This is a genomic window from Porphyromonas macacae DSM 20710 = JCM 13914 (assembly GCF_000379945.1).
GTDB lineage: Bacteria > Bacteroidota > Bacteroidia > Bacteroidales > Porphyromonadaceae > Porphyromonas > Porphyromonas macacae.
In genome coordinates this window covers 57,672-102,836 of sequence record NZ_KB904152.1, presented here as the reverse complement: position 1 = coordinate 102,836, position 45,165 = coordinate 57,672, and the positions used below count along the sequence as shown (strand labels likewise).

General features: G+C 41.8%; 38 protein-coding genes and 1 pseudogene (1 of these 39 cut by a window edge). 20 read left to right on the top strand and 19 right to left on the bottom strand.

Features of this window, described 5'->3' with window-relative positions; all coding sequences use genetic code 11:
* Nucleotides 1–257: 257 nt before the first annotated feature.
* Nucleotides 258–596, top strand: a pseudogene (locus A3GI_RS11000) (hypothetical protein); the annotation flags it as partial.
* Between the two features lie 16 nt (nucleotides 597–612).
* Entirely contained in the window at nucleotides 613–1,206 is a 594-nt protein-coding gene (locus tag A3GI_RS0109320) for a type 1 glutamine amidotransferase family protein (RefSeq protein WP_370446002.1), read from the top strand.
* A gap of 382 nt (nucleotides 1,207–1,588) precedes the next feature.
* Here the strand turns inward: A3GI_RS0109320 and A3GI_RS11920 are convergent, their stop codons facing one another.
* The 16 genes from A3GI_RS11920 to A3GI_RS0109230 all read right to left on the bottom strand — a co-directional run bounded on the left by A3GI_RS11920 (nucleotide 1,589) and on the right by A3GI_RS0109230 (nucleotide 23,076).
* Nucleotides 1,589–1,714, bottom strand: coding sequence for a hypothetical protein (locus A3GI_RS11920; RefSeq protein WP_256592985.1), 126 nt, complete (start codon nucleotides 1,712–1,714; stop codon nucleotides 1,589–1,591).
* Between the two features lie 23 nt (nucleotides 1,715–1,737).
* Complete coding sequence (locus A3GI_RS10995) at nucleotides 1,738–4,290, bottom strand: adenosylcobalamin-dependent ribonucleoside-diphosphate reductase (protein WP_018361184.1); 2,553 nt, start codon at nucleotides 4,288–4,290, stop codon at nucleotides 1,738–1,740.
* 746 nt (nucleotides 4,291–5,036) lie between these two features.
* Nucleotides 5,037–7,601 (bottom strand): endonuclease MutS2, encoded by a 2,565-nt coding sequence (locus A3GI_RS0109300; protein WP_040575353.1) that lies wholly within the window; start codon nucleotides 7,599–7,601, stop codon nucleotides 5,037–5,039.
* Entirely contained in the window at nucleotides 7,601–8,920 is a 1,320-nt protein-coding gene (gene rseP, locus A3GI_RS0109295) for an RIP metalloprotease RseP (RefSeq protein ID WP_018361182.1), read from the bottom strand. The genes A3GI_RS0109300 and rseP overlap by 1 nt, the downstream gene beginning before the upstream one ends.
* Before the next feature lie 21 nt (nucleotides 8,921–8,941).
* The gene (locus tag A3GI_RS0109290; RefSeq protein ID WP_018361181.1) at nucleotides 8,942–10,093 is read right to left on the bottom strand and encodes a 1-deoxy-D-xylulose-5-phosphate reductoisomerase; all 1,152 of its coding nucleotides are present in this window, start codon (nucleotides 10,091–10,093) and stop codon (nucleotides 8,942–8,944) included.
* The gene (rimM, locus tag A3GI_RS0109285; RefSeq protein WP_018361180.1) at nucleotides 10,090–10,623 is read right to left on the bottom strand and encodes a ribosome maturation factor RimM; all 534 of its coding nucleotides are present in this window, start codon (nucleotides 10,621–10,623) and stop codon (nucleotides 10,090–10,092) included. Before rimM ends, A3GI_RS0109290 begins: the two co-directional genes overlap by 4 nt.
* Nucleotides 10,620–11,933: a UDP-N-acetylglucosamine 1-carboxyvinyltransferase gene (gene murA / locus A3GI_RS0109280; protein WP_018361179.1), complete on the bottom strand. Its 1,314-nt coding sequence runs from the start codon at nucleotides 11,931–11,933 to the stop codon at nucleotides 10,620–10,622. The genes rimM and murA overlap by 4 nt, the downstream gene beginning before the upstream one ends.
* A gap of 27 nt (nucleotides 11,934–11,960) precedes the next feature.
* A complete protein-coding gene (locus A3GI_RS0109275) occupies nucleotides 11,961–12,566 on the bottom strand; it encodes a DUF4290 domain-containing protein (protein WP_018361178.1) in 606 nt (201 codons plus the stop codon).
* Between the two features lie 3 nt (nucleotides 12,567–12,569).
* A complete protein-coding gene (locus A3GI_RS0109270; protein WP_018361177.1) occupies nucleotides 12,570–13,913 on the bottom strand; it encodes a glucose-6-phosphate isomerase in 1,344 nt (447 codons plus the stop codon).
* Nucleotides 13,914–13,931: 18 nt separating this feature from the next.
* Entirely contained in the window at nucleotides 13,932–14,936 is a 1,005-nt protein-coding gene (locus A3GI_RS0109265) for an NAD(P)H-dependent glycerol-3-phosphate dehydrogenase (protein WP_018361176.1), read from the bottom strand.
* Between the two features lie 20 nt (nucleotides 14,937–14,956).
* Nucleotides 14,957–16,684, bottom strand: a complete 1,728-nt coding sequence (gene lysS, locus A3GI_RS0109260; RefSeq protein ID WP_018361175.1) for a lysine--tRNA ligase — start codon at nucleotides 16,682–16,684, stop codon at nucleotides 14,957–14,959.
* 104 nt (nucleotides 16,685–16,788) lie between these two features.
* Complete coding sequence (locus A3GI_RS0109255; protein ID WP_026216051.1) at nucleotides 16,789–17,667, bottom strand: nucleoside phosphorylase; 879 nt, start codon at nucleotides 17,665–17,667, stop codon at nucleotides 16,789–16,791.
* The gene (locus A3GI_RS0109250) at nucleotides 17,660–18,976 is read right to left on the bottom strand and encodes a tetratricopeptide repeat protein (protein WP_154647834.1); all 1,317 of its coding nucleotides are present in this window, start codon (nucleotides 18,974–18,976) and stop codon (nucleotides 17,660–17,662) included. Before A3GI_RS0109250 ends, A3GI_RS0109255 begins: the two co-directional genes overlap by 8 nt.
* A 467-nt stretch (nucleotides 18,977–19,443) precedes the next feature.
* A complete protein-coding gene (locus tag A3GI_RS0109240) occupies nucleotides 19,444–21,150 on the bottom strand; it encodes an acyl-CoA dehydrogenase family protein (RefSeq protein ID WP_018361171.1) in 1,707 nt (568 codons plus the stop codon).
* Between the two features lie 4 nt (nucleotides 21,151–21,154).
* Entirely contained in the window at nucleotides 21,155–22,174 is a 1,020-nt protein-coding gene (locus A3GI_RS0109235) for an electron transfer flavoprotein subunit alpha/FixB family protein (RefSeq protein WP_018361170.1), read from the bottom strand.
* Between the two features lie 23 nt (nucleotides 22,175–22,197).
* Nucleotides 22,198–23,076, bottom strand: a complete 879-nt coding sequence (locus tag A3GI_RS0109230) for an electron transfer flavoprotein subunit beta/FixA family protein (protein ID WP_018361169.1) — start codon at nucleotides 23,074–23,076, stop codon at nucleotides 22,198–22,200.
* Between the two features lie 752 nt (nucleotides 23,077–23,828).
* Between A3GI_RS0109230 and tsaD the strand changes: the two genes are divergently transcribed.
* From tsaD to A3GI_RS0109205, 5 genes are all read left to right on the top strand, one after another.
* Nucleotides 23,829–24,863 (top strand): tRNA (adenosine(37)-N6)-threonylcarbamoyltransferase complex transferase subunit TsaD, encoded by a 1,035-nt coding sequence (gene tsaD / locus A3GI_RS0109225; protein ID WP_018361168.1) that lies wholly within the window; start codon nucleotides 23,829–23,831, stop codon nucleotides 24,861–24,863.
* A 1-nt stretch (nucleotide 24,864) separates the two neighbouring features.
* Nucleotides 24,865–25,377, top strand: a complete 513-nt coding sequence (locus A3GI_RS0109220; protein WP_081612827.1) for a CinA family protein — start codon at nucleotides 24,865–24,867, stop codon at nucleotides 25,375–25,377.
* Nucleotides 25,374–26,804, top strand: coding sequence for a PDZ domain-containing protein (locus A3GI_RS0109215; RefSeq protein ID WP_018361166.1), 1,431 nt, complete (start codon nucleotides 25,374–25,376; stop codon nucleotides 26,802–26,804). Before A3GI_RS0109220 ends, A3GI_RS0109215 begins: the two co-directional genes overlap by 4 nt.
* A 15-nt stretch (nucleotides 26,805–26,819) precedes the next feature.
* Nucleotides 26,820–27,665, top strand: a complete 846-nt coding sequence (locus tag A3GI_RS0109210; protein ID WP_018361165.1) for a CvfB family protein — start codon at nucleotides 26,820–26,822, stop codon at nucleotides 27,663–27,665.
* A 233-nt stretch (nucleotides 27,666–27,898) separates the two neighbouring features.
* Nucleotides 27,899–28,858: a ketopantoate reductase family protein gene (locus A3GI_RS0109205; RefSeq protein WP_018361164.1), complete on the top strand. Its 960-nt coding sequence runs from the start codon at nucleotides 27,899–27,901 to the stop codon at nucleotides 28,856–28,858.
* Here the strand turns inward: A3GI_RS0109205 and A3GI_RS11280 are convergent.
* On the bottom strand, nucleotides 28,821–29,399 hold the full coding sequence (locus A3GI_RS11280) for a methylated-DNA--[protein]-cysteine S-methyltransferase (protein ID WP_018361163.1): 579 nt from the start codon (nucleotides 29,397–29,399) through the stop codon (nucleotides 28,821–28,823). The genes A3GI_RS0109205 and A3GI_RS11280 overlap by 38 nt on opposite strands.
* 3 nt (nucleotides 29,400–29,402) lie before the next feature.
* Nucleotides 29,403–30,986: a lamin tail domain-containing protein gene (locus tag A3GI_RS0109195; protein ID WP_018361162.1), complete on the bottom strand. Its 1,584-nt coding sequence runs from the start codon at nucleotides 30,984–30,986 to the stop codon at nucleotides 29,403–29,405.
* Between the two features lie 111 nt (nucleotides 30,987–31,097).
* Between A3GI_RS0109195 and A3GI_RS0109190 the strand changes: the two genes are divergently transcribed.
* The 8 genes from A3GI_RS0109190 to A3GI_RS10985 all read left to right on the top strand — a co-directional run bounded on the left by A3GI_RS0109190 (nucleotide 31,098) and on the right by A3GI_RS10985 (nucleotide 39,801).
* Nucleotides 31,098–32,117, top strand: coding sequence for an aspartate-semialdehyde dehydrogenase (locus A3GI_RS0109190; protein ID WP_018361161.1), 1,020 nt, complete (start codon nucleotides 31,098–31,100; stop codon nucleotides 32,115–32,117).
* A gap of 43 nt (nucleotides 32,118–32,160) precedes the next feature.
* Nucleotides 32,161–33,009, top strand: a complete 849-nt coding sequence (gene panC / locus A3GI_RS0109185) for a pantoate--beta-alanine ligase (protein ID WP_018361160.1) — start codon at nucleotides 32,161–32,163, stop codon at nucleotides 33,007–33,009.
* Between the two features lies 1 nt (nucleotide 33,010).
* A complete protein-coding gene (locus A3GI_RS0109180; protein WP_036869953.1) occupies nucleotides 33,011–34,570 on the top strand; it encodes a glycoside hydrolase family 10 protein in 1,560 nt (519 codons plus the stop codon).
* The gene (gene hemW, locus A3GI_RS0109175; RefSeq protein WP_018361158.1) at nucleotides 34,567–35,691 is read left to right on the top strand and encodes a radical SAM family heme chaperone HemW; all 1,125 of its coding nucleotides are present in this window, start codon (nucleotides 34,567–34,569) and stop codon (nucleotides 35,689–35,691) included. Before A3GI_RS0109180 ends, hemW begins: the two co-directional genes overlap by 4 nt.
* A gap of 58 nt (nucleotides 35,692–35,749) precedes the next feature.
* Nucleotides 35,750–36,409: a PASTA domain-containing protein gene (locus tag A3GI_RS0109170; protein ID WP_018361157.1), complete on the top strand. Its 660-nt coding sequence runs from the start codon at nucleotides 35,750–35,752 to the stop codon at nucleotides 36,407–36,409.
* A 62-nt stretch (nucleotides 36,410–36,471) separates the two neighbouring features.
* On the top strand, nucleotides 36,472–37,584 hold the full coding sequence (locus A3GI_RS0109165) for an RluA family pseudouridine synthase (protein WP_081612828.1): 1,113 nt from the start codon (nucleotides 36,472–36,474) through the stop codon (nucleotides 37,582–37,584).
* A gap of 24 nt (nucleotides 37,585–37,608) precedes the next feature.
* Nucleotides 37,609–38,616, top strand: coding sequence for a D-alanine--D-alanine ligase (locus A3GI_RS0109160; RefSeq protein WP_018361155.1), 1,008 nt, complete (start codon nucleotides 37,609–37,611; stop codon nucleotides 38,614–38,616).
* An 18-nt stretch (nucleotides 38,617–38,634) separates the two neighbouring features.
* Nucleotides 38,635–39,801, top strand: a complete 1,167-nt coding sequence (locus A3GI_RS10985; RefSeq protein ID WP_018361154.1) for a 1-acyl-sn-glycerol-3-phosphate acyltransferase — start codon at nucleotides 38,635–38,637, stop codon at nucleotides 39,799–39,801.
* Between the two features lie 166 nt (nucleotides 39,802–39,967).
* On the opposite strand, the gene A3GI_RS0109150 is transcribed toward A3GI_RS10985, so the two are convergent.
* Nucleotides 39,968–40,711, bottom strand: coding sequence for a hypothetical protein (locus A3GI_RS0109150; RefSeq protein WP_147277719.1), 744 nt, complete (start codon nucleotides 40,709–40,711; stop codon nucleotides 39,968–39,970).
* An 880-nt stretch (nucleotides 40,712–41,591) separates the two neighbouring features.
* On the opposite strand from A3GI_RS0109150, the gene A3GI_RS0109145 reads away from it, so the two are divergent.
* The 5 genes from A3GI_RS0109145 to A3GI_RS0109120 form a co-directional block, all read left to right on the top strand.
* The gene (locus tag A3GI_RS0109145) at nucleotides 41,592–42,050 is read left to right on the top strand and encodes a helix-turn-helix domain-containing protein (protein ID WP_018361151.1); all 459 of its coding nucleotides are present in this window, start codon (nucleotides 41,592–41,594) and stop codon (nucleotides 42,048–42,050) included.
* 91 nt (nucleotides 42,051–42,141) lie between these two features.
* Nucleotides 42,142–42,912: a dihydroorotate dehydrogenase electron transfer subunit gene (locus A3GI_RS0109140; RefSeq protein ID WP_018361150.1), complete on the top strand. Its 771-nt coding sequence runs from the start codon at nucleotides 42,142–42,144 to the stop codon at nucleotides 42,910–42,912.
* Nucleotides 42,906–43,817, top strand: a complete 912-nt coding sequence (locus A3GI_RS0109135; RefSeq protein ID WP_018361149.1) for a dihydroorotate dehydrogenase — start codon at nucleotides 42,906–42,908, stop codon at nucleotides 43,815–43,817. The genes A3GI_RS0109140 and A3GI_RS0109135 overlap by 7 nt, the downstream gene beginning before the upstream one ends.
* Nucleotides 43,814–44,506: an MgtC/SapB family protein gene (locus A3GI_RS0109130; protein ID WP_018361148.1), complete on the top strand. Its 693-nt coding sequence runs from the start codon at nucleotides 43,814–43,816 to the stop codon at nucleotides 44,504–44,506. The genes A3GI_RS0109135 and A3GI_RS0109130 overlap by 4 nt, the downstream gene beginning before the upstream one ends.
* Nucleotides 44,507–44,622: 116 nt before the next feature.
* Nucleotides 44,623–45,165 carry the beginning of a cobyric acid synthase gene (locus tag A3GI_RS0109120; RefSeq protein ID WP_025079505.1) on the top strand. It continues 978 nt past the right edge of the window, so only the first 543 of its 1,521 coding nucleotides appear in the window; its start codon is at nucleotides 44,623–44,625; its stop codon lies beyond the right edge, outside the window.

Sequence of the window (45,165 nt, the reverse complement as noted above, 5' to 3'; positions counted from 1 at the left end):
CGAATCTACAATGCTGTTGACCAGGCGCACAGGGTCATTGGCATCAATATCTTGACCAAGTTCTGCAGGAAATAGCAGGATGGGGTCGGATATGTAAGGACGAAAGTGTAACTTTGTATTCATTAAGTAATTGATATTTGCTAAGTTACTCAAACTTAGTGAACGAACGAAGCCCTAGCTTGTGAAAGTTGGGGCTTTGTCGTTGGATGAGGAATAAAAAAAGGAGGCTGCCCCAAAAATGAATTTTGACACAGCCCCGAGTATTGGACGGTACGGCTGTGCAAGACCTCTTTATCGTTCCCTCTCGTGAGGAACGCCTGAAAGATAAACAACCCGATGCCGAATACGGAACTACACTCCGCGTTTTCAATCCCAAGACTATGGCATGGGATATTTTCTACGGTTGTATGGGCGAGGCTATCCGACTGACCGCCAGAAAGGTCAGTGAAGAAATTATCCTGACCGAAAACACGACGAAGAAGATGAGGTATGTATTCTCCGACATAATGGCTTCTTCTTTTCTGTGGAGAAAAGAACGAATGGATGAGAACAACGAATGGCAAACCGTGGCGAAAGTGACGGCAGATAGAAAATAAAATAGATGTATTTATGATGAAACAGAAAGTTATATTTGTCTTGTTAAATGAATATACAGATTGGGAGGGAGCGTTCCTTTCCACGTCTCTTCATGTGGGAGTAGTACCGGGAAGTGAGATAAAGTACGAAGTTTATACCGCAGCTCCGACATTGGATGCAGTCCGTTCCATCGGTGGTTTAAGAACTTTGCCGGATTATTCTTTTGAGAATATGCCGAAAGATTATGTGGCTTTGGTACTTATTGGTGGCAACCGTTGGGATTCACCCGAAGCAGAACGTGTCGCCCCATTGGTTCAGGATGCGCTGGATAAAGGAAAAATCATTGGGGCAATATGCAACGGAGCTTCGTTTTTATGTTTGCACGGTTTCCTAAACGATGTAAAGCATACGGGCAACGGCCTTGACCAACTTAAAGAATGGGGTGGAGAAAAATACACAAACGAAGCAGGATATGTGGAAGCACAAGCCGTCAGTGACAAGAATATTGTTACTGCAAACGGTGTAGGACATTTGGAATTTACTCGTGAGATGCTTTTATTGCTGAAAGCCAATACTTCTGAGAAGATAGCCGGCTGGTATGACTTTTACAAGAATGGATTTGTAAAATAAAAGCGAATGGAGAAATAAGCATAGAGCCTGACAGACATTGGCTGGATTTTCAAAGATTGCCTTCTGTTGATTAAATGCAATGTGAACTATTTAGCATTGGCTTTTTGTTTCTTTTTGAGCCGTTTCAACTCACTGTCAAAAGTAACGAGGTGTTTTTCATCGGGGTTTCTTTGCTGCTTTCTTTGTACGCCCTAAACTCACGAAAGAAAGGAGGGAGTGTGTCAAAACATGGAATTGGGAGAAGTTTCCTTTCATATCGATAGTTATCCCCCTTCTAATCAAATAAAACAATCGCTATCATTGAGTTTTCAGCTCTTTGATAGCGATTGTTCTTTACAAATGATAGTTGATTTAGGGAGAATGGAGTTTTGACACAGCCCCTTTACTCTGTCTGTTCTTCTTGAATGGTTATCTGCATCGTCCTTACATTGGGGTGAGTGGAGAAAGCCCGATTTACCTCCTCATCGGGCAAGGTGCTGTGAATGTTTCCGCCCACATTACCTGCCACCCATTAGTATTTCTATTACGGCCTTATCCGCATTTAGATGTACCGCAATTTGTACAAAGCAGACAACCTTCCTGATAAATCAGTGTTTTCTGGTGGCAGTTCGGACACTCCTGTCCCTGAGCTTCAGCACCAACGGGCAGATATTTTCTGAGAGCACGCTCTACACCGTTTTTCCATGTATTAATAGATTCATCATTCAAAGACATTCCCTGCACAAGGTTTACAACCTGTTCGATTGGCATACCATAGCGTAATACACCGCTGATAAACTTTGCATAGTTCCAGTATTCGGGGTTGAACTTTCCATCCAAACCTTCAATAGTCATTTTGAATCCTCTTTTATTGCGAAACTGGAAATCGTAGTGTTTTGTGCCGTCGTCTTCATACGTTCTGATGATTTTGCCGGAAGAAACGCTCTTGGGAACCATAATACCTTCGTCATCGTCGGCAATACCGGTGAAAATTTCATACGGTCGTCCGTCCTTAAGCCCGACGAAAGCAATCCATTTTTCTTTATTATTTTGGAATCTGACAACGTCTGCATCCAAAGAACGAGGACGTTTAATCGGATCTGTTCTGTCTGCCATAGACGGATTTTCGGATGTTGCGGATCCGTCTTTTTTCTTTTTATCGGTACTGATCAAAACACCGCTTCTTGAGCCGTCTCTGTATACGGTACAGCCTTTACATCCGTTTTTCCATGCTTCTACATATAATGTGTTGACCAACTCTTCTGAAACATCTTCCGGCAGATTGATTGTGACACTGATGGAGTGGTCTACCCATTTTTGCATTCGCCCCTGCATCTTGACTTTGGCCACCCAATCCACATCATTTGCCGTGGCATGGAAGTAAGGACTTTTTGCTACCAGATCATCCAATTCGCCGGACGTGTATTTTTTCTTTGTATCGAATCCGTTGATTTCCATCCATGTGATGAACTTCGGGTGATATACGATGAATTCTTCAAAACTGTCGCCGACTTCATCTACATAATCTATCGCAGCATTTTGATCATTCGGATTTACCTTGCGTCTTCTTTTATAGACAGGCATAAATACCGGTTCTATACCGCTGGAGGTTTGTGTCATCAGGCTGGTCGAACCGGTGGGTGCTATCGTCAGGCAGGCTATGTTGCGTCTGCCATGTTTTATCATCTCTTTATACAGCTCCGGATCAGCCTCCTTCAGACGCAGGATGAAAGGATTTTTTTCTTCTCGTTTACTGTCGTAGATTTCAAATTTTCCACGTTCTTTGGCCATCTGCACGGAGCTCCTGTAAGCCGAAAGGGCTAATGTCTTTTGTACTTTCTCTGCAAATGCCGTAGCTTCATCGGAGCCGTAGCGCAATCCCATGGCAGCAATCATATCGCCTTCGGCCGTTATGCCTACACCGGTACGACGTCCTTTCAGAGTCTTATCCTGTATTTTGTGCCATAAGTGTATTTCCGATCCTTTTATTTCCTCACTTTCCGGATCGGAATCGATTTTTTTGAGTATCTGTTCGATTTTTTCACTCTCCAAATCGATGATATCGTCCATTATTCTTTGAGCCAGACCAACATGTTTTTCAAACAGTTCGAAATCGAATTCCGCCCAGGGCGTAAATGGATTTTTAACGTAAGAGTATAAGTTGATGGCTAAAAGTCTGCAGCTGTCATAAGGGCAAAGCGGAATTTCACCGCATGGATTGGTGGAAACGGTTCTAAAGCCTAAATCTGCATAGCAGTCCGGTATACTTTCTTTCAATACGGTGTCCCAAAATAAAACCCCCGGTTCGGCACTTTTCCAGGCATTATGAATAATTTTTTCCCAAAGCCGGCGTGCTTCGATATTTTTTGAATACATTGGTTTGTCTGAATCGATAGGGTATTGCTGCGTGTAGGGTTTGTTGTCTACCACAGCTTTCATAAACTCATCATCAATTTTTACCGATACGTTTGCTCCCGTCACTTTCCCTTCTGTCATCTTGGCATCTATAAAACTTTCGCTGTCGGGGTGTTTGATGGATACGGATAACATAAGGGCGCCACGTCGACCATCCTGTGCAACTTCTCTGGTGGAGTTCGAGTAACGCTCCATAAACGGAACCAGACCCGTAGAAGTGAGTGCCGAGTTTTTTACGGGAGAGCCGCTCGGGCGTATGTGGGATAAGTCGTGCCCCACACCTCCGCGTCTTTTCATCAACTGTACTTGCTCTTCATCAATCTTGATTACAGCACCGTATGAATCGGCAGGACCATCCAATCCTATGACAAAACAGTTGGAAAGTGAGGCTATTTGGAAATTATTGCCAATCCCCGTCATCGGGCTGCCTTGAGGTACAATATACTTAAAATGATCAAATAGAGAGAAAAGCTCTTCGTGAGAGAGGGGGTTAGGGTATTTTTTCTCTATCCGGGCTACTTCGGCAGCCAAACGGTGGTGCATATCGGCCGGAGTAAGTTCATAAATATTGCCCTGACTGTCTTTAAGGGCATATTTCGTAGCCCAAACTTTTGCAGCTAGCTCGTCTCCTCCGAAGTATTCCACCGTTGCAGTGTAAACATCGTCAAATTTATAAATCTTTTTGTCCATAGCTTGTGTCGTAAAGTGACAAATGTTTCTGTGTTTGATTCTGTAAACAAAGATAGAATTTAATTTATTGGGAAACTATTGTACTTGTAAAGTTTTCCAAAACATTGTCTTAAGTACTTAAAATACTGTGTTTTATGTTTTCAACAGTATACCAAAAGTTGTCTATATCGGAAATCTTTTTTTCTTGTCCGATTAATTTTATTAACTGTTTATATATACAAACAGCTTTGCTTTATCTATTTTTTATTTTTTCGGATTTCGTTTTTTCCTGATATTTTAAGCCACTGAAATTATTTATCTGATGGTTGAAAATTATTCAGGCAATAAATAAAAATCCGTAGCCTGATGGATTTTCAACGAAGTTAACTTGGATCTTTTTTCTTTGCCTGAATAATTTTCAACCGTCAGGCAGAATTTTTTTCAGTACACCTCAGAGAATTTCGGTACACGTCAAATTTTTCTTGGATGGGGAAAGTAGACGGAAAAAATCAAGGAGATGGTTTCAGGAAGATATTGTTTCCTATAATAAAAATTAAGACAGTGTGTGATCATGCACAAATTACTGCGTTGCTTGTGACATTCGTCTTCGGTCACGTACTTCGGTGTGCTCCTTTGAGTTTCAGTGTTAGCGCCTTGTACTTTACCGGATTCTGACACATTTGAAAGGGGCTGTGTCAAAATGTATTTTTGACACAGTCCCCTCGAAGTATGTTCGTTTATTTATGAGAGACAGGTAATGTGAAGTATTATTCCAGATCAACTACTGTAATACCGGCCCCTCCGAACTGTACATGTTCATCGGCGTATTTTCTTACGGAACCGACTCCTGCCAAATACTCCCTGATAGCCATACGCAAAGCCCCGGTGCCTGTTCCATGCAGAATACGCACACGGGAGATGCCGAGTTGTATGGCATCATCGATAAAATAGGATACGCTTTGTACTGCTTCGTTGGCACGCATGCCCCTGACATCGAGGTCTTGTTTGAAGTGAAGCCGTTTTTCGTGAATCTGATCTACGATCATCTTGGCACCGGCTATCGGTGTCGAAGGCTTTTGCAAGCTTTTCTTTTCTTCGGAGACAGCATGGTGCAGTCTCGTCAATGGCACATAGCTTTTTATAATACCTCCCATACTGATAAGGGCTGTATCATCTTTCATTTCAAGGATACTGCCAACAGCTTTTTGTCCGGATATACGTACGGCATCACCCACCTTAAACGGTTTTTGTTTTTCCAGAGGGGGATTTTCTATCGTTTCTTTGACAGTTACGGATTCATCCGTCTGCTTGTTTTTCTTCTGCTGTTTACGTTTTTCACGTCGTTTGATTTTCTCCAATTCACGCCGATACTTTTCTTCCTTAATATGTAGATCAGCAGTTTCTTCCAGAGCCAATTCCTTTTCATAGCTGTTCAACCGGGCACGTATGAGGCGCGTTCTTTCTTTTTCGGCTTCGGCTTCTTTAATCTCACGTATGGTCCGTTCGATCTCTTTACCGGATTGTTTGATGATTTCCCGTGCTTCATCCCTGGCTTCGGATAATATCTTCTTTGTTTCGCTATCGATTGTTTCGATTTTCCGGGAATACTCACCGGTCAGTTCTTCCAATCTCTTTTCCTCCCTCCGGATATTAGCTCTTTTTTGTTCCCAATACCTTTTGTCACGAACAATATCTTGAAGGAATTTATCCATGTTTACATAATCGGTTCCGACAATGTCGGTAGCTTCTTGTATGACATTTTCGGGCAAACCGATTTTTCGAGCTATTTCAATGGCAAAAGAACTCCCCGGACGACCTGTTTCCAGCTTAAAAAGCGGTTGCAGGCGATGCCGGTCGTACAGCATGGCTCCGTTAATAATTCCCGGAGTTTCTTCGGCAAACGTTTTGAGGTTCTGAAAGTGGGTCGTAACGACGCCGAAAGCCTCCGACTTATTAAACTGATTAAGAAGAGACTGGGCGATGGCTCCACCTATCTGCGGTTCCGTTCCGCTACCGAACTCATCAATCAGGATAAGAGTACGTTCGTCGGCAATCTTTACGAATTGTTTCATATTAGCCAAATGTGAACTGTAAGTACTCAAATCGTCTTCTATACTCTGTTCATCTCCAATATCGATGCAAAGATTGGAGAAGATACCGCATCGGGAATTGGCGTCGAGAGGCAAAAGCAGCCCGCTTTGCAGCATCAGCTGCAACAAACCTACGGTTTTAAGGCATACCGATTTCCCTCCTGCATTAGGTCCGCTGATCACTAAAAATCTCGATTTCGGTTCTTCGAGTGTAATGTCGAGCGGTACTATGGCTCTGCCATGTTGTTTGAGGCTGCGCTCCAATAGCGGATGTCTGCACTGTTGCCAACGGATAAGCGGTTTATCGGTAACTTGCGGTAAAACGGCACTCATGGATTGTGCCAATTTGGCCTTGGCACGAATAAAATCCAGTAGTCCCAAAATACGAACGCCATCCAACAGCTGTTTCAGGTTAGGCCTCAATTTATCCGCTACACCCGTTAATATCTTGATGATTTCCCGGCGTTCTTCTGCTTCCAACTCCCGGATCATGTTGTTCGCCTCGACAATTTCGGCCGGCTCCACATAGACCGTTTTCCCGGTGGCCGATTCATCATATACGATTCCCTTGAGTTTACGTTTATGTTCCGGCGGGAGGGGAATGACCAACCGTCCATCTCTCAAGGCCGGGTGAACATCTGCATCTATCCAGCCGGCTTCCTTTGCCTGCCGTGCGATTCTTCGTATTGCACCGCTGATACTCTGCTCCACATTCCTTAACTCTCGTCTGATTCGATAGAGTTCTTTACTGGCGTTGTCGGCAATCTGTTGCTCTTCATTGAATAGAGCTCTGATGGACACTGCCGTTTTGGGAAGAGAAGGGGCATCCTGCACGATCTGAGCCAACTCCGGAAATTCGTATTTTTCTGTTATATCATCAGCCGATTTCGTATTATCCGTAGAAAGTATGGTTTTTCTGAAATCCTCCAAGCTATCCAGCATATTGGCAACCATAAGCAGCTCGGATTCTTCCATATACGTACCCTGCGGTCGAATGGCATGAAGTGCGTACCGGCAGTCGTCGGTACACAAATAAGGTATGTGCCGGTCTCCGCTCATCAAACGGAGCATCTGGTCTGTTTGCTTGAGATTCAGGGAAATTTCTCCGAAATCGGAAGAAGCCGTTAATGCAGCAGCGAGTTCTTTACCCATAGGACTACCCGCAGCATCTTGCAATAATTGCTTTATTTCAGTGAAATTTATTTTCTGTTCGTAATTATTTGGAAAAAGGGAAGCAATCATTATCGAATTAAAAATCTCACAACGTCATTGGCATTGGCATAGAGAATAAGAATCAATAGAAGAATCATACCGACTATCTGAGCCTTGATCATAAAAGATTCACTCACCTTACGACCGGTAAACATTTCATAAAGAAGAAACATAATATGTCCTCCGTCCAATGCCGGAATTGGCAACAGGTTCATAACAGCCAGAATAATGGAAATGAGAGCTGTGATATTCCAGAAAAGAAACCAGTTGAATTGTTTTGGAAAAAGACTGCCGATGGTGCCGAAGCCACCGATCTGGCTTGCGCCTTCTTTGGTGAAAACATATTTCATATCACCGACATAGCTACGAATCGTATTCACTCCCTGTTTGATGCCGGCCGGAATCGCTGTTAATAAATTGTATTTTATTTTGGAGACAGGATAAATTTCAGTTAAATGTTTAAGCTGTACGCCGATAATGCCGGTAGAATCGACTTGTACCCGATAATCGCGTATCGCTCCTTTTGAACTCATTGTCAGGGTGATACTGTTATTGGATAGGGTTTGAAGCATTTTCTGCGCATCGCGTATGTCCGGCGTTTGAGTTCCATTGACAGCGATTAAACTGTCTCCGGGCATAATGCCGGCTGCAGAGGCAGGACTGTTTGGAAAAACACTGTCCACAACAAAAGGCATTTGTGGGGTGAGGACGCCTTGTTGGGTACGCAGTACGCGTTTCATCATATCTTCCGGTATGCGGATGTCTACTTTTTCTTCCCCTCTTAATACCTGAACATAACGCGCACCGATAACCTTACGGGTAAAATTCTGTTGATCTAATACATCTTCTTTCTCCCCGTCTATACTCAGAATAATATCTCCATCCTGAAAACCGATGTCTTTCGCTACCGGGGCAAAAGCCATGCCGGAATGCACGAGGTCTGAAGTAAGTTCAACCCGTCCCCAATGATACGAAATGCCGGCATAAATGAAAATGGCCAAAATAACGTTGAAAAGGACTCCGCCGAACATAATAAAAAAACGTTGCCATGCAGGCTTGGATCTGAATTCTTCTTTTGAAGGTTCTCGTTTCATCTGTTCCGTATCCAACGATTCGTCTATCATGCCGGATATTTTGCAGTATCCGCCTAAAGGAAGCCAACCGATTCCGAATTCAGTACTGCTATTTTTGGGCTTATACCGGAACAGAGCTTTACCTCCGGCATCGAAAAACAGGTAAAACTTATCGACTTTGACTCCGAAAATACGAGCCATGATATAGTGCCCTAACTCATGAACGAACACAAGCAGGGATAAGGATGCCAATAATTGAATAACGATACTCAACATATAGATTTATTATAAGGCTTTTTACAATGTATGGATAATCTTTCTGGCCAAGGCCCGGACTTCGGTATCTGTTTGTATCAATTCATTCAAATTGGCTTTCTCGATATGTGAATATTTCGACATACAACGCTCCAACAATTTACTCATTGAAACAAAAGAGATTTGTTCGGCCAGGAATGCACTTACTGCAACTTCATTGGCAGCATTAAGCGCACAAGTAGCATTCCCTCCTTTTCTTAAAGCTTCATAAGCCATGGCCAGATTAGGAAATTTCACCGTATCCGGTTTTTGAAAGGTAAGCGGTTGGGCAGTCAAATCGATACGCGGATAATCGTTGGGAATACGATGGGTAAGTCCCAAAGCATAACCTATGGGAAGTCTCATATCAGGGATACCTAATTGTGCTTTTACGGCACCATCCGAATATTGAACCATGGAGTGAACAATGCTTTGCGGGTGAACCAACACCTCTATCTGATTTGGTGACATATCGAACAGCCAATGTGCTTCGATGACTTCAAATCCCTTATTCATCATGGAAGCAGAATCAATAGTTACCTTTGCTCCCATACTCCAGTTCGGATGTTTAAGAGCAGAATCTATCGTTACTTTTTCCATTTCTTTTGGGGTATGATTCAGAAATGGTCCTCCGGACGCTGTAAGTATCAGCTTCTCCGGTTTACAGTGTTCGCCCACGAGACATTGAAAAATGGCAGAATGCTCTGAATCCACCGGAATGATATTGACACGGTGTTTCTCCGCCTCATGCATGACTAATTCTCCAGCAACGACGAGTGTCTCTTTATTGGCCAAACCGATTGTCTTCCCGGCTTTAATGGCGCTAAGGGTAGGCAACAGTCCCGAATAACCGACCATGGCGGCGATAACGATATGGATCGGTTCCGCCTGCACAGCCTCACTGATGGCTTCACTGCCGCTCCACACCTTGATGGGGAGGTCGCATAATGCTTCTTTGACGATGGGGTAGTATTGCGGATTTGCTATTACTACAGCATCAGGCATAAACTCACGCGCCTGTTCGATTAAAAGAGTATAGTTGTTATTTGCTGTAAGCAAGTGAGCAGAAAGTTTATCCGGGTTTGAACGGATAATATCTAAAGTTTGGGTCCCGATCGAGCCAGTTGAGCCGAGAACGGCAATATTTTTTATCATAAATCAAGTAATCCCTCCGGAATTATCATATAGATGCAACCATTGTCTTGATCGACTTTCGTTACATTCTCCGGTATAATCGGGATTAAAATTTCTTTGTTACAATTATTCCGAACAACAAACAGGGTATTGGCTGTACTGTCTTCAATATCTATAATTTGTCCGATAGGTGTTCCGTTATCATCAAAAAAATTATAGTTTATAAAAAAACGCCAGTCGGTTATCAGGTCTTCTGAAACATCCTCTAAATATTCTTTGGACAACCATACCCGCAAACCCTGTAATTTGCCCGCTTCTTCTTTGGTGTCTATTTTGTGAAACTTCAACAGAGACAACTCTGCTCCTTTGGGTCTGTAACTTTCCAATCTGAAAGGAACTAAAAGTTTATTTATCTCAAGCATCAAAAAGAGTTTGTCTTCCTCTTCGATCAATTCCGAAAGATCAACATTCAGATCGGCTGTTATTTCCCCTCTGACACCATGAATCTTTCCTAAGAAACCTATCTGCTGAAAATCTTTTTGTTCAATCATATATCGCCCAATCTCGATATTCTTGCACCCAAAGCATTCAACCGGGAATCGATATTCTGATATCCGCGGTCTATCTGTTCTATATTATGGATAATGCTGGTTCCGTCTGCGCTCATGGCCGCAATCAGGAGTGCGATACCTGCACGAATATCGGGTGAAACCATGGTCGATGCTTTCAACCGGTGTTTTTTGCCCAGTCCGATTACGGTGGCTCTGTGCGGGTCGCACAAGATAATCTGTGCACCCATATCGATCAGTTTATCCACGAAAAACAAGCGGCTTTCAAACATTTTCTGATGGATAAGTACGCTTCCGGTCGCCTGTGTTGCTACGACTAAGAAGACACTGAGGAGGTCCGGTGTTAAGCCCGGCCAGGGAGCATCGGCAATAGTCATAATCGATCCGTCCATAAAGGTTTCGATCTCGTAATGATCATGAGCCGGTATATGCAGATCATCTCCTTTTTGATTGACAGTAATGCCTAATCGACGAAACTGAGCCGGGATAATTCCCAAATCAGGAATGGAAACATCTTTAATTGTCAGATCCGAAGCTGTGATGGCAGCCATACCGATAAAGCTGCCGACTTCAATCATATCGGGCAACAAACGGTGAGAAGCTCCTTCTAATTTTTCAACACCTGTAATTTTCAAAAGATTGGAACCGATACCTTCTATCCGGGCTCCCATATTCACCAATAACTTACAAAGTTGCTGAAGATAAGGTTCGCACGCCGCATTATATATGGTTGTTTGACCTGCTGCCATTACTGCTGCCATTACGATATTTGCCGTACCGGTTACGGAAGCCTCATCCAAAAGCATGTAAGTGCCTTTTAGATGTTTTCCTTCCAGCTCATAGGCGTGAATAGCAGTATTGTATTCGCATTTGGCACCTAAAGCCTGAATACCTACGAGGTGCGTGTCCAATCTCCGACGGCCGATCTTGTCTCCTCCCGGTTTAGGAAAGATGGCATATCCGAAGCGTGCAATTAACGGACCTACCAACAATACAGAACCGCGAAGGGCACGACTTTTTTGCAGAAATGCAGGAGATTTAATAAACTCTACATCGATATCGTCAGCCTGAAAAGAATAAGTCGAATCGTCGATTTTCTTGACTTTAACCCCGAGATTTCTTAATAAATCGATGAGGTTATTAACATCCAATATATTCGGGATATTATGAATAGTAACGATTTCAGAAGTCAAAAGGGTAGCAGAGATGATTTGTAACGCTTCATTTTTTGCCCCTTGCGGTGTTATAGTTCCATTCAAACTATAACCTCCTTCTATCACGTAAGATGCCATAAATCAGATGTTATATAATTAAAACTTTTATCCTTTTCTCTTAAAACGAAGACGTTTTTTATTCGTAGGTTTATTGCCCTCTGTTGCTTTTGCTTCAGTAGGCAGAACGCAGTCGACCGGACTCAGAAGGAGTTTCCCATCCGAAAGATCGAACAGATCTCGAAAGATCACAACATCCTCCACCGTATTTTTATTCCAGATTATATACGAACGCTTCATTTGAGCCGCAATATATTTGGCCAGTTCGATTCGTTCGGGGCTATCCTCCATTTCACATGCCTTTTCGACCAACTGTTGTACAATATTGCCGTAAAAACGGTATTTGATATTGTGAATATTGTACTCCATTTTACATGGCTTGCTCTTCGCCTGTTCTTCCGTTATGGTACCTTCCGGAAAATCTATATCGAGTTTGAAATCGGACATGATAGCCAAGTGATCCCAATAAACCTTATCGCTCTGGGTTATCGTTCTTCTTTCCGGTGAAATATCGTGCATTGTCCGTATTATCGTCCGGGCACAATGGTTGCGCTGCTCACGATCTTCCAGAGACAAACAGTAATCAACCATATTTTGAACGTTCCGGCCATACTCGGGCATGGCCAGCGCCGATTGATTGTTATTGTATTTCATAAATTATAGACGCTTTAGAATTTGCTCTGTTTCTTTTTCATATCCGGGTTTCTTCAGAAGTGCAAACATATTGTTTTTATAAGCCTCCACCCCCGGCTGGTTAAATGGGTTAACCTGAAGCATATATCCGCTTATTCCCACGGCCATTTCAAAAAAATAAAATAACTGACCGATATAATATTCGTTTAATTGAGGCAGTCGTATTACGATATTCGGAACGCCACCGTCAACATGAGCCAATCTCGTTCCCAATTCGGCCATTTTGTTAACCTCATCCACTCTTTTCCCGGCAAGATAGTTCAGACCATCCAAATTTTCTTCATCAGAAGGAATATTCAACGTATGATTGGGAACATCTATACTGATTACCGTTTCAAAAATAGAACGCTCTCCCTCCTGAATCCACTGTCCCATGGAATGAAGGTCTGTGGTCAAATCTACAGCAGCATTAAAAATACCTTTATAATCTTTCCCTTCACTTTCTCCGAAGAGTTGCTTCCACCATTCTCCGATATAATGCAATTTAGGATGAAAGTTTGCGAGGATTTCGATCTTTTTCCCTTTTCTATATAGAGCATTCCGGGCTGCAGCATACTGGGCTGAAAGGTTTTCTTCATAGGAGTTTTGCAACCCAACCGAATGGCTCATATCCCGAGCACCCTTAATAAGCTTGGAAATATCAAACCCTGCTATACATATCGGCAATAAACCCACCGGGGTAAGTACGGAAAAACGTCCACCCACATTGTCCGGGATAATATAGGATTTATATTCTTCTTTATTGACCAAAGTCCGTAATGCTCCTTTTTTCTCATCAGTGATGGCAACAATCAGTTTTTTTGCTGCTTCTTTCCCTACTTGCTCTTCCAATAGTTTTTTTAGAAACCTGAAAGCTATTGCCGGCTCTGTGGTTGTTCCCGATTTAGAAATATTGATTATACCAAATCTTTTTCCTTTCAGGAAATTGAGCATTTCTGTCAAATAATCTTCGCCGATGTTTTGACCTGCAAAAAGCATAATAGGGCAGTCATGTTTACTTTTGTAACTTTCAAAACTGTCCGACAATGCCTCAATAACGGCTTTAGCACCAAGGTAACTGCCGCCGATGCCGATACTTACAACGTAGTCACATTCTGCACGGAATATCTTCGCTGTGTTTTGTATGTCCGTCAAAAAACTCTCCGTTGTTTCCTCCGGAAGAGTAAGCCACCCCAGATAATCATTGCCGGGTCCTTTTCCGGAGAACAGCTTTTCTATGCTTTTCTCGGTTTCGGGCTTTAAGGCCTCCACTTCCGCACGGGTTACAACATTATAAATATTGCTTAAATCTAATCTTAAAGTATTCATGTGTCAATTTTAGTATCGTTACTTAAATAATTTAGCCAAGTCCGTCATCGTTTCTTTCGCCGGTGCTTTTTCATAGATAATCTTGTATACGGCATTCATAATGGGCATATTGACCTGATAACGTTTATTAAGCTCCTTAATACATTTGGAACCGTAATATCCCTCTGCAATCATATTCATTTCCATTTGCGCAGCCTTAACGCTGTATCCGCGACCGATCATATTACCGAAGGTACGATTACGGCTGAAATTGGAATATGCCGTTACCAGTAAATCGCCCAGATATACAGATTCCGTGATATCGCGTTTTACAAGGTGAACGGTATTTACAAAATTACTCATCTCATAAAGAGCATTGGAAATAAGAACAGACTGGAAATTGTCTCCATAATTCAATCCGTTACAAATTCCTGCAGCTATGGCATAGATATTCTTTAGAACAGAAGCATATTCGATACCTACCACATCATAACTGATCGAACATTTTACGAAGTTGTTTTGCAGTATGGAAGACAGGAGTTCCGCTTTTTTTATGTCGAAGCAACCAACCGTTAGATAAGACATGCGCTCTTTTGCCACTTCTTCGGCATGGCACGGCCCTGCCACTACACCTATATTTTCGGGTGGTACTTCATGAACAAGTTGTAAATAGTCCGACACCAATATGTTTTCATCCGGCACGACACCCTTAATAGCATTAATGATTAATTTACCCTTGAAACCGGAACTTCTAACTCTCTTCAAAAACTGTTTGATGAATGGAGATGGCACAACAAGGAAGATTGTGTCAGATGCTCGAAAAAAAGAATTGATATCGGAGTCCGAATAAAAATGAATTCGGTTAATATCAAATTTTACACCGGTTAGATAGTTGGGGTTATGCCCTAAATCTTTGAATTGCTCTACATTCTTAGATTTACGCACATACCAGTTAATCTCTTTCTGAGAAGCTAATAAAATCTTGGCCAAAGCTGTAGCCCAACTGCCACTGCCCAATATGCCAATTTTTCCAACTCCTTCCATCTCGTATTTTTATTCTATGCTTATGCGTTTAGCCAATTGGATACAATATCGATATTCAAGGCATCAAGCTCTAATTTGTATTTCTTTTTCACATCCATAAGAGCTTGTAATAGTCTGCCGGGTTTCTCTTTTTCAGCCAAAACCGCTTCCACAGTGGGATAACCGGCTTTGTAAACAACCGGTACCCATTCCTCCGGAATGCCGATAGTCATAAACTTTTCTTTAGGATCTCTGGCTACTGTTTTTTCCGGTTTCATTTGCGGAAAGAATAAAACCTCCTGTATGCTTTCCTGTCCGGTCAACAACATTGCCAGACGATCCATACCGATACCCATACCACTTGTAGGAGGCATACCGTATTCCAGTGCCCTAAGAAAATCCTGGTCGATGTACATAGCTTCATCATCTCCTTTCTCAGACAACTTAAGCTGTTCTTCAAAACGTTCCCTTTGATCCAATGGATCGTTTAACTCGGAGTAAGCATTGGCCAATTCCTTGCCATTTACCATCAATTCGAAACGTTCGGTAAGTTCCGGGTTATTACGATGCTTTTTCGTAAGCGGAGACATCTCGATGGGGTAATCTATAATAAATGTGGGCTGTATGTACTTGCCCTCACATTTTTCACCGAATATTTCATCGATAAGCTTTCCTTTTCCCATGGTCTCGTCAACCTCGATGTTCAACTTTTTGCAAACATTCCGAAGCTCTTCTTCGTTCATTCCTCCGATATCGATACCGGTATGCTCCTTGATCGCATCTATCATGGTTATACGAGGATACGGGGCCTTGAAGTCGATAGTCTGAGAGCCCACTTTAACCTGTGTTGTGCCCAACACTTGAACAGCAATATATTCAAGCATCTGTTCCGTAAAGCTCATCATCCAGTTGTAGTCTTTGTATGCAACGTAAATCTCCATTGCTGTAAACTCCGGGTTGTGAGTGCGGTCCATGCCCTCATTGCGAAAGTTACGGCTAAATTCATAGACACCATCAAATCCTCCAACGATAAGTCTTTTCAAATAAAGCTCATTGGCAATACGGAGATACAAAGGAACATCCAATGTATTATGATGCGTTATGAAAGGGCGAGCGGCGGCTCCTCCAGGAATAGGTTGCAATATGGGTGTTTCAACCTCAATGTAGCCATGATCGTTGAAAAACGTTCTCATTGAGTTGAACATCTTTGTTCTTTTGATAAAGATCTCTTTTACCTGATCGTTCACAATCAAATCCACATAACGCTGACGATAGCGTTGTTCGGGATCCGAAAAACCATCATAGGTTACGCCGTCTTTGACCTTTACCACCGGTAGAGGACGAAGGCTTTTGGAAAGGAATGTTATTTTCTGTGCATGAATAGATATTTCGCCCATCTTCGTTCTGAACACGAAACCTTCCACTCCGATGAAATCGCCGATATCCATCAATTTTTTTACAACATCGTTGTACAGATATTTATTTTCATCAGGGCAGATATCATCCCTTGTTATATAGATCTGTATTCTTCCCCAGGCATCCTGAAGTTCCAGAAAAGAGGCTTTCCCCATAATTCTCCGGCTCATTACGCGGCCGGCAACGCTCACTGTACGCTGAGGGGCATCTTCCTGAAAATTTTCGATAATCTCTTTCGATTGAGCCGTTACCGTAAATTCGGCTGCGGGGTAGGGGTCTATATGATTTTCTTTCAAAGCCTCCAAGCTTTGGCGTCTGATGATTTCCTGTTCACTTAATTCTAAGATGTTCATATATATTATGCGCTATGTATGATAACCGACAGGTCTGCAGATGCCAACCTGTCTTGCAAGTTACTAATCTTTATACAAAGATAGTGTGTTTATTGGGCTTCTCTTTATATACGGTCCAATACTGTTTTAATCAGTCCTTCTATGCTGCCCTTATAATCCGTATTCATCTTTTCCGCCACGCGGCCGGCAATGATGCAACAAACAGTCATTGCTTTATGTCCCATGAGGGCAGAAAGACCTGCTAAAGAAGAGCTCTCCATTTCAAAGTTCGTTATCTTCAGTCCATTATAATCGAAAGCTTCGATCTTTTTATTCAGATCCGGATCTTGCAATGCTAATCTTAACTGACGTCCCTGAGGACCATAAAAACCATTTGCAGCTATTGTGTTGCCTCTAATAATATCCGACCGGGTAATTTGCTCTATCAAAGCGGCATCCGAAGAAACGGCATAAGGCTTTAATCCTTCAATCTTCCATTCGAGCTGCTTTATCAATTGCTCTTCAAACGCCAAATCTCTAATCTTTGAAGAGTCTGCATAGAAATACAGTACACCGTCAAAACCGATACTTCTTTCCGCAGCGACGTAAGTTCCGATAGGTACTTCCGGCTGTAAACCTCCCGAAGTTCCTACACGTACCATCGTAAGCTGGCGAAATTCTTTTTTGATTTGTCTTGTTGAAAAATCGATATTCGCCAAAGCATCCAATTCATTGATAACAATATCGATATTGTCGGTTCCTATTCCATGACTGAGTGCTGTTATCCGTTTGCCTTTGTATGTTCCGGTAACGGTATGAAACTCCCGGTTTGTTATACTGCATTCCGTTGTTTCAAAATGAGAGGCTATCCGGTCTACACGTGCCGGATCGCCACACATAATAATTTTATCCGCAAGCTGTTCCGGTTTTAAGTGCAGATGAAATATGGAACCGTCTGAATTGATAATCAGTTCAGAGGGTGGGATTATTCTTTGATTATTCATTGTTTTTTTCATTATTATCGTTTGACAATTCAGTGTTTCGTATTTCTTTCAGTAGCAGATCGTATTGAACTCTTATTTTATCCAATTGTATTTCCCGTTGCAGTATATTCGAACGCATGGTCTCTTTTTTAGCGGCCGGTGCATTGTTGTATTCGGTTCTCAGAAAATCCAGATTCGATGAAATCAAATCTTTATGTTCATTTAGCTCCTGTAGCTGTTTGAATAGATTTTTTGCTTTCGAACTTTTGAAATCCGACCATTGGGTATATGTTTTGCCCTGACCTAAAACAAACGAGAAATCTTCCTTATCCTTTTTCTTTTCGTTTGTTTCGTTATATTTCATTTCTCCCGCTTCTTGAGTGGCAGCAATCGATAGCCATGAAGCCCATAGTCTTTTAATGTCTCTATTGTCTGTGGCGATGGGAGTGTTGCTTTCATTAGGAATAAAAGTATAGATGCAAACACTGTCGGGATGACAGAAACGATCACTCACCAGTGTTCCCCTGTTTTTCACCTCATCGTACGCCAGTAAATAATCGTTATAAGGCGAATTATACGGCATTCCCATCAATGTCGGACTAAGAAAAGATTCATCATTTAGATTGCGCCTTGTCATATAAAGGTCATAACCGCCCAATCCCTCCGTACTTTCACGGGCAAAAATAAGTGTAAGGCCATCCTGTTTAAGTATAGGAAAGTTTTCATTCTCTGCCGTATTCAGAGCATCTATTGCCTGCGGTTCAGACCATTCGTTGCCTATAAAGCTTTGCCGGTAAATATTCTGATTGCTTGTAATACTGTCTCCATCATTGGCCGCAAAAAGGGCATAGCTGTTGTGTCCGTTTACAAACCGTGAGGTAAAAATCGGTTTATCTTCTTTATTTTGAATGGCCAGACTGCCATCTCCCTTATGAAAGGAGATGTTATTTATAAAATATTTTTTAGGAACAACTGTACTGTCGACCACAGTGATACGTTCCGTATTATCCAAAAACTTGGTAGCCAGTTGAAGCCTTTTTCCCAATGCTTTCGCTTCTTCAGCAGGTTGAGATTTCCGTCTCAGCAGTTTGAAGTATTTTTTCAGCTGCTCTTCACTCTTATCAAACTGATAAGACAGGTAATAAGCTTTGGCTAATTCCAATGCCCCTTTTTCCCCCATTCTCGGTGCTGTTTCTTCTAAAAAAGGAATAGCTTCGGACAGATTTCCCATTTTAAGATGAAGCGAACCTAACAAATACTTGGTGTTTTTATCTGCAGGTTTTCCGGATAACTTTTGTATAGCTTCCTGATATCTGTGCTGTTCGATCATTTCATTTATAGCAGTCTCTGTTTTTTGCTCTTGGGCTTGTATCCGAAAAGAACCGGAAAACAGAAAAGAAATTCCAACAAGCAGAATAATAAAGAGTGCGGGGTTGGCTCTTAAATACATATTTGTACCGTTAATTGTTTTTATCGTTTGAAAACGAAACCTGTTAAATATCGAAATGCTATCGTGAAAAACTCGGTTCAAATCGTTTTTCCGGTAAACATTTCCTGAGTTTTATAGAGTTTGTTTCAACCTTTTTACCGTATCTCTTTTCGTTATTTTTGAGAGATACATATATGATAATGACCGGCCCGGGAAACAAACAGAGAACAAAGAAAAAGTCTTTGATCATTCAAGTTTTATACAGGCCGCTCACAAGCTCTTTTGTAAAGATACACAATATCGACTTAGAAGCATAAAAAAGCCTCGAGTAAATAAACTACCCGAGGCTTTTTTGATTACGGTATCAATCAGTTGTGGCGATAATATGCCATATCTTCATCGTTAAACTGTTCGATAAAACCGATATGTTTGTCAAATTCCCCTTCGGCATACCGAATAAAAACATTGGCCGATTTATCGAACATACTGTCACGAGATCCATCACGAACCAATAGATGTCCCATTAATGTATATGCAGCCATTTCAACCAGTCTACGCGACATGAAGTCCAGCAATTCCTGATCTTTCTTTTCTGTAATTTGAGTTACGGCCAAAGCATATCTTTCTGCCAGTTTACGCAAACGGACCATCAGATTTTGCATTTCGGGCTTAACCTCGTTCTGCTCCATCTCTTTCATAATCTCCAGATAAGTACCGTTCGTAACATATCTGATGGCAGCAACCACTTGCAATTGAGTTGTTCCTTCGTAGATGGAAGTGATACGAACATCGCGGTGCAATCTTTCGCATGCGTAATCTTTCATAAAGCCGGAGCCGCCATGCACCTGCACGCAATCATATACATTTTGATTGGCAAACTCGCTGCCGATACCTTTAGCCAGAGGGGTGAAGCTGTCCGCCCATTTTGCATATTTCTTGTTCTCGGCACGTTCTTCCGGTGTCAGTTTACGTTCTTTAGCTATATCGTCCAAAACTTTATACATATCCACATAACGTGAAGTTTCATATAGCAAAGCACGAGAAGCATCCAGTTTTGTTTTGATGTTAGTAAGCATTTCGGCCACGGCAGGAATATCGATAATGGCTTTGCCGAACTGTCTGCGCTCACGGGCATAGCTGAGCGCCTCATTATAAGCAGCCTGAGAGATACCTACACTTTGAGCAGAAATACCCAAACGTGCCCCATTCATCAGGGCCATGACGTATTTGATGAGACCCAGTTTACGGCTACCCACCAATTCCGCTTTGGCATTTTTGAATGTCAACTCACAGGCCGGCACGCCTTTGATACCCATTTTATTTTCGATGCGTCTTACATCCACGCCACCGTTGCGCTTGTCGTAAATAAACATAGATAAACCGCGACCATCGTGAGTACCTTCTTCCGAACGAGCCAAAACAAGGTGTATATCGGAATCTCCATTGGTAATAAAACGTTTAACTCCGTTGAGATACCAGCAATCTTCTTCCTCGTTATAAGTCGCTTTGAGCATTACGGCTTGCAGGTCCGAACCGGCATCCGGTTCTGTCAAGTCCATAGACATTGTATCCCCATTGCAGGCACGAGTGATGTATTTTTGTTTTTGCTCTTCGGAACCGAATTCATAAATCGTTTCGGCACAATCTTGCAAGCCCCATAAATTTTCGAAGCCGGCATCGCTTCTGCTGACAATATCTGCCGCCATCATATAGGGAACGATAGGAAAATTCAAACCACCCAGACGGCGTGGCATAGAGATACCGTTAAGCCCGGCTTTTTTTGTGGCTTCCAGATTTTCGATAGTACCCTTAGGCAAAACGGCACGTTTGTTTTCTACGTGGCAACCGTCCAAATCTACCTGTTCTGCATTCGGGGCAATAATATTGGCGCAAATGTCTCCCACCTCCTGCAAAACTCTCTCATAGCTATCCATGGCATCCTCAAAGTCCACTGGAGCATAATCGTATTGATCTTTATCCGCAAAGTTGCGCTCTTTGAGCTCAACAATACGTTTCATGAGCGGATCATTCAAATGAAACCGCAATTCCGGAGTGTCTGTATAGAAATTTGCCATGATTTTACTTGGAGTTTTGTTTATAATATTTAATCATCTTGGGAACGACGTCTTCGATGTTCCCCCGGATAACATAGTCGGCTATGGCATTGATCGGAGCTTCGGGATCATTATTGATAGAGATGATGATACCGCTGTCCTGCATACCCGATACGTGTTGTATCTGTCCTGAAATGCCGCATGCTATATACAGTTTCGGCCTTACGGTGAGTCCCGTTTGTCCGATTTGTCTGTCATGAGAGGCAAACCCGGCATCTACAGCCGCACGGCTTGCACCCACTTCAGCATTAAGAACTTTGGCCAGATCGAAAAGAAGATCGAAATTTTCTTTAGAACCTACACCGTATCCTCCTGCAACGATAATAGGAGCCTCTGCCAAATGATTTTTTGCCGTTTCCACATGGCGATCGAGAACTTTTACCACAAAATCCTTATCTGAAACAAAATCATTGACATTGTGTTTCGTTACGATTCCCTGATAGTTCGGGTCATAAACTTCTTTCTTCATGACACCCTGGCGCACCGTAGCCATCTGCGGGCGGTTTTTGGGGTTCACAATCGTTGCTACGATATTTCCCCCGAATGCCGGTCTGATCTGATAGAGCAGGTTTTTGTAAACGACTCCGTCTTTCTTTTCGTCGAAATCTCCGATTTCAAGAGATGTACAGTCAGCTGTCAGACCGCTGATAAGGGTCGAGGAAACACGAGGACCCAGATCACGACCGATAACGGTAGCCCCCATCAGGCAGATCTGAGGCTTCTCTTGTGTAAACAGTTTCTCTAAAATAGCTGTGTGGGGTAGAGATGTATAAGGATACAAGCGGGCGTCATCGAAAAGGTGAACGTGATCCACGCCGTAGGGTAAAATCTGTTTTTCTATTCCGTCCAGATTGTTTCCGGCTACGATTGCTTCCAATTTGCAGCCCAACTGATTGGCCAAAGAGCGACCTTTGGTAAGAAGTTCCAAACTTACTTCGGCTATCACACCTTCGTGGAACTCGCAATATACAAATAAGTTATTCATCTAAGTTTTCTGTATTTATGGGCTTAGCCTATAGTATGATTTTGAATCAATTCTTTCATCAACCCTTCGATATCGCTGTCCAAGCCTGTCAGGGTTTTACTCTCTTTTGCCTGGAATACGATATTTTGTACCGTTTTAACCTTTGTGGGCGATCCGGAAAGACCGCACTGTTCCACATCGGCATTGACATCGGCAACGCTCCATTCTTCCAAATTGAGATAAGGCCGCTGCTCATACAATGAAGGATATTTCAGTTCTTGCTGTTCTTTCTTCTCAGAAGGGGTGAGTGCATATTTATATTTTTGAATCAACTTTGCCACACGCGGTCTGCAGGGTGCAGCCGAGTTGTTAACGGTTATAACGGCAGGAAGAGGGCATTCCACCGTTTCAACTCCTCCGTCTATGTGTCTCCTTACCCGAACTTTTTTATCATCGGCGATACTGAGTATTTCTTCTGCATACGTAATTTGCGGGATACCCAGTTTTTGTGCCACCTGAGGACCAACTTGTGCCGTATCTCCATCGATAGCCTGGCGGCCCCCTATAATAATGTCATAATTACCGATCTTACGTATAGCCATGGACAAGGCATACGAGGTTGCCAAAGTGTCTGCTCCGGCAAAAGCTCTGTCTGTTAATAAATATCCGGAGTCGGCCCCTCTGAAAAGACCTTCGCGGATAATATCTGCAGCACGTCCCGGACCCATTGTCAACAAAGTGACGGTACTTCCCGGATTTTGGTCTTTAATTCTCAAAGCCTGCTCTAAAGCATTCAAGTCTTCAGGATTAAAAATAGCGGGAAGAACTGCGCGGTTGACCGTTCCGTCCGCTTTCATTGCATCCTTGCCAACATTGCGAGTGTCCGGCACTTGCTTTGCCAATACAACGATCTTAAAATTCATATAATTCAAGTTTTAATTTTGCCACTTAAAAGTTAGCAATACAATATTACTAAGTAGTGCAAATATAAGCAAAGGATTGGAATTGCACACAAATAGAATAAATGTGCATCTCTTTTAATTCTATTATTATATCGAACAAAGTTCGGGAGCTATTGTCTCTGTCCGATTTTCATAAATTCAAAAAAACTATTGTAATTGTAAAATTGAGTCTGTTTGATTCTTTTTGCAATGTGCTGTAACGAATGGTTTTAACAAATTTATTTTTATATCGGGCATTGCACGAAAATTCTCTGCCTGACGGTTGAAAATTCTTCAGGCAAAGAAAAAAAATCCAAGTTAACTTGGATAAAAAACCGTCAGGCAGAGAATTTTTACTTTTCCACCGATTTTTGAAATCCTTTCTTTTGATTGGTATAACAGTTTTATTTTCAATTGCTTATGTTTTAGCATGATTTTCTTTTCGGTTTCAAGCTTGCGTTTCCTGTCTTATTTATCCTTATGTAAAAGTTCGGATTACTATTGACGGTGTTCATCATGCGCAAATTGCAGTGTCGCTTGCGATATTCGTCTTCGGCCATGTTTCACAGTACGCACCTTTGAACCTCCATCTTAGCGCCTTGTACTTTACACATTCTGACGTACCTGAAAGGGGCTGTGCCAAAAATGAATTTTGAGACAGCCCGATCACCTGCAACGATGCAGTTGGTTTAAGTGCGATTATTTCGTTAATTTGCTAAATAATCAAAGAATCAATGACAGTAGATCATAACAATGTTATCATATTGGGCATAGAAAGCAGCTGTGACGATACCAGTGCTGCTGTGCTCAAAGGGCATACGCTATTAAGTAATGTAACGGCAAGTCAGGCCGTACACAATGCGTACGGAGGGGTGGTACCAGAATTGGCGTCACGCGCCCATCAACAAAATATCATTCCCGTTGTCAGCGAAGCTATAAAACGGGCTAATCTTACGAAGAACGATATCGATGCCATAGCCTTTACACGTGGTCCCGGACTTTTAGGTTCTCTGCTGGTAGGTACGAGTTTCGCGAAGGGGCTGGCTACGTCTCTTAATATTCCTTTAATCGAGGTCAACCATTTGCAGGCACATGTTCTGGCGCATTTTATAGAAGAAGAGGGTGAGGAGCACCGCTCTCCCGAATTCCCTTTTCTATGCCTTTTAGTTTCAGGTGGCAATTCTCAGATACTGCTGATAAAATCGCCTTATGAAATGGAAATGATCGGGCAAACCATCGATGATGCAGCCGGTGAGGCTTTTGACAAATGTGCCAAGGTAATGGGATTGGGATACCCCGGAGGGCCTGTTATCAACAAACTGGCCAATGCGGGTAACCCGTATGCTTTCGATTTTGCAAGACCTCATGTGCCGGGATACGATTACAGCTTTAGCGGTCTGAAAACATCTTTTCTATACACCTTGCGCGATGCGTTGAAAGAAGATCCGGATTTTGTGGAAAAAAACAAAGAAGATCTGGCAGCATCACTTCAGTATACCGTAATCGATATTCTGATGAAAAAACTGCAAAAAGCAGCAAAAGATTTGAAAATCAATCATGTGGCTGTAGCCGGAGGAGTATCGGCAAATACCGGCTTGAGAGATGCTTTTCTGGACTATGCACGGCGTTATAAATGGCATGTTTATATTCCTAAATTTGCCTATACGACAGATAATGCTGCCATGGTTGCCATGAGTGGATATTATAAGTATTTGAATAACGATTTTTGCTCTTTAGAGGCTGTTCCTTTCGCCCGGGTTATAGTGTAGTATGATGAAAACAACAGTGATAGAAGTTCTGAATACTGCGCTTTCCATACAGTTGATGAAGTATGGTCTTAAGATCGGAACGGCGGAGAGCTGTACGGGGGGAATGATTGGAAATACGCTGGCTTCTATTGCCGGGGCTTCGCGTTATTATGCCGGCTCTATCGTTTCATATTCCGAAGATGTTAAGCAGAGTATTTTAGGTGTACATGAAGATACATTGGCACGATATACGGCCGTTTCATCACAAGTTGCGGAAGAAATGGCCAAAGGTGTTTTTAAGCTGTTGAGAACCGACGTGGCTATCAGTACGACCGGCTATGCAGGACCTTCAGGGGGCACGGAAGTAAATCCTGTGGGTACGGTTTATTCCACAATCGATCTTAACGGAAAACTCTATACATACCGGTTGTTTTTTACCGGTAGCAGGCAACACATTATAGAAGAGACTACAATATTCATACTGAGAAAACTAATTGAAATTATACGCAATCAACTTAAACAATCAGCACAATGAAAAGAAAAACGTATAAATTACTGTTTGTAATAATCGCACTTTTAACAATTGCAGGTACGATCCGGGCACAAAAGAAACAAAGTTCGGAAGCCGTATGCAAATTGGGATTGCAGTATCAGCGCAGCCATGTGGCAAGCTGGGGAAAAGGCTATCCGGTTGTTATTTCCATTATGCCTAACAGCTCCGCAGAAAAAGCCGGAGTAAAGGAGCAGGATATTATCATGGAAGTCGATGGTGAAAATACCGTAAAACTTTCCGATGAATTGCTTAATAATATGTTATCGGATACGGGCAAATCACATCAATTAAAAATCAAGAATAAAAGGCATGATGCTTTTGAGACGATTGTGACGCATGATTGCAAACCTGCCGGCGCTTTGACCGAGCGTCAAATGGCAGAGGCATTCGCTTTCTACAGTTTGGAGGATATGAATGAAAGGAGGTTGACCTATCCGTTCGTTTATCAAATCGATCAGTCTTTCGATTTGCTGAATGTTTCCACGTTTGCCTTTGCACAGTCTGCATCTGAGAATAAAGTTCGTGATGAGAAAATAAACAAACACATTGCAAACAGGCTTATTGCCCTGGGTATGCGTGAAAATACTTCAAACCCTGATATCATCATCGATAATTACTATACGATGAAACCGAACACCCAAATTCTGCCCGTACCTGATATGCCGAGTAATTCCTGGCGATACAATTTCAATACGGCGCAAATGGATGACCTGCCTCTATTGCCTCTTGGCATACCTGCCTCTGCCGCTCCTTATGAAATGAAACTGGGGATAAGATTTGCCAATGCAAAAAATAAGAGTCAAATCGTATGGAAGTGTGAAGCGCGCGAACTTTTGTCGCAATCTTTGAGTGTAGAAACTTATGCCGAGTATACAGTGCCTGTCATGATGCTCGAGTATCCGTTTGTGAGAACGGCCAAATTTCCCACTTACAGGTTCGGTATTCACCGGTATAATTACACCGGCATTCTTTATGATAAAAATGATTTGAGTCTTATTGCAGACGTAGAGTCAGACTCTCCTGCTTTCAAATCCGGATTGAGAAAAGGTGATCGAATTCTGAAAATCAACGGTATTCCCATGAAAAAGACAAATGCCCGCGGACTATCGGAAGATTATATTAAATTTATTGACGACACGAATCAATATCGTGATCTTAGACGTGAGTTTACGAATAGCGACAGACTTGCACACTGCAGGTATTGGAACCCCAATTATTATAAAAACGTCGCTAAAGAATTTAATAGGAAAAAATACAATACCGTATTTGCTTACCTTTTCTTCTTTCGTCCGTATATAAATAAGACAGAGAAAAACGAACTGGTGTTTGAAGTGATGCGTGAAGGCAATGAAATTCCAGTGATCGTGAAGCCTGTAAAAATGGAAGAGTCTGTAATTATTCCCGATTGATAAGATATATTGTATATGAGCTTATTTCAAGTCGGACATATTAACTCGTTGAGAGTTCTCCGAACAGTTTCTATCGGAGCTTATTTGGACGGCGGTGACGGAACGGATATTTTATTACCTCTTAAATACCTGCCGGCAGGAGGCGTTTCTGAGGGCGATGTGCTGGATGTTTTTATTTACCATGACAATGAGGGACGCCTTATAGCCACTACGCTTCGTCCATATATTTCGGTAGGAGAAGTGGCATGGCTGGAGTGTGTCGGCACTTCTGCAGCCGGGGCTTTTCTGGATATGGGTATTCATAAAGACCTTTTAGTGCCGTTTAGCGAGCAGAACCGGCGCATGGAAGTGGGACACAGATATATGGTATACCTGTATCTGGATCAGGTAAGCGGACGGCTGGTGGGTTCGGCAAAGCTGAATAAACATATTGGCAATCTGATTCCTGACTGTAGACCGGGAGACGAAGTTTCGGTCACAGTAGCGGAAAACACACCCATTGGCTGGAAATGCATTGTCAATAACAAGTTTTGGGGGATGATTTACCACGATGAAACAGATGTCTCTCTTTCTGTCGGTTCAAAACATCGGGCATATATAGTACGGTTGAGAGAAGACGATAAATTAGACCTGAGTCTGCAACGTGTCGGATACCATCGAATAGATAGCAGTGCAGTTGCTTTGCATCGTTTATTGCATCAAAACGGAGGCATATTGAAAGTGGGAGATAAAAGCAACCCTGAAGAAATACGCCGGATCTGCGGCATGAGCAAGAAGGTCTTCAAGCAAGCTGCAGGCTCTCTTTATAAGGACAGGATAATAAAGATATCGGATGATAAAATAGAACTGATCATTAAATAAATACGGACGGTTTGTCATCATGCGAAAATTACAGCATTGCTCACGACCTTCGGCTTCGGTCACGTACTTCAATATGCTCCCTTGAGCCTCGTCTTAGCGCCTTGTACTTTACATATTCTAACGTACCTGAACAGGGCTGTGCCAAAAATGAATCTTGACACAGCCCTGTTTTTTGTCTTGAACAACAGTTCAAAAAAATCGGTTTTCCTATAATAACTTAACAAACTTGTATTATGATAGATAAAACTTTCAACATAGTCGTTTCCGGTATTGGCGGTGTCGGAGGTTATTACGGTGCTTTATTGGCCAAATATTCACAGGAAATAAATCCGAATATACGTGTTTGGTTTGTAGCCAGAGGAGAACATCTTAAGGTAATATCCGATTCCGGTTTGCAGGTAACGACACCTTCCCGTAATTTTATTGTACATCCTGCCGGAGCAGATGACAATATGCACAATTTGCCGAAAGCCGATTTGTTGATCATAGCTACAAAGAGCTACGACCTGAAAGCGAATATCGATCAACTAAAGCCGATCATTGGGCATCGAACGGTGATTTTACCTTTATTGAACGGAGCGAATATTACGGAGCAGATTAAGGATATGTTGCCTGAAACGGAGGTGTGGTATGGCTGCGTTTACATCTCTGCACGTAAAGGCAATCCGGGATCTGTTTATTTGGAATCCGACAGTGAGTCTTTCTATTTCGGATCGGGCAAAAAAATAAAAACGGAATTGGAGTATAAACTATTGGATTTATTTTCGGAAAGCGGAATCAATGCACGCAATCCTGAAAATATCCGATATGTAGTCCGTGAGAAGTTTATGATGATTTCGGCCACTGCTACTGCCACCTCTTACTTCAATTGCCCTGTGGGTGAAGTTATGGAAAAGCATCCGGATGAAATGAAACATTTGCGTGAAGAACTGATAGAGCTTTCCATTCTTCAGGGGTATCCGATGACAGCGGAAGAAGTCGAAGCAGGTTTACTGAAAAAGCAATACCGTATGCCTGCTGACAGCACCTCTTCGATGCATGTGGATTTTTTGAAAGGAAGTAAAACGGAATTGGAAAACCTGACCGGCTATGTTGTGCATTCGGCGAATATTTTGGGCTTACAAGTACCGACCTATGAAAAGATGTATGAGGGGCTTAAAGCTGATTGTTACCCCCCGAAAGTAAAAGAATAGCACATTTACCGCAGAGCTCATTCTCTATCATTTCTTTTTTGAGTTGGCTCCCCCAATGGTATTTCCCTTTTTCTCCATTTGAATAAATAACCCGATGACAGGGAATGATAATGGAAACAGGGTTTCGGGCTACGGCATGAGCCGTGGCTCGAACGGCTTTCGGATTTCCAGTTTTTTGAGCCAGCTCTTTATAGCTGACAAGATGACCGCACGGAATACGTAACAGATGCCGCCATACTTCTATGGAAAAAGCCGTACCGATAAGATGAAGGGTTTCGTTCAATGGCTTCCCGGAACAATAGGACTGAAATAGTTTTATTCCTCTTGCATCGTTCCGCACCAGATGCAGATATTTGCAATCTTCAATACAGATATCATTTTTATAACGTGAAAAACCTGTGTATAAAAGTCCTACAGAGCTGAACATACAAAGTAGAGGCCCGGATTTTGTATTGACAATACTATATTCGACTGCCTGTTTCAGCAGCAGACGGTTTCCGTATCCCTTGACAGTCGTTCCCACAATTTCTAAAGTTTCCATATCCTATATATCCAATATGAAATAGCGTATAAATTCCTTCTCTCCGGTCGGAATAAGTTTTACGACAACCAGATATCTTCCTAAAGGTAAGCCTAATAATTGAGCCAAAGAACCTCCTCCGGCTTGGTGAAAATCTCTGCACCACTGATATGTTTCGGTTCCATTAAAATGTTTTATGGCAATACCTCCCAAAGTGTAAATATGCGTACTGCATTTGAACGTTGCATCCGTATCGGCCACGCATACTATATTTTCTGCAATGATGAGAGGTGATTGTGCTTTCTTTGAAAACTTGTAATCCGATACGGCTTGATTCTTTGTATTATTGTTTTTATTCAGCCGTGAATTCGGTCTGCCGGGCGTAGCATAGTTGCTCGAAGAAGAAGCTGATCGCCAATTCTTTTCGTATTCGATTCGCGGTTCGGGATTTATACGTTCCAGAGCTATTCCACGCTTACTCTTAAGGCCTTTATCGAAAAGAGACGTACTGTATACGGCTTCATCTACAATCATATTATCAGAAAGTCGTACCAAACCTATCATAAAGCCCTTGTTCGACAGTTTTGGAATTTCTTTCAATTCACAAATATTGTCAATGGGTGTTTCAGGATAAAATTTTACAATACCTTCCGCGTTTTCGGTAAGAACAATATAACCGCCCGGAGAAATCGTTCCGGCTTGAGAGAGCTCGAATATCCGGCCATAATGCGTACTGTTTTTTACAACTATGGCGTAGTTGGCCAACTCTATACTGATATTATTAGGATTGTGGAGTTCTATATATTCGGAACTTCCTTTCAACGGATTGGCCATGATTTCGTTTAGAACCGGTATTTCATGGTCTTCATTGACAATCATTTTAGGACCGGATTTGCTCTTGTTTTTAGAAAACGCTACACGGTTGTTTGCAAACAATATATTGTATACCGTAAAAACACCCTCTTGTTTCTTTGAATAATGGCAGATAATACCTGTAATATTATCGGTTGCGTTATTTTCTGAAAAGGGCAGATGAATTCTTTTTGAGGAAACTGTGGAATTATTGGCATCGAGAACCTTGCAATTCCACCAATTTTCTGATTGTTCTATTTCGAGATGAATGGTATTCGTCTTTTCCGGAGGGAAAGAATGAATTGGCGCAACAGGGTAGTCTTTCAAATGAATGATGTTATATGACCGACTGCCGGCTATACTTTTTTTCAGCTCTATTTCAGAGAGCTGAACAGCTGTTTTATTCACCGAGCAGGCAATATATCTATCGACATCTCCAAGGGATTTTAAGATTATGTAAAAACTTTCTTCCTCGTTCAAAGGCATACCGATGTCTATGCTTCCTTTCCATGAGTTGTAAGAAGTTTTTCCGAGTGAGGTAAACAAAGAACTCTGATTTATCTCAAAGTATGAATGCCCGGGATTGCCCATAAGAAGTAATTTGCCTTCGTCTATAATGAAATCTTCCCTGTTTCCATAGACCAGAGGATTATTGATTATGCCGGGTATCGTAAGATTCGGTTGCCATTGTGCAAGGATATCTATTGTGGAAATAATAAGAAGCCATATCAGTGTATATAGCCGGATTCTGTTCATGGTTATATATAATAGATTATTGGTTGATATTTGTACCTTTGTGAGGCATGTGCAAAGATAAGCTAAATGATGTGCGTGCGGATGTTTATTACCCCATAAAACAAATACAAAATGAATGTAGCAATAGTGGGTGCCAGTGGCGCTGTTGGACAAGAATTTCTTAAGATATTGAACGAACGAAACCTGCCCATAACACGTTTGGATTTATTCGGGTCGAAGCGGAGTGCCGGAAAAACTTTTGACTATAAGGGACAGAGTATCACTGTGAAAGAATTGAGACACAATGATGATTTCAAAGATATAGATATTGCTTTTGTGTCGGCCGGAGGCAGCACTTCACTGGAATATGCCGATACGATTACGAAGCATGGAACATTGATGATCGATAATTCCAGTGCATTCCGTATGGAATCCGACGTTCCTCTGGTGGTACCGGAGGTAAATGGAGAAGATGCATTCAATCATCCGAGGAATATTATAGCGAACCCGAATTGTACCACCATACAAATGGTGGTAGCTCTAAAAGTCATCCACGATTTGTCTCCTGTAAAACAGGTACATGTTTCTACATATCAAGCCGCCAGCGGGGCCGGTGCCCAGGGAATGGAAGAACTGATACGGCAAGTGAAGTCATCGGCGGCGGGAGAGGAAATAAAAGTAGAGAAGTTTGCATATCAGTTATTGGAAAATCTTATTCCTCAGGTAGACGTTTTTACTGAAAACGGTTATACGAAAGAGGAAATGAAGATGTATCACGAAACCCGAAAAATCATGCACAGCGATATCAAGGTTAGTTCTACCTGCGTACGTGTGCCTGTACTCAGAGCTCACAGCGAGGCGATTTGGGTGGAAACAGAAACAAATCTAAACATTGAAGATGTTAAGATGGCTTTCGGGAAAGCTGACGGTATTATTTTACAAGATGATCCTGAAAACAAAAAATATCCGATGCCTCTGTTCGTTTCTAATAAAGATGAGGTATTTGTCGGGCGCATAAGAAAGGATATCAGTAACGATAAAGGATTGACATTCTGGTGTGTTGGAGATCAAATCAGGAAAGGTGCAGCCTTAAATGCTGTACAAATTGCCGAATATCTTATCAAGAAAGAATACTTCAATAAAAACAAATAGTATTTATTAACTGAAAAAACTATTTTGCTCTGATAGAAATAAGATGAAAATATTGAATACGGTAGCGGAAGTTCAGGATTTTATAACAACTTGTCGCAAAGAAAATAAAACGGTGGGATATGTTCCCACTATGGGGGCACTTCATTCCGGACATATCAGTTTGGTAAAACAGGCATTGAATACCTGTGATATTTGTATTGTAACGGTTTTTGTAAATCCGACACAATTTAATGATCCCAAAGATTTGGAAACTTATCCGCGAGATTTTGAGTCCGATGCGAAAAAGCTGGAAGAAGCCGGAGCTCATGCTGTTTTTTATCCCTCCGTTAAAGAAGTTTATCCCACGGAAGACAAAAGGTATTTCAATGTGGGAGCTGTGGCTGAAGTTATGGAAGGCTCTTATCGGCCGGGGCATTTTAATGGAGTAATGCAGGTAGTAAGTCGTTTTTTCGATATCATCAAACCTGATAAAGCTTTTTTCGGAGAAAAAGATTTTCAGCAAATCGCCGTGGTGCGTGCCATGGTAAAACAATTAGCCCTTCCTGTAGAGATACTTGCGTGTCCTATTATTCGCGAACCGGACGGACTTGCTCTGAGTAGTAGAAACGTTCGTCTGACACCTGAGAACAGAGCTCAAGCACCTAAAATACACCGGATACTTTCTCTGAGCACACAATGGATGGAAAGTTATTCTCCTGCCCGGGTAAAAGAAAAAGTGATCGATGAAATCAATTCCGTACCGGGTATGCGGGTGGAATACTATGAAATTGTGGACGGAACCTCTCTTCTGCCCATCGAATCCTGGGACGACAGTTCGTATATTATCGGATGTATAACCGTATATTGCGGTGATGTAAGATTGATTGACAATATCCATTACAATAAATCGTAAGTTGAAAAGGGAACTGTTCATCATATTAATATCAGGTATGCTCCTGGGCGGATGTGGCACCAAACGTCGTGCTACAACGGTCCGGGAGCAATCTTATACAGAGAAGACACAATCGGTAAAAAAAGATACAATTGAAATAAAACCATGGGTAAAGCCTTATGTTGCTGACGTTCGGCATGAAATGAGAGGCGTGTGGTTGACCACGGTTTACGGTTTGGACTGGCCTCGTGCCAAAGCAGACTCTTATAAAGGACAAAAAGTTCAGCAGGAGGAATTGCTTTTGATTTTAGATCGTTTGAAAGATGATGGTTTTAATACGGTTTTTCTGCAAGTTCGCTTACGTGGTAATATGATTTTTGCCTCTGAATACGAACCTTGGGCGAATATTTTTACCCGCTCGGGGCAGCCTCCTCAATATGATCCTTTAGCTTTCGTGGTGGATGCCTGCCATCGAAGAGGACTGGCTTGTCACGCCTGGCTCGTAACTTATCCGATGGGAAACAATACAGAGGTTAACCGTTCTTTCCGTACATCGAAACCCGATTGGTTTGTTAAGCATCTTAATGAATGGTATCTTGATCCCGGTGCACCCGAAGTAAGAACATATTTAACCAAACTGTGTGCGGAAATCGTAGAAAAGTATCCGGTCGATGGTATACATCTCGATTATATCCGTTATCCCGATCATGCGAAAAGTTTTAACGATAGAAAAACTTTTAATCGATACGGAAAAGGAAAAAGCCTTGCAGAATGGCGACGAAACAATATTACCGAGCTGCTTCGTGAGGTGAAGAAAACCATTGAGCAAATCAATCCTTATGTACAGCTCAGTGCAGCGCCTTTGGGTAAATTAAAACATTTGGGAGCTAAGATAACTCCTCATGGCTGGACGGCGTACGAGTCTGTATATCAGGATGTAGAGCAATGGGACAGAGAAAAACTTCTGGACTTTGTCGTTCCGATGATGTACTATAAAGATGACCTGTTCGAGCCTTTTTTACTGGATTGGCAACGTTCTTTGAAACATACGGCCGTTATTGCCGGATTAGGCCCTTACCGCTTATCGGAAGGCTCTAAAGCCATGCGCTGGAAAGAGGAAGATATTTTGTGTCAGATGGATTTTGTTAGAAATGTACGGGTGGATGGTGTTTGCTTCTTTAGAGATGAATTTATAAGCAACCGATATTCTCAGATGCGTGAAAGTATTCGCAAAGAATTCCGTACACAAGCTCTTTTGCCGGAACTTTCACGAGGGAAAAATTACTTGCCGACAACTCCATTTGATGTCAAGCTTGAGCATAGAGGAGCCGAGTATTACTTATCATGGCAAATGAAGGAACCGATCGATAAACGTATCAAATATCGTGTTTGGGCTTCGATAAAGGATAAAAAAGGTGATACGGCTAACAGACTTTTAGCCGATGGGGTGTCGGATCTTTCGTTTAAGGTTCCATCTTCAGTCTTGGCTTCTGTCGAAAGAATAGAATTTGGAGTAGAAGCGGTTAACTCTTTTGGGGTTGCCACTCCATGCGAACACGGGGCTCATTACATGAAACAATGAACCTTTATATTCATGTTCCTTTTTGCGTAAAGAAATGTGCTTACTGCGATTTCTACAGCCTGACAGACCAGCGTATGGCAGATGCATATGTAGATGCATTGTGCCATGAATTAATCTTAAGGCATGAGCAATTCGCATCTTACTTGCCTTTTCAGAATATTTATTTCGGAGGAGGAACGCCAAGCCAACTGAAAGGAACCCATCTAAAGAAAATTTTCAATTGTCTGGAAAGGTTTGGCTACGACGCGAATGGAGAGATCACCTTTGAAGCCAACCCCGATGATCTTCATGAGAATTATGTGAGGATTCTGAACGATTTTCCAATCAATAGAATAAGTATGGGTGTTCAGAGTTTTGATGATTCTGATTTATCCTTTCTGGGGCGAAGACACAATGTAAAGAGAGTTTATGATGCGATCAGCACGCTTCATCGGTATGGTTTTCATGAAATCAGTATCGATCTGATATACGGTTTACCCGGGCAAACATTGAGCAAGTGGAATCTGAATATAGATCGGGCTTTAGCCTTACACTTGCCGCATATTTCCGCATATCATTTGATTTATGAACCGCATACTGTATTAACCCGACAATTGGAACAAGGCAGGATAGAAGAGGTGAACGAAGAAACCAGTGTCGGCCTGTTCAGGCTTTTAATCCGAAAACTGCAATCGGCCGGTTACAGGCACTATGAAATCTCTAATTTTGCCATACCGGGACATGAGGCAAAGCTGAATAGCGGTTATTGGTTCGGGGCTTTATATACCGGCATAGGACCTTCGGCTCACAGTTATATGGGAGAGGGACGAAGTTTTAATGTTGCCGACCTTCATGATTATATTAAGTCTCTTTCTCAAGACAAACTGCCCTCTAAAACAGAATTTCTTTCTATTACCGATCAGTACAATGAGTATGTTATGACTCGATTGAGAACAGATATCGGAATAGACTTGGATGAATTGGAAAAAAACTTTGGGAAAAAGAAAGCCGAGTCTTTTTTATATTCTGCAAAGCGTTATACAGAATCCGGCCTATTGTCCGTAGAAGGTAGTAAAGTAAGGCTAACTCAAGATGGCATTTTTGTGTCGGACGGAATAATTGCAGACTTGTTTGCCGATTAATTATGTACCTTTGAAAGGTATTACCGGATAAAAGTAGAAATCTAAAATGGATATTTGAATGGAATTTTTCAAGAAACATCCAATTGTAGCAAATATATTGCTGATTATTTTGATCAGTATAATTTTGATTTTTCTGGGCTTTTGGGGGTTGGATTTATATACTCGCCATGGGAAATCGGTAGTTGTACCCGATATAAAAGGCATGCAAATAGAAGAGGCGCGCCTTTTACTCAAAAAGTCTAATTTGCGAGCCGATATCATAGATTCCGTATACAGTAAAGATGCTGTTCCCGGTTCTATTCTCGATGTTTCACCTGCAGTAGGAGAGCACGTCAAACCGGGCAGAAGTATTTTTATTACCATTAACCCTGTAAACCCTCCCCTGCGTACCATACCCAATGTGGTAGACATGTCGGCACGTCAGGCCCGTGCTCTTTTAGTGAGTATCGGCTTCGAACAGGTTTATGAAAAATTGATACCGGGAGATTTTATCGATCTGGCCAAAGGTATACAGGACAACAAAGGCAAAATGCTGAATGCAGGAGAAAGAGTAACTCTGCAAACTCCATTATACCTTTTGGTGGTAGGCGTTTCTGCAACAGACAGTTTACTGACAAACCCAACGGACTTACAGCTTTCGGATTCTGTGAAAAATAAAAAAGATGTTCAGCCGGGCGATACCACAAACCATGTAAACGATGATGAGTCGTGGTGGTAAATGACAATAAATTTTCGGAGAATACAGATTTAGAACAGTCTTCATCTTCATTTGCCGACCTAATGGCAAACGAAGATGAAGATTGTGATTTAATACAGGATGAAGACGAAGAGTTATTTTTGTCTTCTCTTTCTGATAGCACCGATAATCTTACGGATGCAGACGGTAATCCTCTTTTCGAACATTATAGAATTGTAGCAGACCCAAAACAGTCGCCTTTGCGTGTGGATAAGTTTTTGATGAACCACATGAATAAAACTACGCGCAACAGACTTCAACAGGCAGCTGAAGCCGGATGTATCTTCGTCGGAAACAAACCGGTCAAAAGCAACTATAAGGTTAAACCGGGCGATATTATTACTTTGCAGCTGCGCCGTCCTAAACGGTTATTCGAGGTTACAGCCGAAAACATTCCTTTGGATATTGTTTATGAAGACGACTTTCTTCTCGTTGTGAATAAACCGGCCGGCATGGTCGTACACCCGGGGCATGGAAATTATTCCGGTACTCTGGTAAATGCATTGGCCTATCATCTGCGAAATAACCCCCAATATGATCCTTCCGACCCTCGCTTGGGACTGGTTCATCGTATCGATAAAGATACCAGTGGATTGTTGGTAGTAGCAAAAACACCCGAAGCAAAAGCAGATCTCAGCAGACAGTTTTTTGAAAAATCGACAGAGCGCACTTATCGGGCTCTGGTATGGGGGCGTTTCGATCCTAAGGAGGGTACGATAAAGGGCAATATCGGCCGGGATCCCAAAGACAGGCTTATCATGAAAGTTTTCCCCTATATGAGCGAATACGGCAAAGATGCAGTAACGCATTACACCTGCCTCGAAGAGTTTGCTTATGTAAGCTGGATCGAATGCCGGTTGGAAACGGGGCGTACACATCAAATCAGAGCACACATGAAATCTATCGATCATCCGCTATTTGCAGATGAACGATATGGCGGAGATAAAATCCTGCGCGGGAATAATTCCGGCTCCTACAAACAATTTATACACAATTGTCTGGAACTTTGTCCGCGACAGTGTCTCCATGCCAAAACCTTAGGGTTTACACATCCTTATTCAGGTCAAAAAATGAAATTCGACTCGGAAATACCGCAAGATCTGAGCGCATTATTAGAAAAATGGCGAACTTATACAGCGAATTTATCCGACCGATAAAAATCATAAGTTTTGAAGCAATCTATGTCTACAGCACAAAAGAAAAAACTCAATGTGGCAGTTGTAGCCGGAGGCTATTCCAATGAATATCCGGTATCCATACGCAGTGCACGCAGTATCCTTTCCTGGTTGGATCGGGAGTTGTTCAATCCGTATTTAGTGATCATCAAGAAAGAAAAAAGGGTAGTAGAAATAAAAGAAGAGACATATACAGACCTCGATCTTTCCTCTTTTGGTTTTATGAATATTGAAGGAAAGCAAGTCAAATTCGACTATGCTTTTATCACAATACATGGTACTCCCGGAGAAGATGGAAAGATTCAAGGCTATTTGGATATTATGGGGGTTCCCTATAATACCGGAGGAGTTTTACAGGAAGCTCTTACATTTGATAAATATACCTGCAATTTATTCCTAAGCAATTTTCCCGGCATACGCATCGCTCGCTCCAAACGTTTATCCGATAAATTATCCATACCGTCCGCGGATGAGTTAATCCGGGAGGTCGGATTCCCCGTATTTGTAAAACCGAATGCCGGAGGTTCGAGCATTGCCACAACCCGCGTAGACGACCCCTCCCAACTTCAAACGGCGATAAAAACAGCGTTTGAAGAAGCTGATTCCGTAATGGTGGAAGCCCTGATAAACGGCACTGAAGTAACTTGCGGATGTTTTAAGACAAATGGAGATATTACTCCGCTTCCGGTTACTGAGGTCGTTACACACAACCGTTTTTTTGACTATGATGCCAAGTATAACGGAGCTGTGGAAGAAATTACTCCGGCGCGTATTCCTGCAGAGCAATTTGCCCATATCCAACATTTAACCGGTGAGATATACAAACATTTGGATACGAAAGGAATAATTCGTGTCGACTATATCATAGAAGCAGACGGGCAGCCGACTCTTTTAGAGGTAAATACAACGCCGGGTATGACGGGTACAAGTTTTATTCCCCAGCAAGTAGCGGCTGCGGGAATGAATATGCCGTCTTTACTGACTGAAATAATCTTTGCAACCATTAAGATGTAAACCTTTAAGATTAAAGAGATGATACCAGAACAATTCAATTCTATCCGCCCCCTTAATGCTCAAGAAGTCCCCGAAGCGATTGAGGCTCTGCTCAATCATCCTGCAATGGAGGCTGTTTTTAATCACTTATCTCTTAAAAAGAAAGAGATAGAAGATATTTCCGCTCTGGCATTAACCTGTAAAAATGTTTTAGAATTTAAGCAGAAAGTTGCGACGATTTTTATCGATTATATATCTAAAAAAACAACTTTTTCACTCTCCTTATCGGGCAGATCTCGTTTGGGGGAAGATATTCCCTGTACCTATATCTCAAATCACCGCGATATCATACTGGATTCGGCTTTCTTGAATCTCCTGTTATATCAAATTGGCTACAAAATGCCTCAGGTGGCTATTGGAGATAATCTGTTGATCGAGGTATGGATAGAGCAATTGGTACGTCTCTGCGGCTGTTTTATCGTAAGAAGAAATCTTGAAGGACGCAGTGTGCTCACAGAAGCGAAAACCCTTTCGGAATACATGCATTATAATATACTGCATGGAGAATCTCAATGGATAGCCCAGAGAGAGGGGCGTGCCAAGGACAGTAATGACTTAACCCAGATCAGTGTGTTGAAGATGTTGGCCATGGGAGGAGAAGGCAGTGTAGTTGAAAGATTGGCCGGACTCAATATTGTCCCGTTGTCTGTTTCCTACGAATATGATCCTTGCGATTACCTCAAAGCCCGTGAAATGCAATATAAGCGCGATAACGCCAATTACAAAAAAACGGCACAGGAAGATGCTTTGAATATGCAGACCGGACTTTTTGGCTACAAAGGGCGTGTTCATTTCACCATAGCCGGAAAATTAAACGATATTCTCGATCAGGTTCCCGAAACGTTGCCCAAACAACAGCAGTATGAAATTGTGGCAGAACTTATTAATCGTGAAATATTTAAGAATTACAGGCTTTATCCTTCTAACTATATAGCTTTGGACATCATGCATGATAATAACCGTTACAGCACGCACTACAGTGCAGAGGAGAAACAGTTATTCATTGACTATATATTAGGCCAGGTGGCAAAAATAGAGTTGGAAGAAGGGTATACCAAGGATATTCCGTTTTTATACGCCTGTATGATAAAAATGTATGCAACTCCGGCTATGAATAAAGAGAAAACGATAGGTTCATTTGTATAAAGATCGAATAACTCCAAATCTCGAAACATAAAAAGCAATATATATGACCGGAGGTGCTGTTATTAAAGCTAAACCCCCATATATATATTGCTTTCTTTTTTATTATACTCCTATATATTTTTTGTGTGCTGCCTTTTCGCACACATCCTTTACTGTAATAAAACAACTACTTTACTTCAAAGTAGTACGTTATAGTATCATAGATTTTCTTTGCCTCCGGATATTTTGAAGATTCGGTTTCTGTTAGATCTCTTGTTATAGTAGAGTGAAGTAAATAACGTCCGGCCCAAAGAGGCATAAACTCAACAGCTTTATTGGGATAGCGATAAAAATCTTTTTTCCATCCCGTATCTCCAAGCAAACTCACTCGGACACCTTTATATTCATCGTTACGAACCGATAAGGGAAAGCAAGCCATTTGTCCCATTTTAATCTCTTTTGAAACCGGGGGCAGAAAAAGAATTCCCTGATCGAAAGGGCTTACTGTAATCGGATTTTTTTCGGATATACCCACTTTTACCCATGCAATCGACTGGTAGTGTATTTTCATTCCCCGGTACATTTCCTCAACCCGGCAATCGAATACGATGCAGTGCCAACCCTCTTCTTGAGGAATAAAAGTTGCGATATAACAGCTGTCCGTGGGTGTGCGTTCAAGTTCGATAATATTTCCCGATGGGGGCAAAACTTGCCAAAGTCCCTTATCCATGCCTTTCATCCAATGTTTCATGGCCGTTTTATCTTTCATCGAAAATTCTCCAAAATAGAGCGAAATATTTTGTTTCCGGCCAATCTTACCGGTCCGATTGGTTTCCATCCACATAGTGTGCGCCTCGACAGCAACGCACATCAATAGAAATAGCAGGATTGAAATGATACTTTTGTTTAATAGAGAAGTTTTTCTGTTCATATTAACACAGGTATTGATTTATATCAAAAATCATGTTTTTATTGCTATCTCGCAATAGCAATCGATGGGGATTCTATATCGATACATCCCTTTTGATTGGTAGATGTTATGTTTTTTAATCATTGTTTCCGGAGACCGTCAAAAATTCTCTGCCTGATGGCTCAAAATCCGTAGCCTGATGGATTTTCAACGAAGTTAACTTGGATTTTTATTATTTGCCTGAAGAATTTTTATCCATCAAGCAGAGATTTTTTCAGTACACGTCATAACCGGTTGTAGGTGCGTTTTTTCGAATCGGATTAAAAATAATTTCAAAATCGGGATTTTTATCCAATGGTTAATTTCCTCGTTTTATCAAGGTGACATAATGACAAATAGAGTAGTCAAGGTTTTATCATTATAAATAAGACCTTATCAAAAACGATTTATCTTTATAAAACAAATAAACCCCTCTAGTTTAATATAGTAAAATGAAAAATAAAAAAGATTTATGATTTTGAAAATCGATAAAATATTCACAATCATAAAACCCCTTTTTTAACGCTCAATTAAATATATTGTAAAAATATAATATTCAATATTATATGAATTATAATATAAACCATAAGTTTAATTTATTTGAATACTTTGGGAAGCAATAGCGTAAGTGATTAAAACAAAATTCACATTGTAGATATTAAATCGTTGTAAATCAAATATAAATGAGCTTAAGTTAAAGTTAACTTATTGAAAAATAGAATAGATAACCTATGCTGTTTAACATGATGAATTTATGATAATAAATTTCTATTACTGTGAAGTAAATTTCATTCTTGATGGTGAAAATATAAATTGCTATATTTGAATTTATAAAACTAAATCAAACTACAAACATGACAAAATGGCTGATTTTTTCGATAATGATGCAATACGCTCCAGAATAGAATATTACATGGAAAGCAACGGGCTAACGGCAAGTGCTTTTGCTGATAAAGCCAACATATCGCGTTCCACTCTTTCAAATATTCTTTCAGGGAAGAGTCAGATTACTTTTCCTACCTTGAACCGAATTATTGAAACTTATCCGGACTGTAATCCTAACTGGCTCCTAATTGGAGGAGAAGCCGCTCCGGAAGAGGGGCTTTTTGCAGAAAATAAAGAAGTTAAACCTCTGGAGAATCGTTTTTTTGAAAAAGAATTACAGGAGTATAAAGAAAAAGCCCGGGAATTAAGCTTTGAAATAGATCGTTTGAAAAAGACAATTTCACAAATGGAGTCGGTCGAGAATAAAACGATAGATAAGATTATGGTTTTCTATAATGATAACAGTTTTGAAACTTATACCATAAACAAAAAGTAAAAACGATACCCAAAGAGCAGTCTCTATATATTATATTTGTATCAATATCAACAGCCATTTTTTGTTATGGCTTTAGTTATTCAATATACATATGAAGAAAAGCTCTATAGACTTTTTTGTCTCAGAAATAATCGAGGTGGGAGTCAATACGTATCAGCTTCGATTGCTCCCCCCGTTGGGAATACCTTTGAATGAAATTATACCGGGACAATTCGTGGAAGTCTTAGTGCCTGATAAATCCGTTTTCTTAAGGCGCCCCATTTCCGTTTGCGACATCGATCCGGATAACGGATGGCTCGATTTGTTGATTGCTCCCGTAGGTCCGGGTACCCGTTCCATTTGCGGTGTTTCTGCGGGAGATTGTCTAAATATCATACTGCCGTTGGGAAATGGGTTTGATCAAGAATGTGCAGGAGTTAGACCTCTTCTTGTGGGGGGAGGTGTCGGTACTGCCCCGATGCTCTATTTTGCCCGTAAACTTAGTGAGAACAGGATACAAGCGGACATCTTGTTGGGAGGAAGAACTCGAAACCATATTTTATTGAAAGAACGTTTCGAAGCTTTCGGCCATTTATGTATTACCACAGACGACGGTTCGTTGGGAGAAAAAGGACTTGTAACAGCTCATTCGGTTTGGGATGATGAACATTCGGCTTGTTTTACTTGTGGTCCCACCCCCATGATGAAAGCCGTATCGGATATTTGTGAGGAGAAAAAGCTCCCTTGCTATGTTTCGTTGGAAAACAAAATGGCATGTGGAATAGGAGCTTGTTTGTGCTGTGTGCAAGACACTAAAGAGCATGGTAATGTATGTGTGTGTACCGATGGCCCCGTTTTTTTAAGCAGTGAAATAAAATGGTGAATACAAAAGTCAGGATAGGAACGTTGGAGCTGAAAAACCCGGTGATGACAGCATCGGGTACATTCGGCTACGGTACAGAATTCGAACCATTTATGGATATCGAGCGTTTGGGAGGGATTGTAGTTAAAGGAACGACTCTGAACCCCAGACAGGGAAACCCTTATCCCAGAATGGCTGAAACCCCGGCCGGTATGCTGAATGCCGTAGGTCTGCAAAATAAAGGTGTGCACCACTTTGCAGACCATATCTATCCGCAAATAAAGGATATTAATACAAAAATTCTGGTTAACGTCAGCGGTTCTACGATAGAAGACTATACCGAAACGGCGTGTATAATCAACCAGCTGGAGCATATCCCGGCCATTGAGTTGAATATATCCTGTCCTAATGTAAAAGAAGGGGGAATGGCTTTCGGAGTAACTTGTGGCGGAGCTGCTTCCGTTGTCAAAGCGGTTAGAGCTGTGTACAGAAAGCCGCTGATTGTCAAGCTGTCTCCGAATGTCACGGATATCACCGAAATTGCAAAAGCCGTTGAAGCCGAAGGAGCAGATGCCATTTCCATGATAAATACTTTATTGGGTATGGCCATCGATGCAGAGAGCCGGAGGCCCTTGCTATCCACCATAACGGGCGGTTTGAGCGGGCCGGCAGTCAAACCGGTAGCCCTTCGTATGGTTTGGCAAACCTATCGTGCAGTCAAAATTCCTATCATCGGTATGGGAGGAATTTGCAATGCCACGGACGCCATAGAGTTTATGCTGGCCGGAGCTTCTGCTATTCAGGTGGGTGCATATAATTTTGTAGATCCGGCCGTTGGTGTTAAGGTTGTGGATGGCATAGAAGAGTATATGCTTCGCCATCATATTAAAAATATTACGGATATAACAGGAGCTTTAGAAATATGATACTGACCACGACATCTACTTTAACCTTGGGAATAGCCCTTAAAAGGATACTCCTGAGTCTGCTGATCGGCGGAATGATCGGTTTTGAGCGACAACTGAAATTCCGGAGTGCCGGGCTTAGAACATTTACCTTGATTTGTTTGGGTGCCACGTTGGCTATGCTGCTCTCTTTGTGGATGCCTCTTATGATAGGAGACGGCATTTTTCATGGAGATCCGGCTCGTATGGCAGCACAGGTGCTTTCCGGTATAGGTTTCCTTGGAGCCGGAGCCATTATTCATCACAAAGGCAGTATTCAGGGACTGACAACAGCTGCCAGTATCTGGGTGTCGGCTATTATCGGTATGGGAATAGGTGCAGGTCTGTATATCCCGTCCATTATCATGGCTGTTATTGTGCTGATCGTTCTAAATGTGGATGAAGCTTTGGATCTTGCTACGAACTGGGGAGGAAAAACCAGATATATGGAACTCACATTCAAATCCATAGAGAACAAAATGCCGGAAATACGCTCCATTTTGGCAAAAGAATCCATACGCATCGTTTCCGTCGATAATGAACTTAAGCTCGAAACATCGGAACGCACCTATACATTGCACATACGGGTACGCAATTCGCACAGTGAAAATAATGTTGTGGAAGCCTTGAGTCATTTATCCACTCTTATGCGAATCAGCATTACAAATTAGAAAATCTGCGGCGTGCAACTTCATATCTTTTCAGAAACTTCTGACCGATTCTATTTTCGGATATTCCCATATAAATAACTTCTTACATGCCAGAGTGTATTGAAAAGCATACAATAATGAACAGTTCAAACACTAAAATATTACCTCATCCGGTTATGTTTGTCGGCACCGGAAGCGATGTGGGTAAAAGTATCATAGCCACAGCCTTCTGCCGTATTTTCAAACAGGATGGTTACAGGCCGGCGCCATACAAAGCCCAAAACATGGCTTTGAATTCGTATGTTACTCCCGATGGGCTGGAAATAGGCCGGGCACAAGCCGTACAGGCAGAAGCTGCAGGTATTGCCTGTACCGCCGAAATGAACCCTGTACTGTTGAAGCCGAATTCGGATCATACTTCACAAGTTGTACTCAATGGGAAACCCATAGGGAATCGTGCGGCATACGATTATTTCCGCAATGACATTCGGGGACGGGAGGAGCTGAGAGCGGCTGCAAAAGCAGCATACGACCGTCTGAGCAACCTTTACAATCCCATTGTATTGGAAGGAGCTGGAAGTATAAGTGAGCTGAATTTGGCAGATACGGATATCGTAAACATGAGTATGGCCGTTTACACTCATGCCTGTACGATACTGATAGCCGATATCGACCGGGGC

Coding starts and splice junctions, on each gene's coding strand:
- A3GI_RS0109160 (WP_018361155.1), top strand. CDS start 37,609: ATGTCTACAGCACAAAAGAAAAAACTCAATGTGGCAGTTGTAGCCGGA.
- A3GI_RS0109170 (WP_018361157.1), top strand. CDS start 35,750: ATGGAATTTTTCAAGAAACATCCAATTGTAGCAAATATATTGCTGATT.
- A3GI_RS0109210 (WP_018361165.1), top strand. CDS start 26,820: ATGAGCTTATTTCAAGTCGGACATATTAACTCGTTGAGAGTTCTCCGA.
- A3GI_RS0109300 (WP_040575353.1), bottom strand. CDS start 7,601: ATGATTGCTTCCCTTTTTCCAAATAATTACGAACAGAAAATAAATTTC.
- A3GI_RS10985 (WP_018361154.1), top strand. CDS start 38,635: ATGATACCAGAACAATTCAATTCTATCCGCCCCCTTAATGCTCAAGAA.
- A3GI_RS0109220 (WP_081612827.1), top strand. CDS start 24,865: ATGATGAAAACAACAGTGATAGAAGTTCTGAATACTGCGCTTTCCATA.
- A3GI_RS0109215 (WP_018361166.1), top strand. CDS start 25,374: ATGAAAAGAAAAACGTATAAATTACTGTTTGTAATAATCGCACTTTTA.
- A3GI_RS0109165 (WP_081612828.1), top strand. CDS start 36,472: ATGGCAAACGAAGATGAAGATTGTGATTTAATACAGGATGAAGACGAA.
- A3GI_RS0109235 (WP_018361170.1), bottom strand. CDS start 22,174: ATGAATAACTTATTTGTATATTGCGAGTTCCACGAAGGTGTGATAGCC.
- A3GI_RS0109130 (WP_018361148.1), top strand. CDS start 43,814: ATGATACTGACCACGACATCTACTTTAACCTTGGGAATAGCCCTTAAA.
- panC (WP_018361160.1), top strand. CDS start 32,161: ATGAAAATATTGAATACGGTAGCGGAAGTTCAGGATTTTATAACAACT.
- A3GI_RS0109195 (WP_018361162.1), bottom strand. CDS start 30,986: ATGAACAGAATCCGGCTATATACACTGATATGGCTTCTTATTATTTCC.
- murA (WP_018361179.1), bottom strand. CDS start 11,933: ATGGCATCTTACGTGATAGAAGGAGGTTATAGTTTGAATGGAACTATA.
- tsaD (WP_018361168.1), top strand. CDS start 23,829: ATGACAGTAGATCATAACAATGTTATCATATTGGGCATAGAAAGCAGC.
- A3GI_RS10995 (WP_018361184.1), bottom strand. CDS start 4,290: ATGGACAAAAAGATTTATAAATTTGACGATGTTTACACTGCAACGGTG.
- A3GI_RS0109290 (WP_018361181.1), bottom strand. CDS start 10,093: ATGATAAAAAATATTGCCGTTCTCGGCTCAACTGGCTCGATCGGGACC.
- A3GI_RS0109145 (WP_018361151.1), top strand. CDS start 41,592: ATGGCTGATTTTTTCGATAATGATGCAATACGCTCCAGAATAGAATAT.
- A3GI_RS0109240 (WP_018361171.1), bottom strand. CDS start 21,150: ATGGCAAATTTCTATACAGACACTCCGGAATTGCGGTTTCATTTGAAT.
- A3GI_RS0109135 (WP_018361149.1), top strand. CDS start 42,906: ATGGTGAATACAAAAGTCAGGATAGGAACGTTGGAGCTGAAAAACCCG.
- A3GI_RS0109205 (WP_018361164.1), top strand. CDS start 27,899: ATGATAGATAAAACTTTCAACATAGTCGTTTCCGGTATTGGCGGTGTC.
- A3GI_RS0109255 (WP_026216051.1), bottom strand. CDS start 17,667: ATGAATAATCAAAGAATAATCCCACCCTCTGAACTGATTATCAATTCA.
- A3GI_RS0109265 (WP_018361176.1), bottom strand. CDS start 14,936: ATGGAAGGAGTTGGAAAAATTGGCATATTGGGCAGTGGCAGTTGGGCT.
- A3GI_RS0109140 (WP_018361150.1), top strand. CDS start 42,142: ATGAAGAAAAGCTCTATAGACTTTTTTGTCTCAGAAATAATCGAGGTG.
- A3GI_RS11280 (WP_018361163.1), bottom strand. CDS start 29,399: ATGGAAACTTTAGAAATTGTGGGAACGACTGTCAAGGGATACGGAAAC.
- A3GI_RS0109270 (WP_018361177.1), bottom strand. CDS start 13,913: ATGAATACTTTAAGATTAGATTTAAGCAATATTTATAATGTTGTAACC.
- A3GI_RS0109250 (WP_154647834.1), bottom strand. CDS start 18,976: ATGATCGAACAGCACAGATATCAGGAAGCTATACAAAAGTTATCCGGA.
- rimM (WP_018361180.1), bottom strand. CDS start 10,623: ATGATTGAACAAAAAGATTTTCAGCAGATAGGTTTCTTAGGAAAGATT.
- rseP (WP_018361182.1), bottom strand. CDS start 8,920: ATGTTGAGTATCGTTATTCAATTATTGGCATCCTTATCCCTGCTTGTG.
- lysS (WP_018361175.1), bottom strand. CDS start 16,684: ATGAACATCTTAGAATTAAGTGAACAGGAAATCATCAGACGCCAAAGC.
- A3GI_RS0109275 (WP_018361178.1), bottom strand. CDS start 12,566: ATGAAATACAATAACAATCAATCGGCGCTGGCCATGCCCGAGTATGGC.
- A3GI_RS0109320 (WP_370446002.1), top strand. CDS start 613: ATGAAACAGAAAGTTATATTTGTCTTGTTAAATGAATATACAGATTGG.
- A3GI_RS0109230 (WP_018361169.1), bottom strand. CDS start 23,076: ATGAATTTTAAGATCGTTGTATTGGCAAAGCAAGTGCCGGACACTCGC.
- A3GI_RS0109150 (WP_147277719.1), bottom strand. CDS start 40,711: ATGAACAGAAAAACTTCTCTATTAAACAAAAGTATCATTTCAATCCTG.
- hemW (WP_018361158.1), top strand. CDS start 34,567: ATGAACCTTTATATTCATGTTCCTTTTTGCGTAAAGAAATGTGCTTAC.
- A3GI_RS0109190 (WP_018361161.1), top strand. CDS start 31,098: ATGAATGTAGCAATAGTGGGTGCCAGTGGCGCTGTTGGACAAGAATTT.